We start from the raw sequence: 56268 nt of genomic DNA, 5'->3' as shown, positions 1-56268 counted from the left end.
CCAGAGACACCCAGTTTCTGAGCATGAATGTCTACAACCGGGATACGCGACAGTCTGAGCAGCTGGGTGCCCCCGTTATCTTCCGGGGCACCGTTCAGGAGGGCTGGATTGCCTACGACAGCTTCGGATCGCGCAATGGGCGCAATGTTATCTATCGGGCCAGCGCCAATCGCAATGCCTTTCAGGCCAGACTCGAAATTATTGATGCCGCCAGCGATTCAGTGCTGATCAGCCAGAACAGCACCCGAATTGTCGCCTTCAACATCCCCGCCGGACAGACCGGCCAGGACAATATTTTGGCCCGTACGCTGGTTGGTTTTGACACCCAAAACTACTCAGTGCGCGTCTTTACCGATGCTGGGGTGACCAAGATGAACGTCTACAACAAAATTTCGAGGCAGCAGGTGGTAAACGGCCAGCCCGCAACCGCCGAGATACCTGGCACCCCCCCCTACGAGTGCTGGGTGACTTACTTTGGCGGACAGGGGTTTGCCGGGGCAGCGGCCCGCTACTTTATTCGGGTCAGCGGTGATGGGCAGGCCCTGCTAGAGGCGATCGCGGCGAACGGCGCGGTGCTGCTGTCAGAACCACGGGTGACAACGGCACCGCTGGTGACGAACATTCCCCAGGCCGATCGCCCCGCCTGCTTTGGCGACAGCGGCACCGTCAGCAGTGGGGCTCTAGCTCCCTTCGTCGCCGCCGTGTTTGGGGGCGAGGCTGAGCTCCAACAGGTGCGCCAGGTGCTCACGCCCACCGGCGGTCGAGGTGTAGGCGGCCTCACCTGCGTCATCAACCCTCAGTTTGAGAACGCCCCCCAGGGCCGCTTTATCAATGCGGCGGAGTGCACCGATCGCAATGACGCCGGTGCCGTGGTCAGCTTCCTGCGAGGGCGCGGGCTCAACTCTCGCCTGGTCTACCGCAACTTCCGCTACCGCTAACGGCCTGGGTTTGGGGCAAAGGGCTTGGGGGCAATGCTGGTCCTAAGCCCTACCCCAGCCCCCCACTGGGCCTGGAGTGTTCAAAACCCTCTAAAATTTGGCAAACAAGAAAGGGGAGACAGCACTGTCTCCCCTTTCTGAGGTTTTATAGCTATAGCCACTTAGGTTAGGACACCGCTTGCTTGAGGACAGCCTCAATAGCGGCCCGCAGGCCATCGTCGTGGGGGAGGGCTTTTCGGATCCGGCTTTTCAACCACCCCCAGCACTATACCGTAAACAGGACGGCAAGGCGGTAGTCGGTCCACACAAGGGCGCGCAGCAGCGAAGGTTCTAACATAGGGGCGCAGAGGGAATACGGTCAGTTGGGCAAATTCAGCCTATAGCGTAACATTTGCTTTGGCCCAACTTCTTCAATCCCTGTAGGCAGCCGAAGACTATCCCACGTTATCGTATCGAATCTTGAATCCTAAGCAGGGCTAGAGGAAACGCTAGGATTGAAACCACAGGATCTCTACGTAATTGTGGGTCGAGACAACCCGTTCCAAGGGGTAAAATTTGGCAAACAAGAAAGGGGAGACAGCACTGTCTCCCCTTTCTGAGGTTTTATAGCTATAGCCACTTAGGTTAGGACACCGCTTGCTTGAGGACAGCCTCAATAGCGGCCCGCAGGCCATCGTCGTGGGGGAGGGCTTTTCGGATCCGGCTTTTCAACCACCCCCAGCACTTTTCAATGCGATTTAGGTCAGGGGAGTACGGTGGGAGATAAACCACCTCACAGCCTGCCGATTCAATCAATTCGGCAATGCGCCCGCCATGATGAAAGGTGGCATTATCCAGCACCACCCAGTCTCCAGGACACAACTCTGGAATCAAGCAGGTCTCCAACCAGGTTTCAAAGACGGTGCGGTTACACGCCCCTTCGACGGTAAACGGCGCGATGAGTTGATGCCCCCGATACCCGGCGATCATGTTGACGCGCCTACCGCGTTGCCCGGATTTAAGGTCATAGCACCGCGCTCCTGCTGGGGCATAGCCGTATCCGTAGGCATCACGCTCATCCATTCCCGACTCATCCACGTAGACCAGATGCCGAGCCCTAGACTCAGGAACTTTGGCTATGAACGCCTGTCGCTTGTGCTCGTCTCGCTGACGGTAGCCGTAGGTCTTTTTTTTCGAGTCCAGCCGATGGCGCCTAAGGCCCGTGAGATGGTGCGTTGACTCATCGGGCCGGGCCAACACTCCGCCATCTCCGTCTGGGTCTTATGACGATGCTGCTCGGCAAAAGCGCGAAACCCGTCCCAATCGGTAATTCGCCCTTGGCGGCGGGCCCTTGAGGTGACCTGAGGCGCTAGGCTGCCAGTGGCGGCTTTACGCTTGAGCCACAAGTCGATGGTGTTGCGACTGATCCCAAAAACAACACTGGCTTCGCTCTTCTTCATCCCATCCAGTTCGATGGCGTTGATGACCTTTTGTCGCAAATCGAGGCTGTAGGGTTTGGCCATGGCATGCAGGGGGAGATGGCGTTACCTCTAAATTATGTCCTAATCAGGCTGGCTATAGCTATAATTGATAACAGCCCCTGGGACACCAGCGGCCAACAGACAGACGATCGCGTCCCAGGGCTGAACCTCGGTTCTGATCGGCTGCCAGTTCGTCCGGAACATCGTGAGGTTTTGCAACAAATTCTAAGTAAATCCTGCGGAAAGTAGGGGTGTATACCGCGCTTAGACGGCCAAACAAAAGCTGCCACCCGTCCTGGGGCACAGCGCATTGCCAAGGGGCCACTGTGTCTGCGTCCAGAAATCTGTTTTAATCCCCAGTGGGCTGGACCGTTGCGCGATCGCGTTGGTCCCGTTCGATGGCGTTGATGACCTTTTGTCGCAAATCGAGGCTGTAGGGTTTGGCCATGGCATGCAGGGGGAGATGGCGTTACCTCTAAATTATGTCCTAATCAGGCTGGCTATAGCTATATATCAAATCCGTGTCACAAAACCCCGATTCACGACCAGCAACCCCGTAGGGGCGTAGCATGCTACGCCCCTATCAATCGGGGGTAGCCGAATAGGATTCGGTATTAGGGTGCCAGCCGCGCTTTTTTGAGCCGGTTTTCTTCGTACCAGGCGGCGATCGCTGGAACCCAGGCGGCAAAGTGGGGCCAGATTTCTTCACACATTTTTTGGGCCTCCAGCTGGGCATCGGCCTTCCAGCGCAGATCCAGCAGGTGCATCACCGATCGCACATTGGCCGACATCACCCAGTGCTGGCGAATGTCAAAGGGAATCAACCCCCGGGCGTGCTCCTCGGCAAAACCCTGGTCGATGCGCTCTTTGTAGCGGCGGCTGGCCGACCGGCACCAGTCGAGATCCTGCTGGCGGGCCTCGGCGGTGTACTCGTACTTCTTGCCCTGGCGATCGCTGTAGTAGCCCAGGGGCCGCAGGTAAAACACCTCTTCCACCTCCCGCTTGCCCTCCACCACGTCCAGAATGCGCTGGCCTGTATAACGGAAAGACTGAACATCGAAACTGACGCCGACTCTGTGAGTTCGGATCTGCTGCATAGTGCTGTGGGGAAACCAGCCCACGTTAAATACAATCTGCGGGTGCTCCAGGGGGCCGTAGTGGCCGCGCCCGCCCTTCAGCAGGCTGGTGACCAAAATTTCGCCGCAGCGCTCCTCGCTGGGCCAGGTGTTGCGATCGTGCGCCACAAAGCCCTCGGCATAGTCCTGGTGCATGGCGGCGTACATGGTCTGCTGAGGGTTTGGGGTCTGGGAAATAACCTCAACGGTGAAGCGATCCATAGCTCAGATTTTCTAGGGTAATTAAATGTCTAAATATTCGACGTACTCAACTGTGCCCCGCCGCCCTTTGAGAGTGGGAGCAGAGCCTTCAGGTGATGTCGTTGTAGATGCCACTGACTCTACCGTGCCTTGCGCCATGGCCACAGGTTCAGCGTCCTTTGGCACGACAACCCCTGGGGACGGTGCCTCTAGGGACGGTGCCTCTAGGGACGGTGCCTCTAGGGACGGTGCCTCTAGGGACGGTGCCTTTAGGGACGGGGACGGTGCCGCTGTGGATAGGGATGGAGTCTCCAACGATGGCTGGCTCAACTCAGTAACCTGGAGAGCTGGGTCTGCGGTAACCACAGCTGAAAATGGGGTGACCGAGCTGGGCGGTAGCCGGTTATCCTGGCGCAGCAGCCTTTGTCCGTCTTCAAGGGCCGATCGCACGGTCGCATCGCTTTCCTGGTTCAGCCGCAGTTGAAAGCAGTCAATCAGGTGCGATCGCACCGACATCCCCACCAGATACTCTTCATCGGTGTGGGCCAAGCGCACCAGCCGCCGCACCGCCACCAGGCGCTTCAGCGGGTCGGGGTGGCTGAGCAAGCTCAGATTGTGCTCCACCTGAGCCACGGGGGCGGCATTCCACAGGTCATCGCTGGGGTCTGCCGCGCGGGAGGACCGCAGCAGCGCCCCCACCGCAAACAGCGCCAGCGCCCCCTGCCCGGTGAGCAGTAGCGCCATCAGCAGCGAGTGGGTGCTGTGCCACAGGGCCGTAAAGGTGTAGGTACTCACCCCCGCCACCCCGGCCAATATCAATGCCTGCTGCTGGGGGGATTTGGGCAGCGGCAACCCCTTCTGCAAGCGCTGCATCAGCCCTTTGCGCTGGCGCGGCGATAGCTGCAAGATCTGCTGATAGGCCACCAGACCAATGCCAGCGGAGATCACCAAAGCCCCGTTGACCAGGCCCAGAGCTAAGCTGCCCAGGCCCAGGCCCCACACCCGCGGATGCTTGAGCGGTAGCGATTGCCGCCATCCTGGCCGCAGGGGTGCCGGTTTAGGGCGTGAGGGGAGCGGCGGCGAGACATCTAGAGCGGGACGGGAAATGACAGGGGAAACCACAGGAATCTCTTACAGGTAGACCGTTACAAACAGGCAGCGTGAACCAAGGCTGAGGGCGTGTCATCAATTCTGGCTAAAACCCTATTCCCATCAGCGGTGCCTGGCCGCAGGCCAGGGGCTGCAACCGTCGATTAGGGGCAGCAGAGGCCTATTGATGACAGCCCTTAGCATAGCCCGCCCCCTAATCTTAGGCACCTTTTTGCAGGAAAACTAAAGGCTGTCCCAATCTTCCCCCAGGGCGTGTCATCAATTGTGGGCAAAAGCTCGGTATATCAAGCTTTGCCACGCCCGACCCACACGACAGGTTAGGGGCTGTAACCCTTAATTTTTGGGCGTTTGGCAGCTAATTGATGACAGCCCCTAGCACCCTGCGGCACAGGTCAGCCAACTGTTCCTGAAACCTGAAACCCAGCCCCTGAAACCCTCAGCAATGGTTGCCCTATTTCTGACAACCCGGACCAGCCTGTTATTACCTTCCGCACCCCCCACCCATCCACCCACCTACCCCCCACTCCCACTCCCTACGCCACGCAAATGCCATACTGCGGCAGCAGGTCATGAATGATGTAAAAGTGGTGGGCCCGCAGCGCATCGTGAAACAGCTTCCAGTTGCTGGTTAAAAACTTGGGCGAGTAGGCCAGGCGCGATTCCTTGCGTTGGCCTAAGGCCGGTCGTTGACCATCGCTCTCTCCCATCGCTCCCAGCGCCTGCTGCTTCCAGGACCCGACGCCGCGGGCAATGTAGCCGATCTCGGCGGCACCAAAGCTAAAGCTGCCCCTGGCAATGTGGGCTATCCACTGCCGGTGGCGGCTGTCACCTTCGCCATAGGTGGTTTCCAGCAGCGCCGCAATTTTCGCCCGGTCGGCCTCGGGCAACCCGGACACAGCGGCATTGGGGTCGCCCGCCCGATAGCGCTGCATGGCTCGGCACATTTCGTCGGCGGCTTCGAGATAGTCCTTGGGGTTGTCGCGGTAAATTTTTTCACCCCGACCGTTGGTGTAGCCCCAGCGCAGGTAGGGCCTGTCCGGATTGCTCAGCACGGTGCCGTGACCCAGCGGCAGCGCTCCACCAATGAAAAAGCCCTTCAAGCGGTTCATCAGACTCTGGTCGGGTTGGTTGTTGCCATCCACCAGGTCGCGGGCACTGTTGATCTCGTGGCTGACCCCGGCAAAGCCCTGGTGGGCCCAGGTATCGGCAAACACGTGCAGGGTGATGCCTAGGCGGTGCAGGCCGTAGCTGCGGTAGCGCTGCTCAATGCACTCGCGCACCATGGCCTGGGCCACCGGGCTATTGGGACGGCAGATGAGCTTTTCGATGAAGCTGCCCGGTGGGTCTTGCCCCGCCGGCAGACCGCCATTACCGGGCAAAAAATGAAACGGAATCCACACCTTGCAGTTGGCCAGCTCTTTGAAGTTGCGGTAGTCGAGCATTTTGTGGGCCGAGCTGATGCGATCAAACATGGCCCCGTTGTCAAAGCGAATGAGCCCGGCCTGGGTTGAGTCGTCCACATACTGGGCGCTGTGGGCCACAATGCTGGCTTCGCCATGGTCAAACCCAGCCAGACGGGCACAGACATAAGTGACTCCGTGGTGAAAATCAATTTGCATGGCAGGTCTGACTAGCAGCACAGGGTTAACGCCCCCAGGGCGAAACCCTCAATTAGGGTAAAGGTTAGAGGACCCCCCGCAGTGTTAAGCATTGTAATCTGGCGCTAAAACCTGGCGCCGTGAGCAGACGCTTGCTTTTGCGGGCGCGCGCAGGGCAAAGCGCAAAATGCCAGATAAAAAATGCAAAATGCTCTGGCTAAAAGGGCTTGGCGGTGTGGGTGGCGGGGTCAAACTCGTAGCGCTGGTCAAACCGGGTCACGCCGTAGAGGTTAAATGACACCGTGGGTTCCTGGCCCAGGGCTTCGATACTGTGGATAGCATCGGCGGTCAGCGCCACCACGTCGCCGGGGTTGAGAATGACTTCGTCCACCAGCTCGATGCGATCGGGCTGGTCAGGCTGGGGGGCTCGACGCCAGAGCCGGTTGCGCTCCTGCCCGGCCACCAGCGCCACAATGCCCCAGCTGCCGTGGTTGTGAATGCTGGAGGTTTGCCCCGGCAGCCACGACACCATTTGCACCGTGAGGGGAAATTCGTGCTCGCGAAAGAGATAGTTGACGCTCCAGCCCACGCTTGGATCGGGAACGCTGTACTCCAGCTGGAGCCAGTAGGAGCTGACCAGCAGCTTCCGCACCAGGGGCGCGATCGCCTCCAGGCGGCTGACATCGTCGTGGAAGATTTCCAGAATATCTTCTAGCTCTGTCAAAAACCGATACAGGCGGTAGTACCGCCCCGGCTCCAGGGTTTCAGGATTGCCAAAGGGGCGATGGCTACCGTCTGCCTCGACCAGCCAGTTGTGGTTGACCAAGTTGTGGGTGACCATGGTTACTCAACGCGAACCCGGCGGGTTTCAACCACCATGCCGTCTTCGCGAATAATCACCGTAGAAACCCAGCGGCGGTCGGGTTCGGCGGGGGCGGTGCCCACTTTGTATAGCCCCCCGGAGCTGAGCAGGTCAAACACCACCGGGCGGGGCTCGAAAAAGTCGGTGGCGGTGACGCCCTCCTCCACGGCGACCCCCATCAGCGATCGCCCCTCCAGCGGCTCCACAACAATCGTGTCAAAGCTGTAGGTCTGACCTGGGGTCATAGTTTGGGGCAGCTGCACCCGCACCGTGGGCGGGTTGGTGCCCGACACCAGCCGACTGGTCTCCGTCAAAATTTCCTGGGAGACAATCTGCCCGTCCTCCAGCCGCTGGCGCGAGGTGATGTCGGCGGTAAGGGTAAGGGTGCGTTCGGGGCGGGTCTGCTGGCCGGTAACGGTGGTGCGGGTTTCGATCAGGTAGCGGCCGGGACCACTGGCCTGCCAGCTCAGCAGCTCGATGTCGTAGGTGATGTCGGGGTATCGCTGCCAGAGGGTTTCCAGGGTTTGGCGCAGCTGGGCGTAGTCGAAGCCTGTATCGCTGGAGAACGACTCGCTGTAGAAGGCCATGACGGCGTCGAGGTTGCGATCGCTGGCCGCCGTCTCCAGCTCGCTCAGCACCCGCTGCACCTCGGCGGGGGCGGCCTGGGCCACCACCAGCGGACTGGAGTGGGCCGGGGGGGCGATCGCACCCGCGCCCAACCCCAGAGCCACCATGGCCATCAGCCCCAGCCGCCGCCGTCCTGCCAAAAGGTTAGCCACGCTCGTTTCCCCTACGCCAGAAATACTCCGTTCTACCTTATATCAACTGGCAGGGAGTTGGTATAGTTAGAGGCGTTTTCAGTGTCGAGGGTGCTCCCTTGTCCCAAGCATCGAGTTCAGCGGACGCTACCACCGCTGCGTCTCCCCGGCTGCTGGTGGCCGCCAGCGGTACTGGCGGGCATTTGTTCCCGGCGATCGCCACCGCCGAAGCCCTGGTGCGGGAGGGCTACGCCATCGACTGGTTGGGGGTGCCCGATCGGCTCGAAACCTCCCTGGTCCCCAGCCATTTCCCGCTCCACACCGTTCGCATGGCGGGCTTCCAGGGGCGGCCCGGCCTGGGCACTGCCAAAACCCTGGGCCGCTTTGCCCAGGCAGTTGTGCAGGTGCGGACCCTGCTCGACCAGGGCCATTTTGACGGTGTATTTACCACGGGCGGCTACATTGCCGCTCCGGCCATCATTGCGGCCCGATCGCTGGGACTCCCCGCCGTGCTGCACGAGTCAAACGCGCTGCCGGGCAAGGTGACGCGCTGGCTCAGTCCCTGGTGTACCACGGTGGCCCTGGGGTTTGCAGAGACCCGCGATCGCCTGCCCAGGGCGAAAACCATCGTGGTGGGCACCCCCGTGCGCGAGCAGTTTCTAACCCCAGAGCCACCCGTTTTGAGCGATCCTGCCATTCCCGAGGGCGTGCCGCTGATTGTGGTGGTGGGCGGCAGCCAGGGGGCCGTGGCGGTCAACAAACTGGTGCGATCGGCCGCCCCCGCCTGGATTGACGCAGGGGCCTGGATTGTCCACCAGACCGGCAGCAGTGACCCCGAAGCCGACAGCTTCAGCCATCCGCACTACATTCACCGCCCCTTCTTTGGCGAGATGGCGGCGCTTATGCACCGAGCAACCCTGGCCATTGGCCGGGCCGGGGCGGGCACCCTGACGGAGCTGGCCATCTCCCACACCCCCTCAATTCTGATTCCCTACCCCTACGCCGCCGAAGACCACCAGACGGTGAATGCCAGGGCGTTTGAGCAGGCCCAGGCTGCCATTCTGTGTCCACAGAGCCAGACCACAGCGGACGATCTGCAACGGCTGGGGCTGGGGCTACTGGAAAATTCTGCCCAGCTCCAGGCCATGGCCGCAGCAGCGGGGCAGCTAGCGGTGGCCAACAGCGCTACTCGGCTGGCGGATTTAATTCAAAAAGTAGTGCTGCACCGATAGGGCTAGGGGCTGTCATCACTTGGCTGCTCAACGCTCAAAAATCAAGGGTTACAGCCCCTAGCCTGTCGTTCCATCACTACTGAGCCACCTGAGCGGCCTGGGGTTGGGCGACAGCAGTGTCAGCCGTGAGCGGCTGTAGGCTAAAGCCTACGACCGGCTGTCCCAGACAGTAAAAGCCCAGCTTGGGGCGGACCTCAAAGGCAGGGGTGCCGCCTTTTTTCGCCTCGGCTTCGGTATAGAGCCAGTAGCCCTTCGGTCCGGCCACCAGCTGCACCGGCGTTTCTTTAGTGCGGGAAATTAAAACATGTGTGGGAGTAAATGTCATGGTGATGTCCTTGGGTACAGACCCTGAATACGTAGTAACTCCATGTAACGCCCTCTCAGAAAAAGCTGAAATCGTAGGAGCCGAATAGGCAAGGGGAGGATCTCCCTAATCTCCAACTCGACAAAGCTGCCTAGGGTGCCCAATAGTGCCTGGCGAACCCCACGAACCTGAAAGACGTATTAAATTGTTAAACATAGGTTACAAAACTTCATCTGCCCTGGGTAGTACGCCGTTTTCAGGTAGCGTTTTTCTATGCAGAACTTCTACGCCAGCCAAGATTTGCGCCTGCGGGTGCCCAACGAGACCGTGCCCATCGAGCACTACCTGCGGCAGCCCCAGCGCCTGGTGCAGGCCATTACCGACCCGCGCCGGATCGAAGTGCTGGGCGACGGGGTGTATCGACTCAGCCTGCGGCCGCTGCAATTTCTGGGCGTCAGCATTGAACCCACGGCGGATCTGCGGGTGCGATCGCAGGCCGATGGCACCCTTCAGCTGGAGTCAGTAGGCTGCCAGGTCAAAGGCCCCGACTACCTCAGCTTCGTCAACGATTCCTTTGGGATGGCGCTGCAGGGCACTCTCATCCCCCACCGCCGCGACCACTACACCGAACTCCAGGGCCGCGCCGACCTGCACATTCACATCGAGCTGCCGCCCCCGCTTCGCTTCATGCCCGACCCCGTGCTCGATCGCGCCGGGCGGACGTTTCTCAGCGGCATTCTCAGCACCATCAAGCACCGCATCGAGCGCCAGCTGGTGGAGGACTACCGGGCCTGGGTGACGGCAACCCTCACCCATGGCGAAGGGACCGATCAGGGGTCGCTGCGCGGTCGGGCTGTGGAGGGGTAAAGGGGTGGGTGAGTAAGTGGGTGGGTGGGCGTTACCCATCAGGCGTTAACAGAGACGCGATCGCCCACCGCCAGCCCAAACCTCGCCTCGGCGCTGCCCTGGTTCACCGCCAGCTCGACAAACCCGTGGCTGCCCACCAGGGCCAGCCCCTCACCTGCGGAAACATCGCCGTAGGTGCCGACTCCGGCCAGGGTGATGGTGCCCACCCTGATCTGCCAGGGACCGGCAGGCAAGGACTCCGCCGGGATTGTGGTGACGGCGTTGCCGAAGCGGTCGATGTACTGCACTGTGCCCTCCCGGTCGCTGACACTGGCCGCTGGAGCCTCCGGCGACAACCTCACCAGGGATTGGGGGTCGATCGCTGGCCCCAGGCGGTCGATGGGTACGCCGCTGGCCAGGTGGGCCGCCACCGGCGCAAAAATGTCGCGCCCGTGGAAGGTGGCGCTGGGCTGGGGCGATCGCCAGTAGGCAGAGTTGGTAAGCGCTACGGCCTTGAGCACTGGGCTGCCGTCCCACCCGCCGCCGAACAGGCCGTTGTCCGGACCCACCAACATCCCCCGCGCCGTCTGGACCGCCACCCCCCGTCGCTCCGTTCCCACCCCCGGATCGACAACGACCAGGTAAATGGTGTCCGCGGGCAGGTAGGGGTAGGCACTCAGCAGGGTAAAGCGAGCGGCGTGGAGGTCCTGGGGTGGAATGGCGTGGGTGAGATCGAGGCATTGGGCAGTCGGGGCGATCGCCGCAATCACGCCCTTCATCACCCCCACATAGCTATCCTGGAGGCCAAAGTCGGTAATCAGAGCAATAACCATAGGCGAAGGAGCCGGACTGGAGCAGGAGGATGAAACGATCGACGGGCAGGCGGCCTGCTGTTGGGGTGCTAATACAAAATCGGCATCAAATCACCCTGAGAATTTTCCATTTTGAACTTTGCACTTCGCACTCCGCGGGCATTGCTGAATTAAGTGATGAATCTGTAAACTTGACATCCTTTTACCGCCTCCTAAATCTCGCAATTTTGGGAGACTTTGAGAGTTCGACTCCCCCCAGAATTTGGGGGGTGGGGGGCATATCATACCTGCATTCGACAACGCCCGCACTCCCCATGACGGCGACGGCGTCAGTCAAACCTCGGCTCGATAGTCGCCCGATTTGCCGCCGGTTTTGCTCAGCAGCCGCACGCTGCGAATTTCAATCGATTTTTCCAGCCCCTTGGCCATGTCGTAGAGGGTGAGGGCGGCCACACTGGCAGCGGTCAGGGCCTCCATCTCAACCCCGGTCTCGGCCTTGGTTTTAACCCTGGCCTGAATGCGGTAGCCGGGCAGGGCCGCATCGGGGACAATCTGCACCTCCACCTTTTGAATCGGCAGCGGGTGGCAGAGGGGAATCAGGTGTGCGGTTTGCTTGGCGGCCATGATGCCCGCAATCCGGGCGGTGCCCAGCACGTCGCCCTTGGGGGCGTTGCCCGCCTCCAGGCTGGTCAGGGTCTGGGGCTGCATGGCCACCAGGGCCTCGGCGACCGCTTCTCGCACGGTTGAGGCCTTGGCGGCAACATCCACCATGTGGGCCTCGCCCTGGCCATCGAGGTGGGTCAGGGCCACCCCAGCAGGAAAACTGGAAGGATTATTTGTCATGGGTACAATATGGCAGCAGACCATGCTAGTATAAGAAGCCTGCACAGGGGCGTGTAGCTCAGTGGACTAGAGCACGTGGCTACGGACCACGGTGTCGGGGGTTCGAATCCCTCCTCGCCCGTTTTACTCAATCCATCGGTTAGCGATTGGTTAACTCAGTCTGGGGTTTCCTGGCTGCGTCAGGTCTACGGCGTAGACATCCTTGCCGTGCCCCAGGGCAAAGCGCAGGGAGTGGCCCAGATCTTTGCTGTTGGCGGTGGCAAAAATCACCAGCCCCACCAGGGTCATGACGCCGGAGAGGCCAAAGATACCTCGGTAGCCCAGCTGATCGGCAATGGTGCCAAAGATAGGGCCAGCCAGGGCAATGCCCACGTCAAAGCCCACCATGGCCAAACCAAAGGTGCGACCGCGATCGCTGGCCGTCGAGCGATCGCCCATCAGGGCCGCAATCATAGGAATCAGAGTGCCCCCGGCAAATCCCTGAATGAACCCCGCCAGCAAAAACATCGGGGCGCTGCGGGCCAGCCAGAACACACCCATGCCCACACTGTAGGCCAGCAGACTGACGGTGATAAACCGGCCCCGCCCGTAGCGATCGCTGGCCCGCCCGGCCACCAGCCGCGACATAAAGCTGGCCAGGGCCGAGGCGGTGTAGATCAACCCCACGTTCAGCGCCAGCCCCGTCTCTCGCACGTACAGCGGCACAAAGGTACTGATGGTGCCAAAGGCCAGGCCCACCAGCAGCAAAATAATAGCGGGCGTCCGCACCCGACCGCTCCACAGCTGCCCCCAAAAGACCGTCGAGCCAGCCTCGTCTAGGGCGCTGGGGGCCTGGTAGGGCTCGTGTAGCCGCGCCACCAACCCCAGCCCAGCCAGTCCCAGCAGCCCCATGACCAAAAACGCCGTGGTGAAGCCTGTGGCCTCGTAGAGAAAGCCGCCCAGGGCCGGACCCAGGGCCAGTCCGATGGGATTGACCAGGGTCATGTAGCCGATCAGCTCACCCCGGTTGGCGGGTGGGGCCAGATCCAGCACCAGGGCGCTGTAAGCCACCACAAAGGCGGCAATGCTGAGCCCGTGAAAGGCGCGAATGGCGATCATCGCCAGAATGGCGGTGTCGAGGGTGAGGGGATAGCCCGCTAAAGAGAGGGGGACAATCGCGCGGGGCAGAAACTGCACCAGCAGGTAGCCAAAGGGGGCCAGGGCGATCGCGCTCAGCCCCACCATCAGCACCACCTTGCGACCCCGCTCGTCGGCCAACCGCGACAGGTAGGGCCGCGCCAGCAGCAGCCCAATCGCAAACGACGCCATCACAATGCCGATCTGCTGGCCGCTGCCCCCCAGGGTCTCAATAAACAAGGGCAGCGTGGGCAACAGTCCGGCCAGCCCGGCCCAAAAACACAGCCCCGCCGCAAACAGCACCGTCAAATTGGTGCGCACCGAGGGGCTAAAGGTTGAGAAAATAGTCAAAACAATCGGTCTCCGGTAGATTGCTGGGTGCTGAGCGCCCGGGGCCATCCCCTGGGTTCATGCCCTGGCGTCGCTACGGCGAGAACCGCTGCGCCCACCTCCCAATGTAAACAAATGTTGCAGCCTTCGGCTATGGAGCGCACCGCCACCTTTGACCCCACAGGCCACTATCGATACAGCCTGGGGCGACGGTGGAGCGATGCTCCCACCCTGGCCATCATCATGCTCAATCCCAGTCGGGCCGACAGTAGCATAGACGACCCCACCCTGCGCCGCTGCACAGGGCTGGCGATGGGCTGGGGCTTTGGGGCGATCGCAGTGGTCAATCTGTTTGCCTACCGCAGCCCTAGGCCCCAGGTGCTGCGCCAGGTTGCCGATCCCATCGGTCCAGACAACGACGCCGCTCTACTCGCCGCCGCCAACCAGGCCGAGCGTATTCTGCTGGCCTGGGGAAACGGAGGTAGCTGGCAGGGGCGCGATCGCGCCGTCCTCGCCCTGCTGGCCCCCTTCTCTGCTTACTGCCACTGCCTGGGCCTCAACCGCACCGGCCAGCCCCGTCACCCCCTCTACGTCCCCCGCCACACGCTCTTAAAACCCTGGAATATTTAATCTCTGGCATCCGCCACCCATCCACCCACCTACCCACCTACCCACCTACCCATCTACCCATCCACCCGCCTACCCACCTACCCCCTCTTCCCCGGCTCCCGATATACCCCGTAGGCCGCCAGAATCCCCAGGAAGAAGCCAAACAAATGCCCCCACCAGGCCACCATCGGCTGGGTGGGGAACATGCCAAAGATAAAGTAGCTGTAGTTGATCAGCACAAACACCGAAATCAACAGGGGCACCACCCGCCGCTCCAGCCAGCCAATGCATAGCAAGTAGCCAAACAGGGTGTAAACCACTCCGCTCAGGCCGTGGACGCTGCTGGGGCCCAACAGCCAGGCCACCACCCCACCGCCCAGCCAGCCAATCAGCAGTGTAATCCAGTAGTCGCGGCGGCTTTTGGCCAAAATCAGCCAGCTAAAGATTAAAAATCCAATCGTGTTGCCGATCAGGTGGGCAAAGCCAGAGTGGGAAATGGCCGACAGAAAAATGCCGGGAATTCCGGCCACGCTGCGGGGGTGCAGCGGCAGGTTCCAGGTCCCGCCAAACACCGCCTGGTCAACGATTTCCTGAGCCCAGGGAATCGCCACCAGATAGACGGGCAATAGCGCGTTGCCCTTGAGCCGCTGCCCCCAGCTCTGCGGTTGTGACACCGGCTTCTCCGTCCGATGAGGGGTAGGCGGAGGGGAAGACGAATTGAGGTCTGCCTCTAGCTGCTTGAGTTTGGCCTGTAGCTCTGAATCGTCCAAAGGAGTAGCCTGCCAAGATCGGGAACTACAGCCAGATTAGCGTTTTCGCCTCACCGTTGCCCAGTGCCCAACCCTAGGCGGTCTGGGTGACGGGTTACCCCCACCGTGGGGGTATGCTGCCCTTATCAGCACTGGCCAGGGCGGCAGCCCCGACCCGATCCAAACGGGCCATGCTGGACTCGAACCAGCGACCGACCGCTTAGAAGGCGGTTGCTCTATCCGCTGAGCTAATGGCCCCAACTCAACATCACTCTATCTTAGAGGGTGGCGTATGCGCTCAGGACAGCCCAAGGCGAATAGAATGTTGGAAAAACAGCAGCAAAGGACTGTGCCAAGGCAGCCAGGGCCGCTAAAATAAATCTCTTAAACAGATCGTAGCGTTTGCGAGGGTTTGCAAGGCTTTATCCATCATCAATGACGCAGTACCAAGGGTGCGGTTTATTGTTGCAGCCGCCGCCTACTGCAGGTAATCACCTCAGCTAGGAGTCAGCAGGCCATAACATGTTTATCCTCAAGCGGCAGGATGTTGACATCAAAACGATGCACCATCCTCAAAAAGATCAACAGATTCCAATTCTGTCGTACCAGGGGCAAACCTTTCGGCTGCTGAGCGTGTTTACCGCTGCCCAGGAGGACGATGCCAGAGCGCTCTGGCGCGACCTGACCGATAACCGGGGCAAGGCCTGCGTGCTCCTAGAAGAACCGGAGCGCTTTAGCATTTGGGGTAAGATTCGCCTTGACCAATTTGAGCCCGATACTAGCGGCGATACCGGCACCCCGCCGGCAGAAGCGACCTACATCAAAGCCTGCCTGCTGATGCTACAGGTGCTCTACATGGATGTGGAAGACCTGCTGGGGGTCAAGCAGGCCCGCCAGTTTGAAGGCGACATTGCTAAAGTCTTTGCCGCCTGGAAGTTCCCCCAGGCGACCACCCCCGACGCGGTCAAAAGTATTCTGACGGTAGACCCGTTGGCGATGCCCCAGCTGCCGCCCTGGCAGGACCATCATCTGCATCGCTTGCTCGAAGAAACCCACCGCATTGGCAGAGACTATTTTGGCAACGCCAACTTCGCCGATCGCGCCTTTGAAGCCATCGAGGACTTGACTAGCAACGAGCAGGCGCTGTTTCGGCGATGGTTGCAGCAGTCGCCGACGGGCAAGATATGGACGTAACCAACCCGCCCCTAGAACAGGGAGTAGGATTCGAGTTAAAGAAATATTGCTCTGCACGACCAATTCGCTCTATTCTGGCAGGCTTGACGCCCATCATTAAAGGAAGCCGGTACAATTCAGGCGTTGCGCCAGGCGCTTTGCCCCAACGGCGCAACCGTGGCGATGGTCAACGACCGACCCTCAAGGGGCCATCGCTGTCTTTTGGTCAGCACTCATGCTGTTGAGTTCCATAGGAGTGGACCCTTGAGCAAGTCATCAACCCCCGCTTCCACCAGTTCCTCGTCTACCCCGCTGCTGGTGGGAGTATGCCTGGCCTGGGGTATAGCTACGCTTCTGTTTTTCTTGTTGTTTACGGCTCCGGGGGAAGATGGTGCCCAGCCAGGCTGGTTTCTGCTGGGCATTAACGTGTTTGAAACGGGGGCCTTTCTACTGGCCTCAATTTTGTGCTTTCGCAACTGGCGCAGTACCCAAATTGCCAGCGGACGCAATGTCTGGTTCTGGATTGGCCTGGGGCTGCTGTTCTACGTGCTGGGCAACGTGATGTTCTTTCTCTGGGGCACCATTTGGGGCCTCGACCCGGCGGTATCCCTGGGGGATTTCTTTTACATTTTTAGCTATGTCTTTCTGGCCGCTGGTATGTTCAAGGCGGTACTGCCCCGTCGGCTCAATCTGGAGATGCCCCAGTGGCTGATAGTGCTTGGGGTTGGCTTGGGCGGTGTTTTGCTGGCGATTTTTGTCAAGGTAGTGGCGTTGGAGGCAGCGGTAGTGACCACAGCCCCAACCGTTACCACAGCTCCAACCGTTTATGTGGCCCAGGCCGAAACCATGGCAAAGGCTGATATCGCCCTTGTGGTGGCCCCTGAAACGTCAGAAGATCCGTCAAATGCCCCGGCCTGGGTGCTTGAGATGGACCAGAGGCTGGAGCCCCTGTCAGACGGGGTGGGTCTGATGTACCTGATTGGGGATATTGTGCTGCTGATTATTGCCAGCACGCTACTGGTAGCGTTTTGGGGCGGGCGCTACTCCCAATCGTGGAAGCTAATTGCGATCGCGGCCTTCTGTCTCTACATTGCCGACATGTTTTTTGCCTATGCCGTCAACACCGGCACCTACGTAGAAGGCAGCCTGTGGGAGGTCTTCTGGACCTTTTCAGCCGTCTTTTTTGGGCTGGGAGCTGTGGTTGAACATGCGGTGTCTGTCACCTCTCGCCGCAGCCCTCGGCGACGGCGCGGGTAGAATCTCCCAAAACATCTTCCGGACATCCTCCGCAGATATTGGCTTTAAGATGTTAGATGGCATTGTTACGGAACCCACGGCATGGCACCCAAGAAGCTGACTGAGGCTGACAAGACATCCATCTTGAGCCTGTACCGCCAGCCCCAGGAGACAACCTCAACCCTGGCGGAGCGCTATGGGGTTAGCAACAGCACTATTAGCCGTCTGCTCAAGGCCAGTCTGCCTGAAGCCGAGTACAGCGTCCTCATTCAGCAGAAGCGTGGAGCCGACAAAGCCGTCACCGCGCCAGCCCCGGACCCAGCTCCGGCCAAGCCCCGCCGCCAGACAAATGCGGATCCCGACCCTGAGGTATCGGCCCCGGTCGTTGAGGTGACCCTGCCTGAGGCCCCGACGGGTCCCCCAGAGGAGACCCCTGAGGCCGCCCCACCGCCGCCCAAGCCCACTCGCAAGCGGCGATCGCAAGCAGCCGAGCCCATCGCTGAGCCCGCTGCTGAGGAGAGCCCAGAGCCCGCCCAACTGTCGCTACCCGACCCACCCCCGGCCCCCGAAAAGCCCGCCCGACCGGTGCTGAAGTCCGCTCAGGCGGCGGCTCCCAGCTCTCCCCCCGCCGATGAGCCGAACGATGCTGCTGAGGCCAGCGTCGATCTCGACGACGACTGGGATGACGACGACGACGCCCTGCTGGGTGACGACTACGGCGACGATGACGACGACGACGACGATGGGTACCCCTGGGAAGGCGGAGACACCGCTGGAGACAAGCCTCGCCCGAGCGCCGATGCAGCTCCAGGGGAGCCCATTGAAATTGCGCCGCTGACCGCCGAGGCGCTGCCGTCTCTGTGCTACGTGGTGGTAGAGCGCACCTCTTCGGAGCTGGTGGTGCTGCCCCTGCGCACCTTTGCCGAACTGGGCCAGATTCCCGAGGCCGAGGGCGATTCGCGCACCCTGCCCGTCTTTGAAAACCACAACGTGGCCCGCCGCTTTTCGCGCCGTAACCAGCGGGTGGTCAAGGTGCCCGACGGCTCGCTGCTGCAGACCACCAGCCCCTACCTACAGGCCAAGGGTATTACCCGGCTGCTGATTGATGGACAGGTGTTTTCCCTGGGCCAGGACTCGGTCGAGCCAGTCGCCGCTGGGACCGGCGAGTAGACCCTATGGACGTACTGCTGCACATTGCCATCGGTATTGGGCTCAGCGCTGCCGCCGGGTTCAGAATTTTGGTGCCGTTTTTAGTCGCTGGCCTGGCCGCGCAGCAGGGCTACCTCACGCTGTCGCCCAATATGGCCTGGATGGGCACAACCCCAGCGCTAGTGGCCCTGGCGGCGGCGACGGCTCTGGAGATACTGATCTACTTTGTGCCCATCGTTGACAATCTGATGGATGCGGTGGAGCTGCCGGCGGCGGCGATCGCCGGTACTGTGCTCACCCTGGCCGTTACAGGCGGCGATATGAATCCATTCTTGCAGTGGAGTCTGGCGCTGATCGCTGGGGGCGGGGTGGCCAGTAGCACCCAGGCCTTCACTGGGCTGGCCCGACTGGCCTCCACCGCTGCCGGTGGTCCGGTGGGCAACATTGCTGTGTCTACCACTGAACTAGCCAGCTCAACCATCCTTTCGGTACTGGCGATCGCAGTGCCCATTCTGGTACTGCTGGTAGTAGGCGTGTTGCTGTACCTGGTCTTTCGGCAGCGAGGTCGTAGACGACGGCGAATCTCCTGATCCCGATCTCAGCCAACGCGCCCAATGTCTACCCACCCACGGGAATCGCCTTGAGCCATGGCCAAAAAAACCGCCCTTACCCACGCTAAGAAAGCCTTTAAGCATCAGTTCAACGCTATGGTGCCACTGATTTTGTCCGAGTGGCCCCAGCTAGTTGAAGAAAATCTGCTGGCCACGGAGGGGAACCTGGAGCAGGCCGTCGACTACATCAGTGGCGAGCTGGACCACACCAAAACCCGCATTCGCCGCCACCTCGACGAGCTAGCCAGCCTGATTGAACCGGCCCAAACGGCAGTTGCCAAGCTCTCTCTCCCTAGCGCCGACAGCTCAGATAACTCCGACAGTGCCCTGCCCGCCACCCTCGATCACCTGCTGGATGACCTGGAGTCGCGCACCGAGCATTTAATCGCAGAATTTAAGGCCGAAATGCTGCCGGAGCTGGAGAAAAAAGCCCGCAGCAATCTGGGCACCAGCCTGCTCGTCGCCCTGGGGCTGGGATTCATTTTGGGCCTGCTGTTGGGAGGCAAGCGTGGCTAGTTCGACCTCCACCTGGGATCAGATTGAGGACTACATCCGGCGACTACTGCGCTTGGGGTCTCTGCTAGTCGATATCCATCTCGATGTCGCCCTGCAGGAGGCCAGTTACGAACGGCAGCGGCTACTGGGCGGTTTGATCATGCTGGCGTTGGGCCTTGGCATGCTGGCGACGGTGGGGGTGCTGGCCGAGGTGGCTGGCGTGGTCTTTGCTCAGGCGCTGGGGCTGTCGTGGCTCCAGGCCATTGGCGCAGTAGCCGGGGTCAACCTGGTGCTGGGGCTGGGATTTTTAATCTCGGCCAGGGCTCGACTCAGCGGTCCCGTGATGACCCAAACCCAGGCCCGGCTGGCGCGATCGATGGCGCTGCTGAAGGCAAAAGAAGAGTAGGGCCTGTAAACTGGCTACGTTGCTTTGGGGTTGCCCCTCAGACGACGGCAATGGGTTATGGCTCTACGAGGGTTTGCACCCACTGCAAGTCCGCTAAACTCAGGGGCGGAATGGGCTGCTGGCTGTAGTCAATTACGAACTCCAGGGCGGCGGCGGTATAGATATCCTGCAAGATCTGATGCAGATCAACCACCGGTTCGTCGTCCCCCGGTTGAAGCGGCAGGGGAAACTGGGGAATAGCATCGCTCAGGTTGAAGGGGTACAGCTCAGCCCACGGCCGTCGCTGGGCACGGCTGACCAAAATACGGTAGTCAGAGGCTACGCCGCCAGACATGGGCAGCGGGTCGCTCCCCCGCAGCAGGTCAATCTCCACCAGGTGGCTCTGGCTCTCCAGCACCTTCAGGCGCTTGGTGCCGTACTGAGCCAGACCTTCACCAGGGCGCTTGTTTTTGGGCGACAGCACTTCCACAACAGTCACCACCTGGCCAGTGCCGATCTGGCGAATTTCCACATAGGTCTCCCGCACTTCTTCGGGCATGGGCAAGCTGACAGTAATGGGCTGCCTGAGAGTCGCCGTAGGTTTGGGGGCGGCAGGCTGGGGGCGGGGCTGCTCTACCACCGAGACATCGGGAATGCCCACCAGCAGCGAGTCGGTGTAGACCCGCTGCTCTATGGCAGCCCGGTACTTGGGGCGCAAGCGGGGGTTGAGGGTACGGGCCAGCTGCACAATCAGCCAGGCATGCACCTCCGGCCAGAGGTCAGGGGCCTCCAGGTAGGGGTTCATGCCAGGAAAGCTGGGCACCATGAGCTGGCCATACGAGAGGAAAATGTCATTATCGCATTTGAAGATTGGAAGCGGAGCGATCGCCCCAAGGCCAACGCATTCACCTGCTAACCAGTTGGGCTTGCATCTACCTCAATGACAGCCCCTAGCTCTGCTTTACCAACTCTTGCAGCAGGCCCAACACCTGCTCCATGCTGCCCCGCAGAGACACCATCTCTTGCTCGATCGCGCTCAGCCGCTCTAGCACTGACTCTTGGGTCGTGTTTGGGCTCCCAGTTCCAGGGCTGGTAGAGCTGCCGCTTGCCTGATTCAGCTTGGTCGCCAGAGCATCCCAGCTCCCTGCCTTAATCCCAAAATGGGCCTTCGCCGCCTTGAGAGTCTTAAAGTCCTGCTTCAGCTGAGCCACGCCATAGGAGGCTACAGCATAAGCTACAGCCTCACCCGGCTCCAGCCGCTCCAGATCCTCCTCGACCATCTCCACGACCTCGTCCACCAGTCGATCATGGTTCTGGGCCATCTGAGCCGCCGCCCCCAGAATGCGGGAGGTCGCCTTAATTTGCGTATCCGTCTCCTGGCGCAGTTCTGCGGCAATGCCGCGCAGGCGATCGCCCAGGGTTGCCGGTTTTGAAGCTGACATTGCCGATGCTGAATCGTTGCCCATGGGTGAGCCGCTCCTTACTCCGCCAGAATTTCTTTCACAGCTGCCCATATGCGCTGAAACTTTTGCAGCATCCCGACGGGGTTGTTGACCCCTTCCCCGTCGACGGAATCGACCAAACTCTGAATTCGATCCATCCGAGCCGCCACTTCTTCCAGGCTCTTAATTGCCTGATCTTTCTTGGTCAGCGACTCCCGCAGCACCATCGCCATTTCGCCAATTTCCTGCTTCAGCCGCTCATTTTCCCGCTTGCGTCGAGTCTCCCAACCTTTTATTCCTGCCTTTGAGCGCCGCTCGACCTTCAGCTCTTGCTCAATCTGCTTATACAGGGTCAGGTAGTTCTGAGACTCCTGGCAGACTTGATTGTACTTGACCTCAAGCTCGCTGCTCCTAGCCTGCTCCTCGGTATACAGTGCCAGATAGGAGCTGGCCTGCTCCTGGCTTTCCCGGTAGAGAACGATGGTTGATTGCAGCTCTTCCGCTTGCTCGCGGTAGAGAACCAGGGTTGATTGCAGCTCTTCCGCTTGCTCCTGGTAACGCGTCTGGGTTTCCTCGAGCTGTCGCGCCTTCTCGACAACCTGATCCTTCGCCTCATCCCGCTGCGATCGGGCGGTGCTCAAAAGCTGTTTCAGTTCCCTTGACGATGCTGGCTCAGCCCGTTTTGCCTGGGGGTATCTGCTGGCATTGTCGTCGGAGGAGGTACGCCTGTCAGACCGTCGCATTCCTGTCATTTGCAGACACCCTCTTAAACACAGCAGCACTAATCTCTTCCTTTTGAGAGTGCCCCTGTCCGGAGATGGGGACTAAGCCCTAGCAAAAAGTTTTGATGAAGACCTTTAGGGGCTGTCATCAATTAGCCGCTCAACGCACAAAGATCAAGGGTTGCAGCCCCTAGCCTGTCCTTTGGGCCGGGCGTGGCAAAGCTTGATATAACCGAGCTTTTGGCCACAATTGATGACACGCCCTAAAGCTTCGAGACTCAGAACTCAAAGACCGTTTGGGTAATTGGAATATGGTTGGGCTGACGCGCCACGTCGGCCAACCAGCGACGGACATTAGCGAAGCGCTCCAGGTCAAAGCCGCCTTCGGTGGCCACGTGGGTGTAGGCATAGAGGGCGATGTCTGCGATCGTGTAGCGGTCTTCGACAAAGTATTGATGGTGGGCTAAATGCTGATCCATGACCCCTAAAGCCTGGTAACCCTGCTCTTGCTTGTAGGGCAAAGCCGTTGTTTGATAGGCATTGAGTTCGGGGACGTGGCAAAGCCAAAACCGAGGTGTAGCGATGTTGGGCTCATGGCTGTACTGCTCAAAAAACAGCCAGTGGAGCACCTCAGCTTGCGCCAGTTTGTCCGCTGGCCAGAATGCAGTTCCCTGGGCAAGGTAGAAAAGGATCGCGTTCGATTCGGCCAGGTAGCGGTCGGGTTCAATCTCAAGCAGGGGAATGCGCCCATTGGGATTTTTGGCCAAAAAGTCTGGGGTGCGGGTTTCGCCTTTGAGAATGTCGAGTTCGACGTATGAAAAAGGGATGGCCAGCTGAGAGAGCAACAGTCTGACCTTGTAGCCATTGCCGGAAGGCGAGTAGTCGTAAAGGCGATACATGACATCTAATCTTGTTGAGTGGAGAACTGGCGGGCACCGATCGCCGCCAACACCCCAGCCACCACAATTAAAATCGGAATCGAGTACCAGGGAAACTCCGCCAGGGGCTGGTAGGCGGCTGCCCGCAGGCCCACGGTGGTATAGGTGAGGGGCAACAGGTAGACAATCACCTTCAGCGCCACGGGCAGGGTGGACGGATCAAAGAAAGTGCCGCCCAAAAACGACATTGGCACGATCAAAAAGTTGTTGAACAGGCCCACGCTCTCCAGGGACTTCACGTTTAGCCCCACGATTACCCCCAAGCCCGCGAACACGGCGCAGTTGAGTACTACCAGCAGCAAAAACAGCGGGTTGATGAAGCTCCAAAACCGCCCGGTGAAAATAATCGCCACCAGAATGACCGACCCGGCCGTCATCAGGCCGCGCACAATGCCCGCCAGCATTTTGCCCAGGTGCAGGGCCAGGGGGTGCACCGGGTAGAGCAGCATTTCTTCAAAGGTTTTGGTGAACAGGCGATCGCCGCAGATTGAAAACGTGGTGCCGCCAAAGCTGATTACCATCGACGACAGGGCCACCATACCCGGCAGGATAAACTCCAGGTAGGTGTCCCCTGCCGGGGGCGTGGTCACCTGGTCGATGGCGCTGCCCAGTCCCAGGCCAAAGGCCAAGATGTAGATCAGCGGCGACACCAGCCCCGAAGCCGCCACCTGGGGAATGCGAACCCGCAGATCGAGCCAGTCGCCCCAAAACACCGTGAACATGTCGGCCCAGAGGGTGCGGAGAGGCAGCGAGGCGATCTGCTTCTGGCCGGGACGAGAGAGTGTGTTGGTCAAGGGGCGGCTCCTGCAATGTTTCTTAATAGCCTGTCTCTAGCTTACGCCCTGACTAGTCCCAAAGAAAGCGATCGCAGGGTATAGAAGCGGCAACTGTATATATCCGTTGCGTTAAAGACACGAAAAGTTAGACAAGCTTGTGGGCTGATCCCTGGCTTTCTAGCATGGAAGTATGCGGCAGATTGGCGCGTTTGTAGTCCAAAGACGCGCCCGATCGCTGGCTGTTTGACCCACTACGGCAAGTCAACGGCGGCGATCGGATCGGTCGCCAACCCTGTGTGAGTACTCCTTTGAGGTGGCAACATGGTAGCTACGTCTGTGGTTCAGCAGTCTTCTGGACAGCGCGATCAGCAGCTGGTGCTTTGGTTAGATGAGCTGCGGCTGGAGGATGTGCCAATTGTGGGCGGCAAAAATGCCTCCCTGGGCGAAATGATTCAACAGCTGACCCCCCGGGGCATTCGGGTGCCGGGGGGCTTTGCCACCACCTCCCATGCCTACCGCCACTTCATTGAGAAAACCGGCCTCGATGCGCAGCTCCGGGAGGTGCTGAGCGGTTTCGACATCAACGATGTGACCGAACTGCGGCGGCGGGGCCGCAAGGCGCGATCGCTGATTCTCAACGCCACGTTTCCAGAGGATCTCAAAACCGCCATTCTCGACGCCTACCACCACATGTGCGAAACGGCGGGCCAGAACCTCGGTTTTGGCGATGAGTCTTGCCTGGCGGGCAACGCCCACACCGAAGTGGATGTAGCCGTGCGCTCCAGCGCTACCGCCGAAGACCTGCCCGACGCCAGCTTTGCTGGGCAGCAGGAAACCTACCTGAATGTCTACGGCGACCAGGCGGTGCTGATTGCCTGCAAGAAATGCTATGCGTCGCTGTTTACCGATCGCGCCATTTCCTACCGCACCACAAAGCACTTTGACCACTTCGAAGTAGCGCTGTCGGTGTGCATTCAGCGCATGGTGCGATCGGATTTGGCCACCTCCGGGGTGATGTTCTCCATCGACACCGAGACGGGCTTTGAGAACGCTGTGCTGATCACCGCCGCCTATGGCCTGGGCGAGAATGTGGTGCAGGGCAGCGTCAACCCCGACGAGTACGTGGTGTTTAAACCCACCCTCCAGAGCGGTCATGCGCCCATTTTGAGCAAGCGGCTGGGCACCAAGGCCCTGCGGATGGTCTACGACACCAGCGGCACCGAGCTGACCAAAAACGAGCCCGTGCCCCTGAGCGACCAGGGCCGCTTTGCGATCGATGACAACGACATTCTGCAACTGGCCCGCTGGGCCTGCACCATCGAAGACCACTACACCCAGCTGCGGGGCACCAAAAGCCCCATGGACATCGAGTGGGCCAAGGACGGCCTGACGGGGGAGCTGTTTATTGTCCAGGCCCGACCCGAGACGGTGCAGTCGCAGAAATCGCAGACCGAGCTGCGATCGTACATTCTGGAGGTACCCGAGGGCGTAGACCCCGTCGCCAGAGGCCGCGCCGTGGGCGACCTGATCGGCCAGGGCAGCGCCTGTGTGATTCTCGATGTCAACCAGATTGCCCAGTTCCGGCCTGGCGAAGTGCTGATTACCAGCCGCACCGACCCCGACTGGGAGCCCATCATGAAGCAGGCCAGCGCGATCGTCACGGACCAGGGGGGGCGCACCTGCCACGCCGCCATCATTGCGCGGGAGCTGGGTATTCCGGCGATCGTCGGCTGCGACAACGCCACCCAGCGGCTCACGACGGGCGAACCCGTCACCGTCACCTGTGCCGAAGGCGAAGAGGGGCTGATCTACCGGGGTGAAATTCCCTACCGGGTGGAAACCACCCAGATTGACAGCCTGCCCGAAACCCGCACCAAAATTATGATGAACGTGGGCAACCCCGAGCTGGCCTTTACCCTGGCCGCCCTGCCCAGCGATGGCGTAGGTCTGGCCCGGCTGGAGTTTATCATCGCCAACCACATTCAGGTACATCCCCTGGCTCTGCTCAATTTTGAGCAGCTGCCCGACGGGGCCGAGAAGCGCCAAATTGCCCAGCTCACCGCCCTCTACGACCACAAGCCCAACTATTTCGTCGACAAGCTGGCCCAGGGGGTAGGCACCCTGGCTGCCGCCTTCTATCCCAAACCCGTCGTCGTGCGCCTGTCAGACTTCAAGAGCAACGAGTATGCCCACCTGCTGGGGGGCAGCACCTTTGAACCCGCCGAAGAAAACCCCATGATCGGCTGGCGCGGAGCCTCGCGCTACTACGACGATCGCTACCGCGACGGCTTTGCCCTGGAATGCCAGGCGCTGAAGCGAGTGCGCGACGACATGGGCCTGACCAACGTGATTTTGATGGTACCCTTCTGCCGCACCCCCGACGAGGGCCGCCGGGTGCTGGAGGAGATGGCCCAACACGGCCTGGTGCGCGGTGAGAACGGGCTCCAGGTCTACGTCATGTGCGAACTGCCCAACAACGTAGTGCTGGCGGACGAGTTTAGCCAGGTGTTCGACGGGTTCTCCATTGGCTCCAACGACCTCACCCAGCTCACCCTGGGGCTGGACCGCGACTCGGCCCTGGTGGCCCACCTGTTTGACGAGCGCAGTACCGGCGTTAAGCGGATGGTGCAGATGGCCATTCAAACCGCCCGGGAAAACCACCGCAAAATCGGCATCTGTGGCCAGGGGCCGAGCGACTACCCCGAGTTTGCCCGCTTCCTGGTGGAACAGGGCATTGACTCCATTAGCCTCAACCCCGACACGGTGATCAAAACGCGGCTGGAAATTGCCGATATGGAAAACCAGATGGGATGACGATTGGCAAGCTTCCAGGGGTCTTGAGCCCCTGGAAGCCCACTGGTCTGGGTGGAAAAGCCTACAGGCCGCTGTTGCCCAGGGACAGGGGGGAAAATAAGACTGGTACTGCCTGGCAGAAATATTGCCACCGTTGTTGAGGGAGTCAGGTCTCGGGTGTCAGGTGTCAGGAACGGTTGGCTGACTTATGCCTCAGGGTACTAGGGATGCCATGGTAGCTTGGCCATTACTCAATTAGGGTGGCAATCCACCAGGTGGTGCCGCCGGGGTCGCTCACCCCACCGCGTTTGTCGTCGTCATCCTTTTGGCTGGGCACCTGCACCGAGGTGGCCCCCCAGGCCAGGGCGCTCTGATAGGTGGCGTCCACGTCGGGCACGTAAATGTGGACATGGGCGGGGCGGGCGGGCCAGCCCTCAGCCTGATCCCCCAGCATGATCACGCTGTCGTCGAGGCGCACTTCGGCGTGGATCACCTGGCCCTGGGCGTCGGTGAAGCGGCGCAGTTCGGTGGCCCCAAAGACCTCGGTGAGAAATTGGATGGTGCGATCGGCTCCATTTACTACCAGGTAGGGCGATACGGAGGAATAGCTGGGGGGTTTGTAGGAAGAGGCCATGGCGATCGCTAGTGAAGAACTCGGCCAAATACGGTCAACGGCTCTAGGCCAGCGGGAGAGACATGTGCGGCCCATCCTCTCCCTAGCGCCCATAATAGTACAAAAAAACTACTCAATCAAGTTGATAGGGGCAATGATCAAGGCCTAGGACGGTACCTTGGGCTCGCTGCTAAGAGCCGGCCTGGCCATTTCCCTATAGTCCTCCAACCCCGATCGCTCGGCAAACTCAGCGATTTCTACCCCAAAGGCGCTCTCATATTCCACAACTTGGTCGGCCATGGTTGGCCAGACAGTACCGCCGTTCTGCCCATAGTAGTCCAGCAGCACCTCCAGCGAATCGCGGCCAAAGACCCGGTAGTGGGCGGCAAAGTCTGGAGCCGGATCGTCTACTCGGGCCTCGGTCCAGTCGATCAACCCGGTGACCTGGGCCTGGTCGTTTACCAGAGTGTGGCCGGGGTGCAGATCGCCGTGGATAAGCACCGTGCACTCGGGCCAGAGGGCATCGTTATCCAGCCAGCGCTGCCAGCGGTGCCAGAGCTGCGGGTTCACCGGGTAATCGGCCTTCACCCTGGCGATGCGATCGGCCCAGGTGGTTCTGATCGTGGCGATGGAGGGATTGTCTAACCCGGCTTCAGCCAAGGTCTGGGGCTCAATAGTATGAAGTGCTGCCAGAGCTTGCCCCAGGGATAGAAGGTAGGCGTCGGGCAAATTTTGGGCGTCAATTGCCCAGCGATAGGCCTGCTGCTCTAGGTCAATGGTGGCGGCGGGTTTGCCCCGAAGCAGGGGGTAGGCAATCAGCTCGGGGGTGTGAATCTGCCAGTCGGGCACCTGTACGGGCAGGTGGGGCCGCACCAGGGCGAGAACGGTCTGCTCCCTATGAGCAGAGGCCAGCACATCGGGCCGCCGAGGAATTCGCAGCAGCCAGGGGGCGTTGGCGTGGGTGTGGGCGATCGCCACCTGAAAATCTAGCCCCGACTCATTGAGTTTTAGCGTGTCTGAATTTAGGACTAAGCCGTGGCGGCGGGCCAGGGCCAGAATGGCGGCGGGCGTAAAAGACATAGGACGTTTAATAGCAATTTTAGGTTTAAGATGTATCCCCCAGAGTTGGCTAAATCTTGTTTCCAAAGGAATTCATTTCTCAGTCAAAAGGGGGAGGATCGGTTTCACCTAAACCCATAAGTTGAAGCCGTAGTTTCTCTGGAGATAGGTCACATGGATTTGCTGACCTGGGCGATCATTGCAGCCGTAATTGCGATTATCGCTGGAGCCCTGGGGTTCAGTGGTGTGGCTAGGGGAGCCGCCACCATTGCCCGTCTTCTGTTTGGCGTTTTCCTGGTGATAGCGCTGATCCTGTTTGTGATGGTAGTTTTAGGGGTGGGGCTTGCCACCTAAGGAGTCTGACTTCGTTTGAATTATGCGCCAGAACTGCCTGGGTTGATTGAATTATTCCAGTCCCATGTCTGGCTGGAGCTGCCAATGCAGTTGATTACCCAGCTAGGGTCAGAAGTGTTCTTTCTGATGTTTGTGTCCCTGCTCTACTGGTGTGTGAACGCCCGACTCGGGATTCAGGTTGCCCTGCTGTTGTTGCTCAGTACCAGCATCAATAGCGCACTGAAGCTCGCTTTTGCCACCCCCCGCCCCTACTGGTTCAAGTCTCCCGCCGAAGTAAGGGCCATTGAGGTTTCGTTTGGCTTGCCCTCTGCCCACGCTCAAAATGCCGTGGTGGTTTGGGGGCTTATTTCTCAGCAACGACGGCATCCCCTGATCAAAATCGGGGCATTGCTGCTGATCTTTCTCATTGGTCTATCCCGAATTTATTTAGATGTTCACTTTGTCATTGATGTCCTGACCGGATGGTTGGCAGGGGCTGTGGTACTTTTCCTGTTCAACCGGTGGGTTCAACCGATGGCGCAATGGTTTTTGTGCTATCCATTGGCGCTTCAGATGGCGATCGCCCTCCTGTCTTCCCTGGCCCTATTACTGCCCAGTATTGCGATCGCGGAGTTGCGAGATATGGGCCAATTTCCTTTGCCCTGGCTGGAAACGCTGCAACAAATTAACCCAGAAGCTACCCCACCTCCCTTTTCCCTGGAAATGCCGGTTTCCGTTGCAGGCACCTGGTTGGGGCTGGCTGTGGGCCTAATCTGGCTCGCCCAGCGACAACCCTGGCAGCCAACAGGTACTTGGCAAACTCGAATTATTCAGTACCTGATTGGCATCGTTGTTGCGGTTGCTCTTTGGGCTGGCTTAGCTGCCGTATTTCCCTCAGGAAGAACACCCATTGCCTACGGCTTGCGCTATGGGCGGTACGCCCTGGTGGGTGGATGGATCGGGGCTGGTGCTCCTACGGTCTTTCGATGGATGAGGAGGATTTGAATGCCCTGGTTACTTAGCCCTAGTTCCAACTTATTTTGTGTCAGCTTTCTTGGGCAACGGCCTTCTGCCATTCAACGATGAGGCAATCAGCAGATTGCGCACCCAGTTATTGTGATAGCCTCCAGGGGCAGCAGGAGGGCATGCTCGACCCCGCCCCCTGGCTGCGGCGCAGTGCCCAGACCTACGAAAAAGCCCTCCAGGGCGGCCAGCAGGGAATTCCCGCCGACACCCTAGGGCGCATTTCCGGCAACCTGGGCACCGTCTACGGGCTGCTGGCCAATCTGGAGGATCCGGTGCCCTGTCTCGAAAAGGCAGTGGCGGCCTACCAAACCGCCCTGGAGCACAGTCCGGCGGCACAGTCGCCCATCGACTACGCCAACCTGCAAAACAGCCTGGGGGCAATTCACTGGCGGCTGGCCCAGCACCAGGACCCCCGGCACCACCTACCCCTGGCGATCGCGGCCTATAGCGAGGCCCTGGCCCACCGCACCGCCGCCGCAGCCCCCCTGGAATACGCCATGATCCAGAACAACCTGGGCATTGCCTACTGGAGCCTGGCCCAGCACCAGCAGCCCATGGTTTTGCTCGAACGGGCGATCGCCGCCTACCGGGCAGCACTCCAGTACCGCACCGCCCCCGCCGCCCCCGCCGGCTGTGCCGCCACTGCCAACAACCTGGGCACCGCCTACTGGGACCTGGCCCAGCAGGTAGAAGCCTCCGGTAAACGGCAGCCCCTTGTTGCCAAAGACGAGGCCGATCCTGCCGACAGCGAGGGCCAAGCCTCCGAAAAGCAGGAGGACCGCCGCCTGAACGCCCTGCAGCAGGCCGCAGTGGCGCGGGCGGTATCGCTGTAGCCGCTTGAGGGCCAACCCTCCCGCAAATAGGCCGACTCCGCCCGCCGCCAGGCCGCCGCCAATTGCAACCTGGGGCGACACCCATTCGGTTAGTTCGGGAGGCAGGTAGGCCAGCACCGGGTTGACCGCTGGCGGACTGCTGGGGTCAAACTTCTGGACAATTTGGTTGACGCCGATCAGCGTGCCCTGGCCAATATTGCCCTGCCTGAACTGGGGCAGCATGGCGTCGTCTACGATGGCCTGGGCGACCCGGTCGTAGCTGCGATCGTAGCCCATGCCCAGCTCGATGCGGACCTGGCGATCGCCGGGGGCCACCAGCAGCAAAATGCCGTCGTTGCGTCCGGCATCGCCAATCCCCCAGGTATTGAACAGGTTGGTGGCAAAGGGTTCGAGGGCGGCATCGCCCGTGCCGTAGTCGTAGATCGAGTTTACCGTCAGCAGCACCGCGTGGACTCCAGTGCGACGGCGAAACTGGTCTAGCTGAGCCCTGGCCAAGCTCTTTTCGCCGTCGCTGAGCACCTGGCCATAGTCGTTGACATAGGCATCTAAAAAAGCAGGATAAGCCGCCTGGGCTGGACCCGCGAGCGCAAGCAGCAACAGGGCGATCGCGCTCACTAGCCCCAGTAGCCAATAGCGCGATGCCTGCGGTTCCACGCTTCCGTCGTTGCTTGGCCATCGGGTTGGCCTCCTGAGCGCTTTCCCTCTATTTTACTCGACACAAACTCGGGGGGAACTAGACTTAGCCTTCTTGCCTTCAACAATACTGGTGCCAAAGTTATCTTGCAGCGGGGTAATCGCAATTAGCTCGAAGCCTGCCGCTGCGTACAGTTCTCGCCACTGCTCCTCCGTTCGTTCGTTCCCGCCGCCAAAAACGATCATATTCACATCCAGAAACTTAGCGGGTGTCCCCTGGGTATCGCCCAGGGGGGGAAGCACCGCATCGACACACAGTAAACGGCCATCGCCTGTCATGCTTTGCCGACAGTTTTTGAGGATCTGAAGGCATTGGGCATCGTCCCAATCGTGCATGATGTGCTTGAGGATGTAGACATCGGCTTCAGGCACGGCCCGGAACATATCGCCACCGACAAATTTCACCCTTTGGGTAATCGTCTCGTCCTGCCCTTGCATGTTTTGCTGGGCGATGGAAATCAGCTCCGGCAGGTCGAGAACCACCGCTTGCAGGTGTGGGTATTGCTTGAGGAGGGCGATCGCCAGATGCCCCGCACCCCCGCCCACATCCACCACTGTTTTGGCCTGGGAAAAGTCGCAATGGCCCAGCACGCCCCGCATAGAGTTGAGGCTGTTGGCTTTCATAGCGGCGGCAAAGTCGGCCATTTCCCTGGGGTTGGACAGGCAGTACTCCCAATAGTTCATGCCAAACCGGGCGATCGGCTGCGATTGTCCGGTTCTCAGGGCATTCTCCAGTCCCCCCCAGAGCTGCCACCAACTGGCTCCAAAAACCTCCGTCAGCTTCTTGAGGGACATGGGGGAATCACTGGTTAATACCTCCGAGAGGGGAGTGATGCCAAACCGTCCGTCTGCACTCTCGCTGAACAGTCCAATGCTGGCACAGGCCCTCAGCACCCGTTCTAAAAATTCCGGTTTGGCATCAACGCCCAGGTTTTGGGTCAATGCCTGAACCGATTGTGGGCCGTGGTCTTTGAGGCGATCGGGTACATCCAGTCGGGTCAGAGTCGAAATGGCCTGGGACACCCATGCACCCATCACCATTTGCATGACGATATCTGCGGGTTGGGGCGATGCTGTGGCGGCAGATTGAGTTTGACTAACCATATTTCCTCCTTTTTACGATGAATTTGTAGAATTCTGGATACCCCAAATCCAAGGCATCAAGCTTGCTCCAACGGTTCAACTGGAATGGCATCGATCGGCAATTCAAAGGCGATAAACAGCACACAGGGGTCCCCTGCCGCACAGAAGCCTGCGTGGGGCAATTCTGCCGGGCCATAAATGTAGTTGCCCGGTGCGATTTGCATGGGTTCCTGGTCCGCAAAGGTCAGTTGCAGATTGCCCGATACCAGGGTCATGCGTTCGGCTGAGGTGTGATAGTGGAGTGGTAAGGCAGAATTGGGCGGCACCCTGAAGAAAATATCTGAGTTGTTCTCAGCCGGATCACCCTGAAGCACCGCCAATTCACAGCCCGTTGGAAAGAAATCGGGACAGGCTCCCCACTCTAACTGCGGATCATTGACGGCCCAGAGAATTGGCCTTGCTGGCGCAACAGCTAAAGCACAGGCGGCAATAACGGCTAGGGCCACAAATGACAGGACCACAGCCTTAACCCATCGTTTGACAAAAAAGCGTGTCGATAACATGGCTCTATTTCCAAAATCAACAAGATGTGGCAATCAACTTTCTTCACCACCCACCACAGTCACGGTGCCGCCAGAGCGCGTGATCTTAGCAGGCTTGACGTTAAATCGATATTGCGAAAAGCGCACATCTCGGAGTTCGAGACCATTCAATGCAGCATTAACAGCTTTGTCAAGTTCTTCCTTATTAACAGACATGGCTAATTTTCTCGTAAATGAATAATGAAAATTGAAATTTGTGCTCAGAGACAGCAATACTGTTTGTAAATTGAACAGATTCAACTGAACAATTACAGCAACGAGACCGTCCTCTTAAAAGAATATTCTCGAAAAATTGCCTTGGCCATTATCAAAGCTGTTTGTTCACCTCCTCTCCAGTGCGGCTAAATGGAATCAGCATCGGCACTTGCCGACGGTACTCTGCATAGTCTTCGCCATGGAGCCTGACGAGATCGCGCTCTTCCAGTTGAATGGCGGTCAAAATATAAAGGCTGGTGACAACGGCAAACACCAGATGGGCAGCCGTCATCGTCGGTGTTGCCCAGAAGGCAATGAAAAAACCGACATAGAGCGGATGGCGAACGTATTTGTAAGGGCCAGGGGTGACAAATTCAGGCGGTGTATACTCCTTTTTCCGCAGATAAGAGTACACCTGGCGCAAGCCAAACAAATCAAAATGATCGATTAAGAAAGTGCTGGCAAATACGGTCAACCAGCCCATCCCAAACAAGCCATAGAGCACCTGGCGCGCAAGGGGATTGTCCACATGCCAGATCGTGATACTGAGCGGTTGCCAGAAGTAAAAGAGGGTCAGTAAGCAAAGGCTGGAAAACAGAACGTAGGTGCTGCGTTCAATCGGCCTGGGCACGATACGAGTCCACCGAGATTTGAATTCTTGGCGGGCCATGCCGCTGTGTTGTAAGCCAAAGAAGCCGAGCAGGCCAATATCTACAATAATTGCCTGACTCAGGGAGTTAACGGGATCAGAGTCAATTGACTTCGGCACGAACAGATTGCCGACAAACCCGATCGCGTACAGAATTGTGACAAAAAAGACTCCGTAACAAACCAGACCATAGATAAATGCCAGAACTCTAAACCATTTTCTGGGCCGTTTGTTTTGGGCGGGTGTTTCTGGTGCTTGAGTGACCATTCGTTTTCCTCCCTGAATTTTTCCGGTGACCTCTGACAATCTTTATAGAGATGGGAGATCATCTTCTGGATTACCTTCACCACGAAGGATCAGGATTGACTGAAGTCTAGTTCAAGCATCGTAGCGCTATAGGCTCTGTACAGTCTTGAAAAAAATTGACCTCCTGACGGCGTTTTCGCTCCGGTAGTAGTCGGGAGAGCCACAGAGCGAACGCCTCCGCCTAGCCAGCGGAATTCTAGGGATACGTACCAGGAAAAATGGGCAAAAAAATCGGGCCTGGCTGAATTGAGAAATGAGTTTGGCTAGAGGAAAACGGGACAAACGACCGTTTGTCTCTACGAGAAGCATTGACTTTTTTTAAGTCATCCCTATATTTAGCAAAGCCAAAAATGGGGATTGGCGAAGTTATGCAGGAATGACGATCAGGGCGATCGCCAGCAGATACCCGGCCAGGGTCGGCCATATCGTCAGGGTCATGCCGAAGGCTCGCCCCTTTGCCCCCCGCTGGTCGCGGCGGTAGCCCCTCAAGAAAAGCAGCCGCCCCACCCCAAACAGCACCACCGCCGTCACAATCAGCGACAGCCAGGGACCGCTGAGCAGAGTAGCCAGGGCCAGGTAGGCTCCTACCGCCAGCACCGCTTGCTCCAGAGTATTTTGCAGAAAGGCCACCGAAACGGCAATCTTGCCACTGGGGGGACCAGAAGCGGCTCCCCCAACATCTTCGACGGATTTGCGCCGTCCAGCGGACACCATCATCACCCCGATCAGCACCCACAGCAGCGCAAACACACTGGCCTGCAAAGCGAAGGCTAGCCGATTCATCAGCAGTGTGGGGAACTCAAACACCCGAGGCAAGGTGACATAGCCGATCGCAAAACAGAAGGCGCAGAGCAGCAGCGACAGGGTTCCGGCTTGCCGAATGGACTGCTCTTCCTGGTGCAGATTGACTGGCGCGTTAGATTGCTGGGACATGGGTTTTCTCCTGGGTGAGTCTCCTGTCTGCGACTGGCCTGCAATGAGATCGGGGCTCAGGTAACGGTTGAATCAAGCGAATCAAGGAATTCCAGTCCGGGTAGGCAGAAGTTTTTATCAGGATTTTCCGTTCGCCCGAGGGGCAGATCAATAGCGATCGCCATTGTCACCACCTTCACCATCAGTCACAAGTTATCGATCAAAATCTCCACCCAAATCGCCTGGAATCCCAGGCTCTCCTGGCAGGCCAGGAAAGTCAGCTTCCGCAGCTTTAGCTTTCTGAAAAGCGGTGGGCAAACAGCCGCAGAAAGTATGAAACTCTCGCGTGAGGTGGCTCTGGTCACTGTACCCGCACGCTAGCGCAATCTCGCTAAGGGTGTGGTCATGGGAAGTCCTGAGCAGTTTGTAAGCCTGGGTAAATCGCATTTGGCGGGCCGCTGCCTTGGGGGTTATCCCCGTTTGCTCCTGAAAGCGCTTGATAAAGTAGCGATCGCTCCAGCCAATCGTTCGCGCCAACTGTCGGATCAAGATACAACCGCCTCGGGCCGCCAGTTGATCCCACGCCCAGCAAATCTCGGAACGAACGCGGTACTTAGAAGTTTTGAATTTTTCTTGCAGTAGTCGATCGACTACTGCAAACCGTTGTTGCCAGGACGATTGTTCACTCAGTTGTTCCATATACAGATTAACATCGCCCCAAATGTCCTCCAGGGCAACGACGTCTTGAACAAACTCAGTCGCTGCACCTTGAAACAGTCGATAAGCGGCCCAGGGGGGCAACGCGATCGCAATGCAATATCGCTCCCCGTTGTGCTCCCTCAACAGGGGCTGGGCATCCAGTCCAGCCACAAAGGATTGATTGACTTCAGAATTGATATCAGAGTCAATCTGGCGAATGCTCATATCAGCGCCAAATCCCAAAACAAGCATTACCCGGGCACTCGGTGCTTGTAAACGGCGCACTGGTTGGTCTGCATTTTGGTAGTAGCCACTGTAAAAACCAATCGAAGACCGCAAGCCAGGCGTTGGCACGCCGGTAACATATTCCCAGCCAGGAACATGTGAATGGGTCAAAACGTTTGGCTCTTTACTTCTAAGCATCGGTCAGGGAAATGCCGAGTGCATCTTCAAATTTAGCGAACCGTACAACGGCTAATAGGGTCACCCTAATGTTTTGAGGAAGAAGAATCAACCAATGACAACACTCTTAACGATCGGATTAATGCTTTCCGAATAAAAAAACACGCTCAGTCACTTAGCCACAGCAGCCTGTGATAACAGTTTGGCCATCGCATAGTTGCAATTGCCCACTCCTGGGAATGAGGGCTGTATAAGCGATCGCAAGCACAAGAGATTGAGTCGATTAATCAGCATTAAATTGCCAAGCAGGTATTGCAATCTAAACTCATCCTCGTATTTTTCAATAAGCCAGTTCAAACACCAGCTTGTTGAGAAAACCGGGATTACTTCGACGACTCACAAGCGCAGAAAGTCTCCTTCTTTTTTCAAACCGAATTTGGTATACGTTTGTTCTGCCAGCCTCCAAGCAACCTACAATCCGCATCCAGATATGACGTATTCTGCCAATCCTCAGGCTTGGAATAACCTGATCCAGCCCTTACCAGCGGCCCGAGGCTCCACCCCCCGAGGAGCGCCCGCCGCCCGATCTGCCCCCGCTGGGAGGATCCCGGCGAGGTAATGTACGGGTACTGCGGCGATTGCGATCGCAGAACTGACACACTTCGTGGACCTCCGCTGTACCGGTACGGTGCTCGGTTGCGGCAACCAGGGTGCGGCTGGTCACGGTCATGGTCCGGTGACGGCAGCCAGGGCATTTTTGGTAGCCCGAGAACAGGTTGCCGTAGGAAAGCACATCGTGGTGCCCGCAGCTGCGGCAAAGCCAGACGTCGTAGTCCACCGACTGGAGCGATTCTTCCTTGCGCTGGCCACGGCTGAGGTAGCGATCGTCCGCCTGCTCGTCCAGGCGCTGGAGGGCGACGCGGCACTTGGGGCAGTGGCGCGGGCGGTATCGCTGTAGCCGCTTGAGGGCCAACCCTCCCGCAAATAGGCCGACTCCGCCCGCCGCCAGGCCGCCGCCAATTGCAACCTGGGGCGACACCCATTCGGTTAGTTCGGGAGGCAGGTAGGCCAGCACCGGGTTGACCGCTGGCGGACTGCTGGGGTCAAACTTCTGGACAATTTGGTTGACGCCGATCAGCGTGCCCTGGCCAATATTGCCCTGCCTGAACTGGGGCAGCATGGCGTCGTCTACGATGGCCTGGGCGACCCGGTCGTAGCTGCGATCGTAGCCCATGCCCAGCTCGATGCGGACCTGGCGATCGCCGGGGGCCACCAGCAGCAAAATGCCGTCGTTGCGTCCGGCATCGCCAATCCCCCAGGTATTGAACAGGTTGGTGGCAAAGGGTTCGAGGGCGGCATCGCCCGTGCCGTAGTCGTAGATCGAGTTTACCGTCAGCAGCACCGCGTGGACTCCAGTGCGACGGCGAAACTGGTCTAGCTGAGCCCTGGCCAAGCTCTTTTCGCCGTCGCTGAGCACCTGGCCATAGTCGTTGACATAGGCATCTAAAAAAGCAGGATAAGCCGCCTGGGCTGGACCCGCGAGCGCAAGCAGCAACAGGGCGATCGCGCTCACTAGCCCCAGTAGCCAATAGCGCGATCGCCCTGGCCCCACTCTCCAAAGCGATCGGTCAGTGACAGACTTGATCCACATACCAGGATACTCAGCGAACGACTGGTTCAAGCATTCCCCAGCCAGCGCAGTCTGCCTCCCGGCTCGGTTCCTTTCCGCTGGGGATGGGGCTATGGTGGAGATAGATGCCCGCTGTCTCCCATGCTGCAAATCACGCCCCGCACCGCTATTCCCCTCAGCGAAATCGAGCTGAGCGCCGTTCGCTCCCAGGGGGCGGGGGGCCAAAACGTGAACAAGGTGGCCACCGCCATTCACCTGCGCTTTGACATTCACGCCTCCTCCCTGTCGCCGCTCTACAAAGAGCGCCTGCTGGCCCTCAACGACAGCCGCATCACCCAGGACGGCGTGATTGTGATCAAGGCTCAGCAGCACCGCACCCAGGAGCAAAACAAAGACGACGCCCTCAACCGCCTCAAGACGCTAATTCAGAGCGTCACCGTAACCCCCAAAAAGCGCAAACCCACCAAACCCTCCAAAAGCGCCCAGAAAAAGCGCCTTGACAGCAAAACCAAACGCAGCCAGCTCAAAGCCCAGCGGGGCAACCTGCGAGATTAGCTAACTCAAAGCTGCAAAAAGCCTCGTCTTTGACCCTGGAGTATTGGATAGGGCACAGAAATTGGGGGCATTCGTTCAGAATAGGGTATAAAACCAAAAAAAGGCGGATAGCATTTTCGCTATCCGCCTTTCTAGCTAGCCAGAGCAAAGCCGTGGGCTAAGTGGCCCAGTTAGTTCGAGCCAGGCTCAGAGAACTCGGCATCGATGACATCGTCACCGCCACCGGAGCTATCGCCGGGGGTAGCATCGGGACCGGGAGCGGCACCGGCATCGCCACCCGCCTGCTGGTACAGGTTGCTGCTGATGCTGTACAGGGTCTGCTGTAGCTCGCCCGTGAGGGTTTTGATGGTGCCAAAGTCCTCGGCGGCGATCGCATCGCGAAGAGACTTGATCTGTCCCTCGGCCTTCTCCTTGTCGGCGGCGGGCACCTTGTCGCCCATGTCGCTCAGCTGCTTCTCGGCCTGGTAGGCCAGCGAGTCAGCCTGGTTCTTGAGGTCGATGTTCTCACGCCGCTCTTTGTCGGCGGCGGCGTTGGCTTCGGCATCCTTCACCATGCGCTCGACTTCGTTGTCGTCCAGGGTAGAGGCCCCAGAGATGGTGATGGTCTGCTCTTTACCGGTGCCCTTGTCCTTGGCGGTGACATTGAGAATGCCGTTGGCATCGATGTCGAAGATCACCTCGATCTGGGGCACACCGCGGGGCGCGGCCGGAATGCCAGAGAGCTGGAAGGTTCCCAGGCTCTTGTTGTCGCTAGCCATCTCGCGCTCGCCCTGGAGCACCTTGATCTCCACGTTGGTCTGGCCATCCTGGGCAGTCGAGAACACCTCCGACTTCTTGGTGGGAATGGTGGTGTTGCGGGGGATGAGCTTGGTCATCACGCCGCCCAGGGTTTCCACACCCAGGGACAGGGGGGTGACATCCAGCAGCAGAATGTCCTTCACCTCACCGGCCAGCACACCGCCCTGAATGGCGGCACCCACCGCAACCACCTCGTCGGGGTTGACGGTTTCGTTGGGCTCTTTGTCGAGGGTGCGCTTCACCACATCCTTAATGGCGGGAATGCGGGTAGAGCCGCCCACCAGCACCACCTCGTCGATGGCGGTCTTGGCGATCTTGGCATCCTTCAGCGCCTGCTCCACCGGAATCCGGCAGCGATCGATCAGATCGGCGCAGAGTTCTTCGAACTTGGCCCGGGTCAGGGTCATTTCCAGGTGCTTGGGGCCGTCCTGGGTGGCAGTGATAAAGGGCAGGTTGACTTCGGCCTGGGTAACACTGGACAGCTCAATTTTGGCTTTCTCAGCGGCCTCGGTCAGGCGCTGGAGGGCCTGCTTGTCTTTGCGCAGGTCGATGCCTTCCAGCTTCTGGAACTCACCGGCCAGGTAGTCCACAATCTTTTTGTCGAAGTCATCGCCGCCCAGGTGGGTGTCGCCAGAGGTGGCCAGCACTTCAAACACGCCGTCGCCGACTTCGAGAATGGAGACGTCGAAGGTACCGCCGCCGAGGTCAAATACCAGAATGGTTTCGTTGCTCTTGCGGTCTAGCCCATAGGCCAGCGAGGCCGCCGTAGGCTCGTTGATGATCCGCAGCACTTCTAGACCGGCAATTTTGCCCGCGTCCTTGGTGGCCTGGCGCTGGGAGTCGTTGAAGTAGGCGGGCACGGTGATCACCGCCTGGGTGACCTTTTCGCCCAGGTACTTACCGGCATCGTCGGCCAGCTTGCGCAGCACCTGCGCTGAAATTTCTTCGGGGGAAAACTGCTGACCCGCCTGGGGACAGTCAATCTTGACGTTGTTGCCCACGTTCAGCACTTTGTAGGCCACTTCGGTGGACTCGGTGCCCACTTCGTCGTAGCGACGGCCAATGAAGCGCTTGACCGAATAAAAGGTGTTTTCGGTGTTCATCACCGCCTGGCGCTTGGCGATCTGACCAACGAGGCGATCGCCGTTTTTGGCATAGGCCACCACCGAGGGCGTGGTGCGAAAGCCTTCAGCGTTGGCGATTACGGTGGGTTTGCCCCCTTCCATAACCGCGACCACAGAGTTGGTCGTTCCCAAGTCAATTCCAACTACTTTACCCATAGGTTTTTTCTTTACTCCGGCTTGACAGCTATATCTATAGTGCTGGCAAAGCCCCTTTCCCTGAAGGAGGGGATACCGAACCGTCGAAGGCGGGGTAGGGGTGGGTGGGTGGGCGGGTGGGTGAGTGGGCGGGGGGATGGGTGGGGGGTAGATGGGTGAAAGGGTGGGGGGTAGATGGGTGAAAGGGTGGAGGTGCTTCGCAGCAGCCAAGCCCTGGGAAACACGGACGGCGTTACGTATGCCCTGCGCGAGTGCCAGGATAGGGCCCGTTCAGGCTCCGCCCAGCGGCTAGTCCAACCATGGGCTTTTCGGAGGCTACAGGAGTCGCCCCAGGTTGTGTTCGCCCAGCGTGGTGAGGCGCAGGTTGGCGATCGCTCGTCCATACACCACAATTGATCCCTGGTCGGCCAGTCGCTCCAGCAGGCGCTGGCGATCGTACACCGGCACCCGGCGATGGATCCGTTCAGGGTGAATTCTGCCGCTCAGGCAGGATTTGAGAATCAGCCGCTCGTCGGGGGTGACGGGCCACACCGACAGATGGAGGCCAAGCAGGGTTTTGCCCGTGAGGCTGAGACCAAACTGGGCAATTTCGAAATCGTAGTCAAGCCAGCCCCTGGCTTGCAGTTGTTGGCATGCGTAAGTACGCTTACGGAGCGAACTTTTGACCGCCACGGGCAGCGCCGACAGGGTGGTGCAGGTGCCGCCAGCAGCCTGGAGCTGACCGAGAATGTCCCGTTCGAGAGGGGTTGGGGGATTCGGCAGAGGCTGGGGGGCGGTCATGGGGGCGGCCATGGTTCTGTTGTCCTGAAACGGTTGGCCCAAGGGTGAAGTGTAATGAATAGAGTTGGTTGGAACTAGGACTTGACCAGGCTAATGCTGGCAGGGGTGAGTAGCCTGGGTTTACGGTGCGCGGTTCAAACTTGCCTGCAACCGTAAACCGTGTATCCCTAACCTGTGCCCTCTGGCCTGGCAACTCGCTAGTTCATAATAACTAGTTTTACCGTGCCGCCTGCATCTTACTTACTGTGACCGCTGCTGTGTCTTTGAATTCTCAAACCTACCTGGGGCATAACCAGGAAGCCTATCAGGAGCTGCGCCTGGCCCTTCAGCTCAACCTGCGACGGCAGCTGCTGATTGCGGTGTGTGACGATGTGGCCTTGCAGGAGCAGTTGGCCCAACGACTGGAGGCTAACTTTAGCCCCTTGCCCGAGACAGTACCCCTGTCCCCAGAGGTGCGGGCGCGGCAGTTTACCCTGGTGACGCTGCGGCTGGGCGGCGATCGCCCCGATCTGGTGCGGGAGGTGCTGCTGTGGCTGAAGCAGCAGCGCCGCCTCCAGGACAGCCTGCCCAGCGCCCCCGTGTTCCAAATTGTGGGCATCGATCGGCTTACGGGCCAGTCGCCCACGGTGCAAAATCGGTTTCTGGCCTCGCTGATTCGCGTCGATGCGCTGCTCACCCAGCTCGAATGCCGACTGGTGGTGTGGGTGCCGCGCCCCTGGCTGGGCAAAATTCGCCAGTCGGTACCGAGGTTCTGGCGATCGCGCAGCGGCCTGTTTGAGTTTGTGGGAGAGCCCAGACCGCAGTCGGCTGCCCCGGCTCCAGCCCAGTTCGATGCGCCCCCAGCCCAGACGGCCCCGCCCCAGACGGCCCCGCCCCAGACCGGGCCGGCCCAGACCAGTGCGGCCCCCCAGCCCCCCCTCTGGCAGGTGCTGCGCGACGACCTGGCAACCTTTGAGCAGTCTCCCGAGCCTGGGGGGGTCACGTCGTCGCCGTTGCCCCCGGTGGCGGCGGCCCCAGAAAACGCCGCTGCCCCCACCCAACCGCCTGCGCCGCCTCAGCCCCCCGTCGATTTGCCCGCGCTCATGGACCGGGCAGCGGCCAACGTGTTCGATCGCCCCCAGTCGGCTCCCCCGAGCTATACCGTCCTGGCACCCGGTGCCGATCAGGGCCTATTTTCCAGCGTCATTTTGCCGCCTGTGGGGGCTACCGCCGCTGAGACCCTGGCGGCGCTCCAGCTGGCCGAGCCGGTCTCGCCCCCGCCTGCCCCGGCCCGGCCCGGCCCAACCGCTGAGGCCGAGGCCACTGGCGCCGACAGGGAACGGGACACCCTGCAACTGCCTCCCGACCTGGCCCAGGATGCTGAATTGGTAAACCTGTGGCGCTACGTTCAGGGGCTGATTGACCAGCAGGCCGGGCCATTGACCCTGGCGCGGGCCTACCTGGCCCTGGGGCAGCGATCGCGCGATCGCCTCACGGTGGAGGCCCCGAGCGCCAGCCTGGTGGACTTTGCCATGGCCCTGTACGATCGCGCGATCGTGGGCCTCACCCCAGGCAGCACCGACTGGTGCGACGCCCTCAACGACCTGGCCAGCCTCTACTGGCTCCAGGGGCAGCAGGAGGGCATGCTCGACCCCGCCCCCTGGCTGCGGCGCAGTGCCCAGACCTACGAAAAAGCCCTCCAGGGCGGCCAGCAGGGAATTCCCGCCGACACCCTAGGGCGCATTTCCGGCAACCTGGGCACCGTCTACGGGCTGCTGGCCAATCTGGAGGATCCGGTGCCCTGTCTCGAAAAGGCAGTGGCGGCCTACCAAACCGCCCTGGAGCACAGTCCGGCGGCACAGTCGCCCATCGACTACGCCAACCTGCAAAACAGCCTGGGGGCAATTCACTGGCGGCTGGCCCAGCACCAGGACCCCCGGCACCACCTACCCCTGGCGATCGCGGCCTATAGCGAGGCCCTGGCCCACCGCACCGCCGCCGCAGCCCCCCTGGAATACGCCATGATCCAGAACAACCTGGGCATTGCCTACTGGAGCCTGGCCCAGCACCAGCAGCCCATGGTTTTGCTCGAACGGGCGATCGCCGCCTACCGGGCAGCACTCCAGTACCGCACCGCCCCCGCCGCCCCCGCCGGCTGTGCCGCCACTGCCAACAACCTGGGCACCGCCTACTGGGACCTGGCCCAGCAGGTAGAAGCCTCCGGTAAACGGCAGCCCCTTGTTGCCAAAGACGAGGCCGATCCTGCCGACAGCGAGGGCCAAGCCTCCGAAAAGCAGGAGGACCGCCGCCTGAACGCCCTGCAGCAGGCCGTAGCTGCCTACGAAATGGCCCTGGTCGCCGCCGAAACCGCCCTGCAAGAGTCGCCCACCGCCGCCCTGGGGTTTGACCTGTGGGCCACCTGCCACAGTGCCGGCGTCGTCCACGACCAGCTGGCCCAGGCTCTGCCCAGCGCCGAAACGGAAGCCCGCCAGCACCACCTGGATGCGGCCCTGCGCTACTACCTGCTGGCCTACGAAGGCTGGCGCGACAGCCCGCCCCAGCTGGAGGTGCTGATCACGGCGATGGTATACAACGCCCACCTGACCTACGACCTGTTTGGGATTGCGGGGCAGCAGGCGGTGCTCTCGCAGCTGCCGGGGGAGTTGTTGCCTCAGGTGTTGCGGCGGCTGTAGGGGAGGTGGGTGAGTGGGAGGGTGGGAGAGTGATACCAATTGACCATGCCGCTGACGCGGCACCCCCAACGATGAAAACCTTAGGGTGCATCCGCGCAGCGATGCACCATTGCCAGGGCTATTTTCAGAGCAAATCCAAATCGCTTCACCCCGATTCCAAACAGGAGGATTGCGTAGGGGCATAGGCGAAGCCAAGCCAGAGGCTTTACGGTGTTTGCCCAGCCCAACCGGGGGCAGCCCAGGCGGATTCAGTATAAGAGGGTGGTGGCAAGGGCGTCAGCTCAGAATCTAAAATACAAAATCCAAAATCATTAAGAACCGTCGCGCCTGGCTTCTCAAGGGCAAACCCGTGCATAACAATGGGAAACGTACTTAACGGTTTGCAACATCCCGCCAGAGCATTGCTTTCGTGGGGCTGAAGGAAAGACTATGGCCTACTACTGGTTCAAAGCGTTTCACATTATTGGGGTGGTGGTCTGGTTCGCCGGGCTGTTTTACCTGGTGCGCCTGTTTATCTACCACGTGGAGGCCGAAGCGGAGCCAGAACCGGCCCGGGGCATTCTTAAAAAGCAGTACACCATCATGGAGAAGCGCCTCTACAACATCATCACCACCCCTGGCATGGTGGTGACGGTAGCAATGGCGGTGGGGCTGCTGGTGCAGATGCCTGAGTACCTCAAGGACGGCTGGATGCACGCCAAGCTCGGCCTGGTGGCCCTGCTGCTGGTGTACCACCACTACTGTGGTCGCCTGATGCGGCAGCTGCACCGGGGCGAGTGTGGGTGGTCGAGTCAGCAGCTGCGGGCGCTCAACGAAGCCCCAACTCTGCTGCTGGTGGCGATCGTCATGCTGGTGATCTTTAAGAACAGCTTTCCCACTGGGGTGACAACCTGGCTGATGGTGGGGCTGGTGGTGTTTATGGCGGCAACCATTCAGCTCTACGCCCGCAAGCGGCGGTTAGATAAAGAAAAAGAAGCCCTGGGTGCGGCCCCAGAACCCCAGGCCCTGCAAAATTCCTGACGGTGTTAATTGTCCCTAGTCCAGACCCACACCAGCTGGTCGCTAACGCAATCGGGGTCAATGAGGGAGAGCTATGAGCAGATGGGAGCACTGGCTGTTGCCAGGCATATTGGCCGCTGTCGGAGTTCCTTTTTTGATCGCTGGGGGCGTCATCCGGATGGTGTTGCCCCAGACCATCGCCAGTCATGCCCAGGAGGTGGCCCGCCTGCGGGTGGCCACCGCTGAGACCCTCAACGAGCGGGGGGTACGGGTGCTGTTGGAAGGCTGGGTGAGCAATCGCACCCCGCCCAGCGATCGCCCCCCCCTGGTGGCCTACAACGAGTACCACCAGGTGCGCCGCGAGGGCGAGTTGGAGTGGGATCGGGTGCGCAGCTACACTCCCATCCTCTGGGTGGAGATCCCCGGCGGCGTGGTGGAAATTGAAGTGGGGTACACCCTGCGCTCTACGCGGTCGCGGGTGGAGGAGGGCCGCGCCCGCCGCTACGACGGGTTTCAGGTGGACGATCCGGTGCTGGTGCTGGGCACCCTGACCAGGGCTGGTGACAGGCCCATCGTCAGCGAGGCCCAGATCGGCTTTGAAACCAAGCTGAGCTACCTGGAGTCCCTCGATCGCGAGCAGTTGACGGCGCGCTGGCTGGGGCTGCTGTTTCTGGTGTTGGGCACGGTGCTGACCCTGGGGGCGGTGATCACGGCCTACCTGGTGTGGCGGGGCCGGCTGAACCTGTTCGTCGATGGCTAGCCGCGCAGAGGCGCTGGGGCGATGGTCAGAGACCGGCCCCCAGGGCCATCGCGGCTAAACTACACCGAAGTTTTATGGGGATAGCGCCCGATTGGTGCCACATTGGGCCGTAGCACCTGATCACCCCAAGGCCACCCATGCTCAATCTGGAGATGCTGCGATCGCAACCGCCCATCGACAATCGGCGGCTGACGTTGGCCGCAAACCTGACCACCTTTCCCGAAGAGATTCTCGATCTGGCCGACAGCCTGGAAATTCTCGATCTCTCCCACAACGCTCTCACCACCCTGCCCGACAGCTTTGCCAGGCTCCAGAATCTGCGGATTGTCTTTTTCAACAACAACCGCTTTGAGCGGGTGCCCGAGGTACTGGCCCAGTGCCCCAACCTCTCGATGATTGGGTTTAAGGCCAACCGGATTGCCACGGTGCCCGCCGAGGCGCTACCGCCCAAGACCCGCTGGCTGATTCTGACCGACAACCGCCTGCGATCGCTGCCCGAGGCGATCGGCCACCTGCCCCACCTGCAAAAGCTGATGCTGGCAGGCAACCGACTCCACGCCCTGCCCGAAACCCTGACCAACTGCCAAAACCTGGAGCTGATTCGAATTGCCGCCAACCAACTCGACCAGCTGCCGCCGTGGTTGGTCAGGCTGCCGCGCCTCAGCTGGCTGGCCTACGCCGGCAACCCGTTTTGCCGGGGGGGTACTCCAGTTCATCCAGACCCCCTACCGACGATTCCCTGGCGCGACCTCAGCCTGGAAGAGGTGCTGGGCCAGGGGGCGTCGGGAGTGATTTCACGGGGGCTGTGGCGACAGCCCCAGGGCCAACAGCCGGTGGCGGTCAAGCTGTTTAAGGGAGCCATCACCAGCGACGGCCTGCCCGAGGACGAACTGCGGGCCTGCATTGCGGCGGGCACACACCCGCACCTGATTGCCCCCCTGGGCCAGGTGGCCCAGCATCCCGACCACAAGCAGGGCCTGGTGCTGCCCCTGGTGCCGCCTAGCTACCGGGTGCTGGGCGGCCCGCCCAGCCTGGAGAGCTGTACCCGCGATACCTACCCGGACGACACCGAGTTTTCGCTGACCGCTACCCTGACCATTGCCCGGGGGGTGGCCGCCGCCGCCGCCCACCTGCACGATCGCGGCATTCTCCACGGCGACCTGTACCCCCACAACACCCTGGTCAATCCAGCGGGAGAGGCCCGCCTCAGCGACTTTGGGGCGGCCAGCTTCTACGACCCCGCCAGTGCCCACGCCCCGGCCCTGGAGCGCCTGGAGGTAAGAGCCTTTGGCTGTCTGCTGGAGGACTTGTGCGATCGCACCCCCGCTCCCCCGGCCACCCTGCGCCAGATCCAGGCCGCCTGCCTACAGCCCGACGTTCTGGCCCGCCCCAGCTTTAAGGACATTTTGGCAGCGCTTAGGGCGTTCTAACCCGCCGCTAGGAATTGAATCAAACATCTGCCCTGGCGGGCATAGATAAGCAGGGATAGTGTTTGCCAAGGCCTGAATGGGTATTCTCAAGCCCAGGGCTAGGAAGCGTTGGCTCAGGTTGAGAGGCAGAGGGGACTAGCCCAGTGGGGTTGCACGGCTAGCAGGGGTGCAAGTTTTGAGCAATTTGAATGCCGCTGGCGATGGCCAGACCTACAGTAACCTGACCGCTCAGGTGTTTTTGGCCTACGCGACCGCAGACTGGCCCGATGGCGAACCGCTAGAGCAGCCAGTCGCTCAAGCCGCAGTACGGCCAGGGGCTGCTGCCGTTCAGGCCTTGCGCCAGTTGCTCAGCGAGGCCCAGATCACCTGCTGGGAGTACCCCCAGGTCTACTCCATCGCCCTGCACCCCGAGGTGGCCATATCCCGTGCTGTGGAGTCCTGCGACAACTATCTGCTGGTCCTTACTCCTCACTCCCTGACCGATGCGCTCTGTCTACAGGGGTTGCTGTTTGCCCTCAGCCTCAACAAGCGAATTGTGCCGGTGCTAGCCAAAACAGTCCCCGCCGAGCACCTGCCAGAGCCGCTGCAAACCTTAGACACCATCGACCTGCGTACCGGCGTGCCCCCTCTGGCAGACACCGCTAGTGGCCAACAGCTGCTGCAAACCCTGCACCACGAGGCCAACTACCACCGCGCCCACACTCAGCTTCTGGTCAAAGCGCTCCAGTGGGAGCGGCTGAGTCGCGACTCAGCGCTGCTCCTGCAGGGAGAAGACCTGACAGGTTTTCAGCACTGGCTAGTTGAGGCCAACCAGCGATCGCGCTACCAACCCCTGCGGCTACAGACTCTGTATGTCGCTGAAAGCGCCTGCAACGGGGGCGATCGCACCAATGGCATCCGCCAGGGGATAGGCTGGATCCAGCGCTGGCTAGCCTAGCTCCCTAGCTCGACGCGCTGGTGTAAAACCGCAGGGCAAAGCGCCAAAAGCGGTTCGCTACCACCAGCAGCACCAGGGCCAGCAGGGTCGAGGCCAGCAACCAGCCGCGTCCGCCCTGGCCTAGCATGGTCTGGGCGGGCACCGTGGTGAGAAACGCCACCGGCACCACAAAGGTAAAGAACACCCGATAGGCCACCGGGTAGGCCGCGATCGGGAACCGACCGGCCTCCAGCAGCCCCCGCAGCACCTCGGTGACGTTGTAGATTTTGACAAACCAGATGCTGGTGGCCCCCAGCATAAACCACAGGCTGTAGAGGGTGACCGCCCCTAGGGCCAGGGGTAAAATCGCCAGCCCGTAGTCGGCCCAGCCCAGCCCCAGGCGACTGCCGCCATAGCCGATCATCACCAGGCCGAAGATCACGTCGGGTAGCCCCCAGGGCGAAATAATTCGGGTCGAGAGCCAGAACTGCGAGCTGATCGGCTTGAGCAGCACAAAGTCGAGGGTGCCCTGCTGCACCTGGTTGACGATTTTGTTCAGGTTAGGGATCAGCACCATAGCCGAGAACCCCTGCAGCACGGTGAACAGGCCCAGCACCAGCAGCGCCGCCTCCCAGCTCCAGCCCTCGAACTCGTAGCCGGTGCGGTAGAACAAAAACAGGCCAAACAGACTGCCCGCCAGCCCGCCCAGGCTGATCAGCGCGGTGACCAAAAAATTGAGTCGATACTCCAGCTCAGCGGCGATCGCCGTGCTCCAGAACAACCTCAGCACCTTGAAGTAGCGTTCCATCAGGCCCCCATCCCTGAGTACTGCCGCAGCCCCCGCCGCCATAGCCAGCGATTCAGCCCCCAAAACAGTGCCGACCACAGCACCATGGCCATAAATCCTCGCGCCACATGCTCTGGCCGATCGATCAACAGGCTGGCCGGAAAGTAAATCAGGTAGGGGAAGGGCGTCCACAGCACCACCTCGCGCACCGCGTCGGGAAACAGCGACAGCGGGGCCACCATGCCCGACAGAAAGGTGTAGAGCAAAAACCAGAACTGCTCCAGGGCGCTGGCCCGCTCCGTCCAGAAGGCGGCCAGGGCAAAGGTGTACTGCATGAGAAATCGCAGGCAAAAGGCCAGCGCGATCGCCAGCAGCCCCAGCAGCAGGTTGTCGAGCCGGGGCCACCAGGCGGCGTAGGGGTAGAGCAGCAAAAACAGCCCCACCAGCAAAAAGGCAAAGGGTAGCCGAGCAAACCGCTCCGAAACGTGGCTAAAGAAATGCCGCCAGGCCGGGTCCACGGGCTGCAACAGGTAGGGCGAAAGTCGCCCCTCCACCACCTCGCGCTCAAACTCCCAGATCACCCAGACCACGGTGAACTGGCGCACCAAAAACACCGCCAAGAAGTACCGCACCAGATCCGTCGGACTGAGGTCGAACTGGTCGCCCTGGGCCGCCTCTACCCACAGCCCCATCAAAATCAGCGGAAACGTGCCCGAGAGCACCCAAAACACCAGCTCTGCCCGGTACTCCACCATGTAGGCATAGTACACCGACAGCATGACCCGGGAGATTTTAAGCGCTCGTTTCAGCATAGGGAGTTTCTCAACTGGCTTAGGGCGTGTCATCAATTGTGGCTAAAAGCTTGGCATAGCCATCGCCAGAACCGTGAGGACATGACCGATACTCCTGAAGCGATGGCTATACGCCATTGCGCCGCCCCAGTTCTCAACCGAAGCCGAGGCCGATGTCCTAAGCGAAATGGCCGTCGCTATATATCAAGCTTGGCCAGGCCCGGCCCAAACGACAGGCTAGGGGCTGTAACCCGCAATGTTTCGGTGTTTGGCAGCTAATTGATGACAGCCCCTAGATCCTACCAGGCTGTTACGGTTTGGCCGTTGAGGACGGCGGCGCTCTGTCCCTGGACAGAGATGTTCAAAAAATTAACGGTTTTATAGAGGCATCTTAACCTTGGGCGACAAAATAAAGGGTATTCTGAAGTAGTATTCGGTAACTTTAGATACAGAATTTTTCGGAGACTTCCTATGACTTCTACTCAAGATCGGGCTCGTCGTCTGCTGGTTCGCAATCGTCAGCAGCAGCAGAACCGCCGCGCCACCATGCTGGAGCGCTCGACCAAAGAGGTGCTGCCCCCTGAGACTCTGCTCTAGGCCGGTTTGAGCTGCTGACCCGAAAAAGCTCGATAAATTAATCTGGCATTAACCCCAGGCGTGCCCCCAGTGGCCATGATGAAGCATGAACCATCGAAGCGTTTCTGTAGAAATGCGGTTCGCACCTGACTCACATCCACCAGCCCGACTCAGGTCGGGCTTTTTTGCGGCTGGCCTCGGCAGGGGATGCCTGCCGCGTTCAGATCCGAGCCCTCGCATTTAATGGATACCTCGCCGGGGCAATCGGCTGTTGGTCCCGACAGGAGAGATTAACTGTTAATGCATAGTTAATGCATAGCTGGGTTGAGCAACATCACACTATGCCTTGAGGCCTGCCCCAGCCTCTCCTTGCCATCGCTTTTGGACTGGCCTAATCGCGCAGCACATAGCCGACCCCGCGCATGGTTTGGATCACGCGGCTTTCGCCTTCGGCTTCGAGCTTGAGGCGCAGGTAGCGCACGTAGACCTCAATGATGTTGGAGTCGCCCATAAAGTCGTAGCCCCACACCTGTTCGAGGATGCGATCGCGGGTAAGCACCTGGCGCGGGTTGGTCATCAGATAGTCGAGTAGGTCAAATTCCTTGGCGGTGAGTTCGATGGACCGCGCCCCCCGGCGCACCTCCCGGCTACGGCGATCGAGGGTGAGGTCGCCAAACACCAGCACTTCGGCATCCTGGGGCTCGGTGCGGCGCAGGTGGGCACGCACCCGGGCCAGCAGTTCCTCAATGCTGAAGGGCTTGACCACGTAGTCGTCGGCCCCGGCATCGAGACCCTCCACGCGATCGCTGACGTCATCCTTGGCGGTAAGCAAAATCACCGGGGTAGCGGTGCCGGTCTGGCGCAGGCGACGACAGACCTCGACCCCGCTCAGCCCCGGCAACATCCAGTCGAGCAGAATCAAGTCAGGGGTCTGGTCGCGGGCGGCCATTAGGCCCGAGAGGCCGTCGTGGGCTACCGTGACCTCGTACCCTTCGTAGGACAGCTCCAGCTGCACAAATTTGGCCAGCTTTTCCTCATCTTCGACAATCAAAATACGAGCGCCCATGGTGTCTCCAAATCAAACGGGTAACGATTGGTCCTAGTTCCAACTTATTTTGTGTCAGCTTTCTTGGGCAACGGCCTTCTGCCATTCAACGATGAGGCAATCAGCAGATTGCGCACCCAGTTATTGTGATAGCGGAAACCGTTGAGTTGTTCAAAGGGGCATAAGCAGCCATCCATCGCTGTCCGAGTTTTGCGACAAAATGGATGAAAGTTCCAGAGTAATGCCATGGCTCGACTGGATTGCTCGGCGGAGCCCCATTTCCCGTGGAAATTTTGCATGGCATATAAGGTGCCATGTAGACCAGGATGGGGCGGTAGACGGCTACGTCTACCGGGGCGCAACAGCCGATGGCATGTGGGGGCAATACTTTGCAGCCACCGCCTCCCCTGAGAAGCCCGTTCGACCCCAGCAGCGGCAGGATTATTTCTATCCCAGCCGAACCGGACAGCCTCTGGTAAAGGTGACGCGGGTAGATCGGGGCAACGGCGCGAAGTTTTTTGTGCAGTACCACTGGAACGGGCAGCAGTGGATCAAGGGGTTAACCCCTGAGATTAGAGCCCAGGTGCCGATTTACCGCTACCGGGATGTCCAGAATGCGATCGCTATGGGTCAACCCATCTGGATGGTGGAGGGAGAAGGGTGGCCGTTCCAGGCTCAACCGCCCCAGCGTCTTCAGCGGCGGAGGTGAGCGGTAGGGCACCCGTATTTTGAGCCGACGGCGTGGAGTTCAGAGTCACGGTGCAACCATATGCTGAAACGACATTGGACAGGATCGTTGCGCCAAAGCTTTAACCTATCGTAAGCCTTAGTATCTCAAGTGTGCCCCCCAGAACTGTCATGCCGATCACGGTTTGCCTGGCCCTGCCAGGGAACCATCCCTAGGACTAGTTTATTTTTCAGGCCCTATTCCGTAGAATCAGGCCAGTTACCTGTACTGGGGAAGTAGCGGTGAAAGCATTTGTGGCCGGTGCGACCGGCGCGACTGGCTCAAAAATTGTGAAGCAACTCGTCAGTCGCGGCGTGCCGGTCGTCGCATTCGTCCGCAATGCCGCTGCGGCTCGCTCTCAACTGCCCCCCGAAGTCACCCTGGCGGAGGGCGATGTGACCGATAAAGACAGCATTCGCAGGGCCATGGCAGGCTGCACGGTGCTGCTCTCTGCCACCGGAGCCCGTCCCGGCTTTGACCCCACCGCCCCCTACCAGGTCGATTTTGAAGGCACCAAAAACCTGGTCGATGTCGCCAAGGAGATCGGCATTGAGCACGTCGTCATGGTGTCGTCCCTGTGTGTCTCCCGCTTTTTCCATCCCCTCAACCTGTTCTTTTTGATCCTCTACTGGAAGCACCAGGCCGAAGCCTACCTGCAGGCCAGCGGCCTTACCTATACCATCGTTCGCCCCGGCGGCCTGAAGGAGGATGACACCGACGGCCGAGCGCTGATTATGGCCCCAGCCGATACCCTGTTTGAGGGCAGCGTGTCGCGTCAAAAGGTGGCCCAAACCTTTATCGCCTGCGGTTCCACGCTTCCGTCGTTGCTTGGCCATCGGGTTGGCCTCCTGAGCGCTTTCCCTCTATTTTACTCGACACAAACTCGGGGGGAACTAGGATTGGTCATGCAGGGGGATGCGAAGGGTAAATACACTGCCGCAGTTGGGCTGCGACTGTACGCTAATCTGGCCGGCCATCGCCTCCACCAGCGATCGCACCAGGGTGAGCCCCAGTCCCGTTCCGCCGCTGCTGCGGGAGCGGGTCTCATCGACCCGGTAAAAGGGCTCAAAAATATCGCCCTGGCAGGGAGCCGGAATGCCCGCCCCCTGGTCCTGCACCTGAATCGCAGCCCAGCCCGCCTCGGCCGTGAGCGAAACCTGGACCGGCTGCTGCGGATCGCCGTAGCGGAGGGCGTTGTCGATTAGCTCCACCAGGGCCGTGTGGAGCTTCTGGCGATCGACCCGGGCAACAACGGGGGTCCAGGCGGCAACCCTCAGGCGGTCTACCGCGCTGGGCTGGGTGGCGGCGGCGATCGCCACAGCCCGGTGGACCACATCCTGCAGGGGAGTGGGCTCCAGATTTAGCACGCCCGGACCGTTGGTCAGTCGGGCCAGATCGAGAATTTCGCTCAGCATGCGGGTGGTGCGGCTGGCCTCGGCGGCGGCGATCTCCAGCCCCTCCCGCTGGGCGGCAGTGAGATTTTGCCCCCGCCGCAGCGTGCTCTCCAGATAGCCCTGCACCAGCGACAGCGGCGTACGCAGCTCGTGGGAAACATCGTTGACCAGGCGCTTTTGCTGGCCCCAGGCTTTGTCCAGGCGAGCCAGCATCAGGTTATAGCTGCGCACCAGTTCCTGCAGCTCGGTGGGGGCCGACTCCAGGTTGAGGGGCCGATCGAGGGTGTCGGCGGTGACCTGGCCCGCCAGCCGGTTCAGACGCCGAATAGGGCTGAGGGTGCGGCGAATGTAGAGGGCAAAGGCGATGGACAGCAGGCTAATCAGCCCCAGGCTGGTGAGCAGCAGCATCCGCACCAGCTGCTGTAGGCCCTGGTACTCGGCGGTGACATCGGCGGCAATGTACAGGGTGGCCGGGGCCAGCCCAGGAACATCCAGGGGGCTGGCGCACACCACCAGCCGCCAACCCTGCACCGTCATAAGTTTCACCCCCGCCGGAATGGCGGTGCTGAGCAGGGCTGCGCTCACCCCCGAGGTTTGCCACGACCCCATGGTCAGGGTTTCTGACTGAACCAGCCGCAGGCCGGGGGCGGTTTCTACCCAAATCGCTAAGTCGCCCGTGGCCCGGTAGTTGACGACTCTTTCCAGGGCCTCCTGGGGGGGCATTCTCTGGCTGTAGTAACGGACGTCTTCCTGCAGGCGATCGGCCATCAGGGCGGTTCCCTGGCGGTAGCTGTTGAGCAGAATCTGCTGCATCCGCCAGCCCATCCAGGCCGCTAGAGCGCCAATCCCTACCAGCGAGGCCAGCACCACCCCAGCGGTCAGGCGGGTTTGCAGCGACCCCGGATCGATGGTGTGCCCGCGGCCCAGGTGGCGAACGGAGTCAATCAGTTGATGCCCAAAATGCGCCATAAATACGTGTCTACAGGGAAGGCTAAAACGCCGCTTAACGACCTGATATTGACTCTAGCAGCCCATTCTGAGAACAGGCTGATATGGCTCTCCAGGCATACTTACGCGATTCTCAGGCCGATCTCAGGGGAGCGAGATTGAATGGAACTGTCAACTCAGGGAAAAGCATTTGGGCTTGGTCACCTCAAGCCTTTCGTCAGTCAACTACCGTCCTCTCATTTCACCCAAAGGCCACCTGAAGCTATGTCAATTAAACTTAAATCGCGGCCGGTGTCGGCTACCACGCTGCGCTTTTTGCTGGGGCTAGGCATAGGAGCGGTGCTTCCTCTAACTTTGGCGGTCGCCGAAATGATCGCTGCGCCCATGACAATCGCACTTATGCTCATGCTTCCCATGCCCGTCACCCAGACGACTACGATGACCACCGATCTATCCCTGATTGGCTCTCTCCAGCAGCAGCTGGTGCAGGCGCTAGCCTGGATTGACGGGCTGGGGGCGATCGCCCCCCTGGCCTTTATCCTGCTCTACATCGTCATTACCGTGGCCTTTGTGCCGGCCTCGGTGGTGACCCTGGGGGCCGGGGTGGTGTTTGGGGTCGTTAAGGGCTCCCTCCTGGTCTTTGTGGGGGCCATGCTGGGGGCAACGGCGGCCTTTTGGGTCGGTCGCTACCTGGCGCGCGACTGGGTGGCCAGCAAAATTGCCCACAGCCCCCGATTTCAAGCCATCGACGACGCGATCGCCAGGGAGGGGCGCAAAATCATCTTTTTGCTGCGGCTGTCGCCGGTCTTTCCCTTTAACCTGCTCAACTATTCCCTGGGGCTGAGCCAGATCTCGCTCAAAGATTATGTCATTGGCTCGGTGGGTATTCTGCCCGGCACCATTCTGTACGTTTACCTGGGGTCGCTGGTGGGCAACCTGGCCACCGTGGGCACCAGCGACGGTAGCCAATCCCCCCAGGCCGCCACAGTCCAGTGGATTGTTCGGGTGGTGGGGTTGGTAGCCACGGTGGTCGTGACCCTCTACATTACCCGCCTGGCCCGTCGCGCCTTGAACGAAGCCCTGCCCGAGGAGCCAGTCAGCCCCGAAAAGCCCTAGGCCATGTCATCAATTTACGACAGGCTAGGGGCTATAACCCTTAATTTTGGGACGTTTGGCAGCTAATTGAGAACAACCCCTAATGGTCTGTCAAGACTTATTTTGTAGGCTGGGTGGCGCGCTAGCAGAACCCAACAAGGCTGGCTGCTGTTGGGTTTCACTTCGTTCCACCCAACCTACGAGAACCCTAATTTTTAGCCTTGACGCTGCACTAGCCCAGAGCGATGAGGAATTAGCGGCGATCGCGGATTGGCCGATCGGCCTCAATGCCTTGCTCTAGCTTGTACTGGGTGATCAGCTGGTTCATTTTGTGGCGCATTTTGAGGTGAGTTGCTACCCCCTCGTAGGCGTAGCGGTTGAAGCCGCCCTGGTCGATCAGCTGCCTCAGGTAGTTGACCCGATCGCCCGGGTTGGGGTGCGACGCAAACCAGGTCACGCCCCGGTTGCCGTACTCCGCCTCCAGGGTGACCATCAGGTTGTGCAGACCGTCGGCGGCGTAGCGGTTGTTGGCCAGCAGCTTGGTGCCCAGAATGTCGGACTGGCGCTCCATGTCGCGGGAGTAGCTGGAGACAATCAGACCAGCGGCAATGTTGGCCACCTCAGGAATGGGAATAAACGAGGCCAGGCTGGCGGTGAGGTTGCCCTGGGTCACCATTTGGAAGCCGTGGGAGAGCACCGCATGGGCAATTTCGTGGCCCAGCAGCCCCGCCAGCTCAGCTTCCGAATGGCTTCTGGTAATAGCTCCGGCGTGGATGAAGATCTTGCCGCCGGGCAGGGCAAAGGCATTGAGGCTGTCGTCCATGATCACCTCAAAGCTGTAGTCAAACTCGTCGCGCCCCGCCAGAGCCGCCAGCCGCTGGCCCATATCGTTGACGTAGGCCCGAATTTCGGGATCGTCGACAATGGGTAGCTGGCGCTTTACCTGCTCCGCCACCTGGTGGCCCAGGCCACTTTCCCCCTGCATCATCAAAATGCCGGAGTTGAGGGCGCTAAATGGCCCCAGCAGCCCCCCGGTCAGAATGTACCCCGCCGCCCCGGTGATGATGTTCGACACCA

55 protein-coding genes, 2 tRNA genes and 2 pseudogenes (2 of these 59 running past the window's edge) are annotated in these 56268 nt (G+C 60.1%); 25 read left to right on the top strand and 34 right to left on the bottom strand.

The window, feature by feature from the left end; genetic code table 11:
- Window positions 1-938 carry the 3' portion of a hypothetical protein gene (locus tag NF78_RS15435; RefSeq protein ID WP_035987715.1) on the top strand. 286 nt of this gene lie to the left of the window's left edge, so 938 of the gene's 1224 nt are visible here — the last part of the coding sequence; its start codon lies beyond the left edge, outside the window; the stop codon is at window positions 936-938.
- Window positions 939-1562: 624 nt separating this feature from the next.
- Here NF78_RS15435 and NF78_RS30415 read toward each other — a convergent pair.
- The 6 genes from NF78_RS30415 to NF78_RS15400 form a co-directional block, all read right to left on the bottom strand.
- Window positions 1563-2440, bottom strand: a protein-coding gene (locus NF78_RS30415) for an IS630 family transposase (RefSeq protein WP_225885304.1) whose coding sequence is annotated in 2 segments (ribosomal slippage) — window positions 1563-2108 and window positions 2111-2440 — 876 coding nt in all. Because the reading frame shifts where the segments join, the coding sequence is not laid out codon by codon here.
- A gap of 572 nt (window positions 2441-3012) precedes the next feature.
- Window positions 3013-3735 (bottom strand): FAD-dependent thymidylate synthase, encoded by a 723-nt coding sequence (gene thyX / locus NF78_RS15420; RefSeq protein WP_035987709.1) that lies wholly within the window; start codon window positions 3733-3735, stop codon window positions 3013-3015.
- 21 nt (window positions 3736-3756) lie between these two features.
- Window positions 3757-4836 carry a hypothetical protein gene (locus NF78_RS15415; RefSeq protein ID WP_156119788.1) on the bottom strand — a complete coding sequence of 360 codons (1080 nt, stop codon included), beginning with the start codon at window positions 4834-4836 and terminating at the stop codon, window positions 3757-3759.
- Between the two features lie 521 nt (window positions 4837-5357).
- Window positions 5358-6443 (bottom strand): DUF6765 family protein, encoded by a 1086-nt coding sequence (locus NF78_RS15410; RefSeq protein ID WP_035987705.1) that lies wholly within the window; start codon window positions 6441-6443, stop codon window positions 5358-5360.
- Window positions 6444-6639: 196 nt separating this feature from the next.
- On the bottom strand, window positions 6640-7263 hold the full coding sequence (locus NF78_RS15405) for a cupin (protein ID WP_197064853.1): 624 nt from the start codon (window positions 7261-7263) through the stop codon (window positions 6640-6642).
- A gap of 2 nt (window positions 7264-7265) precedes the next feature.
- Entirely contained in the window at window positions 7266-8063 is a 798-nt protein-coding gene (locus NF78_RS15400; RefSeq protein WP_035987702.1) for a nuclear transport factor 2 family protein, read from the bottom strand.
- 98 nt (window positions 8064-8161) lie between these two features.
- Here NF78_RS15400 and murG point away from each other — a divergent pair, with 98 nt between their 5' ends.
- Window positions 8162-9274, top strand: coding sequence for an undecaprenyldiphospho-muramoylpentapeptide beta-N-acetylglucosaminyltransferase (murG, locus tag NF78_RS15395; RefSeq protein ID WP_052050531.1), 1113 nt, complete (start codon window positions 8162-8164; stop codon window positions 9272-9274).
- A 76-nt stretch (window positions 9275-9350) separates the two neighbouring features.
- Here the strand turns inward: murG and NF78_RS15390 are convergent, their stop codons facing one another.
- Entirely contained in the window at window positions 9351-9599 is a 249-nt protein-coding gene (locus NF78_RS15390) for a hypothetical protein (protein ID WP_156119787.1), read from the bottom strand.
- Between the two features lie 252 nt (window positions 9600-9851).
- Between NF78_RS15390 and NF78_RS15385 the strand changes: the two genes are divergently transcribed.
- Window positions 9852-10445, top strand: coding sequence for a DUF1997 domain-containing protein (locus NF78_RS15385; protein WP_035987698.1), 594 nt, complete (start codon window positions 9852-9854; stop codon window positions 10443-10445).
- A 38-nt stretch (window positions 10446-10483) separates the two neighbouring features.
- On the opposite strand, the gene NF78_RS15380 is transcribed toward NF78_RS15385, so the two are convergent.
- Window positions 10484-11257, bottom strand: coding sequence for an S-adenosyl-l-methionine hydroxide adenosyltransferase family protein (locus NF78_RS15380; protein ID WP_035987696.1), 774 nt, complete (start codon window positions 11255-11257; stop codon window positions 10484-10486).
- 312 nt (window positions 11258-11569) lie between these two features.
- Window positions 11570-12079 carry a cyclic pyranopterin monophosphate synthase MoaC gene (gene moaC, locus NF78_RS15375; protein WP_035987694.1) on the bottom strand — a complete coding sequence of 170 codons (510 nt, stop codon included), beginning with the start codon at window positions 12077-12079 and terminating at the stop codon, window positions 11570-11572.
- Window positions 12080-12126: 47 nt separating this feature from the next.
- Here moaC and NF78_RS15370 point away from each other — a divergent pair.
- Window positions 12127-12200 (top strand) — tRNA-Arg (locus NF78_RS15370).
- Window positions 12201-12229: 29 nt separating this feature from the next.
- On the opposite strand, the gene NF78_RS15365 is transcribed toward NF78_RS15370, so the two are convergent.
- Window positions 12230-13546, bottom strand: coding sequence for an MFS transporter (locus NF78_RS15365; protein ID WP_035989926.1), 1317 nt, complete (start codon window positions 13544-13546; stop codon window positions 12230-12232).
- Between the two features lie 114 nt (window positions 13547-13660).
- Here NF78_RS15365 and NF78_RS15360 point away from each other — a divergent pair, with 114 nt between their 5' ends.
- Window positions 13661-14155, top strand: coding sequence for a DUF1643 domain-containing protein (locus NF78_RS15360; protein WP_081972651.1), 495 nt, complete (start codon window positions 13661-13663; stop codon window positions 14153-14155).
- Between the two features lie 77 nt (window positions 14156-14232).
- Here NF78_RS15360 and NF78_RS15355 read toward each other — a convergent pair whose 3' ends face one another.
- Together NF78_RS15355 and NF78_RS15350 are read right to left on the bottom strand one after the other, a co-directional pair.
- Window positions 14233-14904 carry a rhomboid family intramembrane serine protease gene (locus NF78_RS15355; RefSeq protein ID WP_052050530.1) on the bottom strand — a complete coding sequence of 224 codons (672 nt, stop codon included), beginning with the start codon at window positions 14902-14904 and terminating at the stop codon, window positions 14233-14235.
- Window positions 14905-15068: 164 nt separating this feature from the next.
- Window positions 15069-15141: transfer RNA gene (locus NF78_RS15350), tRNA-Arg, on the bottom strand.
- 264 nt (window positions 15142-15405) lie between these two features.
- Between NF78_RS15350 and NF78_RS15345 the strand changes: the two genes are divergently transcribed.
- From NF78_RS15345 to NF78_RS15320, 6 genes are all read left to right on the top strand, one after another.
- A complete protein-coding gene (locus NF78_RS15345; protein WP_035987687.1) occupies window positions 15406-16077 on the top strand; it encodes an Npun_F0813 family protein in 672 nt (223 codons plus the stop codon).
- A 243-nt stretch (window positions 16078-16320) separates the two neighbouring features.
- A complete protein-coding gene (locus tag NF78_RS15340; protein ID WP_035987686.1) occupies window positions 16321-17313 on the top strand; it encodes a hypothetical protein in 993 nt (330 codons plus the stop codon).
- 81 nt (window positions 17314-17394) lie between these two features.
- On the top strand, window positions 17395-18462 hold the full coding sequence (locus tag NF78_RS15335; protein ID WP_035987684.1) for a hypothetical protein: 1068 nt from the start codon (window positions 17395-17397) through the stop codon (window positions 18460-18462).
- A 5-nt stretch (window positions 18463-18467) separates the two neighbouring features.
- The gene (locus tag NF78_RS15330) at window positions 18468-19031 is read left to right on the top strand and encodes a DUF4126 domain-containing protein (protein WP_035987682.1); all 564 of its coding nucleotides are present in this window, start codon (window positions 18468-18470) and stop codon (window positions 19029-19031) included.
- Between the two features lie 57 nt (window positions 19032-19088).
- Window positions 19089-19568 (top strand): hypothetical protein, encoded by a 480-nt coding sequence (locus NF78_RS15325; RefSeq protein WP_035987679.1) that lies wholly within the window; start codon window positions 19089-19091, stop codon window positions 19566-19568.
- Window positions 19561-19953: a phage holin family protein gene (locus tag NF78_RS15320; protein WP_052050529.1), complete on the top strand. Its 393-nt coding sequence runs from the start codon at window positions 19561-19563 to the stop codon at window positions 19951-19953. Before NF78_RS15325 ends, NF78_RS15320 begins: the two co-directional genes overlap by 8 nt.
- Window positions 19954-20008: 55 nt before the next feature.
- Here NF78_RS15320 and NF78_RS15315 read toward each other — a convergent pair whose 3' ends face one another.
- The 5 genes from NF78_RS15315 to NF78_RS15295 form a co-directional block, all read right to left on the bottom strand.
- Window positions 20009-20758, bottom strand: a complete 750-nt coding sequence (locus tag NF78_RS15315) for a DUF4058 family protein (RefSeq protein WP_035987677.1) — start codon at window positions 20756-20758, stop codon at window positions 20009-20011.
- Window positions 20759-20882: 124 nt separating this feature from the next.
- Complete coding sequence (locus tag NF78_RS15310; RefSeq protein WP_197064852.1) at window positions 20883-21374, bottom strand: hypothetical protein; 492 nt, start codon at window positions 21372-21374, stop codon at window positions 20883-20885.
- A 38-nt stretch (window positions 21375-21412) separates the two neighbouring features.
- Window positions 21413-22015 carry a hypothetical protein gene (locus tag NF78_RS15305; protein WP_225885303.1) on the bottom strand — a complete coding sequence of 201 codons (603 nt, stop codon included), beginning with the start codon at window positions 22013-22015 and terminating at the stop codon, window positions 21413-21415.
- A gap of 359 nt (window positions 22016-22374) precedes the next feature.
- Complete coding sequence (locus tag NF78_RS15300) at window positions 22375-22995, bottom strand: glutathione S-transferase family protein (RefSeq protein ID WP_035987671.1); 621 nt, start codon at window positions 22993-22995, stop codon at window positions 22375-22377.
- A gap of 5 nt (window positions 22996-23000) precedes the next feature.
- Entirely contained in the window at window positions 23001-23828 is an 828-nt protein-coding gene (locus NF78_RS15295; RefSeq protein ID WP_052050528.1) for an ABC transporter permease, read from the bottom strand.
- A 303-nt stretch (window positions 23829-24131) separates the two neighbouring features.
- Between NF78_RS15295 and ppsA the strand changes: the two genes are divergently transcribed.
- The gene (gene ppsA, locus NF78_RS15290) at window positions 24132-26624 is read left to right on the top strand and encodes a phosphoenolpyruvate synthase (RefSeq protein WP_035987668.1); all 2493 of its coding nucleotides are present in this window, start codon (window positions 24132-24134) and stop codon (window positions 26622-26624) included.
- A 226-nt stretch (window positions 26625-26850) separates the two neighbouring features.
- Here the strand turns inward: ppsA and NF78_RS15285 are convergent, their stop codons facing one another.
- Window positions 26851-27237: a VOC family protein gene (locus NF78_RS15285; RefSeq protein ID WP_035987665.1), complete on the bottom strand. Its 387-nt coding sequence runs from the start codon at window positions 27235-27237 to the stop codon at window positions 26851-26853.
- Between the two features lie 144 nt (window positions 27238-27381).
- Window positions 27382-28296, bottom strand: coding sequence for a macrolide 2'-phosphotransferase (locus tag NF78_RS15280; RefSeq protein WP_035987662.1), 915 nt, complete (start codon window positions 28294-28296; stop codon window positions 27382-27384).
- A 153-nt stretch (window positions 28297-28449) separates the two neighbouring features.
- Here NF78_RS15280 and NF78_RS15275 point away from each other — a divergent pair, with 153 nt between their 5' ends.
- From NF78_RS15275 to NF78_RS32995, 3 genes are all read left to right on the top strand, one after another.
- Window positions 28450-28629 (top strand): DUF1328 family protein, encoded by a 180-nt coding sequence (locus tag NF78_RS15275; protein ID WP_035987660.1) that lies wholly within the window; start codon window positions 28450-28452, stop codon window positions 28627-28629.
- 84 nt (window positions 28630-28713) lie between these two features.
- Window positions 28714-29613 carry a phosphatase PAP2 family protein gene (locus NF78_RS15270; RefSeq protein WP_035987657.1) on the top strand — a complete coding sequence of 300 codons (900 nt, stop codon included), beginning with the start codon at window positions 28714-28716 and terminating at the stop codon, window positions 29611-29613.
- A 140-nt stretch (window positions 29614-29753) separates the two neighbouring features.
- On the top strand, window positions 29754-30467 hold the full coding sequence (locus tag NF78_RS32995; protein ID WP_035987654.1) for a tetratricopeptide repeat protein: 714 nt from the start codon (window positions 29754-29756) through the stop codon (window positions 30465-30467).
- A 213-nt stretch (window positions 30468-30680) separates the two neighbouring features.
- Here the strand turns inward: NF78_RS32995 and NF78_RS33520 are convergent.
- The 8 genes and pseudogenes from NF78_RS33520 to NF78_RS15230 all read right to left on the bottom strand — a co-directional run.
- Window positions 30681-30986 (bottom strand): annotated as a pseudogene (locus NF78_RS33520) (TPM domain-containing protein); the annotation flags it as partial.
- Window positions 30987-31175: 189 nt separating this feature from the next.
- Window positions 31176-32264 (bottom strand): methyltransferase, encoded by a 1089-nt coding sequence (locus tag NF78_RS15255; protein ID WP_081972649.1) that lies wholly within the window; start codon window positions 32262-32264, stop codon window positions 31176-31178.
- A 56-nt stretch (window positions 32265-32320) separates the two neighbouring features.
- Window positions 32321-32839, bottom strand: coding sequence for a cupin domain-containing protein (locus NF78_RS15250; protein ID WP_197064850.1), 519 nt, complete (start codon window positions 32837-32839; stop codon window positions 32321-32323).
- A complete protein-coding gene (locus NF78_RS31210) occupies window positions 32840-33001 on the bottom strand; it encodes a hypothetical protein (protein ID WP_156119783.1) in 162 nt (53 codons plus the stop codon). It abuts the gene before it with no gap.
- A gap of 151 nt (window positions 33002-33152) precedes the next feature.
- Window positions 33153-33956 carry a methanethiol S-methyltransferase gene (gene mddA, locus NF78_RS15245; protein WP_081972648.1) on the bottom strand — a complete coding sequence of 268 codons (804 nt, stop codon included), beginning with the start codon at window positions 33954-33956 and terminating at the stop codon, window positions 33153-33155.
- Window positions 33957-34361: 405 nt separating this feature from the next.
- Window positions 34362-34928, bottom strand: a complete 567-nt coding sequence (locus NF78_RS15240; RefSeq protein ID WP_035987643.1) for an MAPEG family protein — start codon at window positions 34926-34928, stop codon at window positions 34362-34364.
- Window positions 34929-35120: 192 nt separating this feature from the next.
- The gene (locus NF78_RS28340) at window positions 35121-36029 is read right to left on the bottom strand and encodes an AraC family transcriptional regulator (protein WP_081972647.1); all 909 of its coding nucleotides are present in this window, start codon (window positions 36027-36029) and stop codon (window positions 35121-35123) included.
- A gap of 517 nt (window positions 36030-36546) precedes the next feature.
- Complete coding sequence (locus NF78_RS15230; protein WP_081972646.1) at window positions 36547-37659, bottom strand: TPM domain-containing protein; 1113 nt, start codon at window positions 37657-37659, stop codon at window positions 36547-36549.
- Window positions 37660-37779: 120 nt separating this feature from the next.
- Between NF78_RS15230 and arfB the strand changes: the two genes are divergently transcribed.
- Window positions 37780-38193 (top strand): alternative ribosome rescue aminoacyl-tRNA hydrolase ArfB, encoded by a 414-nt coding sequence (arfB, locus tag NF78_RS15225; protein WP_035987641.1) that lies wholly within the window; start codon window positions 37780-37782, stop codon window positions 38191-38193.
- A gap of 170 nt (window positions 38194-38363) precedes the next feature.
- Here the strand turns inward: arfB and dnaK are convergent, their stop codons facing one another.
- Together dnaK and NF78_RS15215 are read right to left on the bottom strand one after the other, a co-directional pair.
- Entirely contained in the window at window positions 38364-40271 is a 1908-nt protein-coding gene (dnaK, locus tag NF78_RS15220) for a molecular chaperone DnaK (protein WP_035987639.1), read from the bottom strand.
- A gap of 315 nt (window positions 40272-40586) precedes the next feature.
- On the bottom strand, window positions 40587-41063 hold the full coding sequence (locus tag NF78_RS15215) for a hypothetical protein (protein ID WP_035987637.1): 477 nt from the start codon (window positions 41061-41063) through the stop codon (window positions 40587-40589).
- 245 nt (window positions 41064-41308) lie between these two features.
- Here NF78_RS15215 and NF78_RS15210 point away from each other — a divergent pair, with 245 nt between their 5' ends.
- The 5 genes from NF78_RS15210 to NF78_RS15190 all read left to right on the top strand — a co-directional run bounded on the left by NF78_RS15210 (window position 41309) and on the right by NF78_RS15190 (window position 47849).
- Window positions 41309-43723, top strand: coding sequence for a tetratricopeptide repeat protein (locus tag NF78_RS15210; RefSeq protein WP_156119782.1), 2415 nt, complete (start codon window positions 41309-41311; stop codon window positions 43721-43723).
- A gap of 429 nt (window positions 43724-44152) precedes the next feature.
- Window positions 44153-44743: a protoporphyrinogen oxidase HemJ gene (gene hemJ, locus NF78_RS15205; protein WP_035987633.1), complete on the top strand. Its 591-nt coding sequence runs from the start codon at window positions 44153-44155 to the stop codon at window positions 44741-44743.
- 73 nt (window positions 44744-44816) lie between these two features.
- The gene (locus NF78_RS15200; RefSeq protein WP_156119781.1) at window positions 44817-45482 is read left to right on the top strand and encodes a hypothetical protein; all 666 of its coding nucleotides are present in this window, start codon (window positions 44817-44819) and stop codon (window positions 45480-45482) included.
- A 137-nt stretch (window positions 45483-45619) separates the two neighbouring features.
- The gene (locus tag NF78_RS15195; protein WP_035987629.1) at window positions 45620-46912 is read left to right on the top strand and encodes a leucine-rich repeat-containing protein kinase family protein; all 1293 of its coding nucleotides are present in this window, start codon (window positions 45620-45622) and stop codon (window positions 46910-46912) included.
- A 175-nt stretch (window positions 46913-47087) separates the two neighbouring features.
- The gene (locus tag NF78_RS15190) at window positions 47088-47849 is read left to right on the top strand and encodes a toll/interleukin-1 receptor domain-containing protein (protein ID WP_197064849.1); all 762 of its coding nucleotides are present in this window, start codon (window positions 47088-47090) and stop codon (window positions 47847-47849) included.
- A gap of 4 nt (window positions 47850-47853) precedes the next feature.
- On the opposite strand, the gene NF78_RS15185 is transcribed toward NF78_RS15190, so the two are convergent.
- Window positions 47854-48714 carry an ABC transporter permease gene (locus tag NF78_RS15185; protein ID WP_318655474.1) on the bottom strand — a complete coding sequence of 287 codons (861 nt, stop codon included), beginning with the start codon at window positions 48712-48714 and terminating at the stop codon, window positions 47854-47856.
- On the bottom strand, window positions 48636-49427 hold the full coding sequence (locus tag NF78_RS15180; RefSeq protein ID WP_197064848.1) for an ABC transporter permease: 792 nt from the start codon (window positions 49425-49427) through the stop codon (window positions 48636-48638). Before NF78_RS15180 ends, NF78_RS15185 begins: the two co-directional genes overlap by 79 nt.
- A 450-nt stretch (window positions 49428-49877) precedes the next feature.
- On the opposite strand from NF78_RS15180, the gene NF78_RS32985 reads away from it, so the two are divergent.
- Complete coding sequence (locus NF78_RS32985) at window positions 49878-50003, top strand: hypothetical protein (protein ID WP_263970610.1); 126 nt, start codon at window positions 49878-49880, stop codon at window positions 50001-50003.
- 370 nt (window positions 50004-50373) lie between these two features.
- Here the strand turns inward: NF78_RS32985 and NF78_RS15175 are convergent, their stop codons facing one another.
- Window positions 50374-51048 carry a response regulator transcription factor gene (locus tag NF78_RS15175; protein WP_035987622.1) on the bottom strand — a complete coding sequence of 225 codons (675 nt, stop codon included), beginning with the start codon at window positions 51046-51048 and terminating at the stop codon, window positions 50374-50376.
- 220 nt (window positions 51049-51268) lie between these two features.
- Between NF78_RS15175 and NF78_RS15170 the strand changes: the two genes are divergently transcribed.
- Together NF78_RS15170 and NF78_RS29570 are read left to right on the top strand one after the other, a co-directional pair.
- Window positions 51269-51736, top strand: coding sequence for a hypothetical protein (locus NF78_RS15170; RefSeq protein ID WP_035987620.1), 468 nt, complete (start codon window positions 51269-51271; stop codon window positions 51734-51736).
- 260 nt (window positions 51737-51996) lie between these two features.
- Window positions 51997-52500 (top strand): annotated as a pseudogene (locus tag NF78_RS29570) (SDR family oxidoreductase); the annotation flags it as partial.
- 147 nt (window positions 52501-52647) lie between these two features.
- On the opposite strand, the gene NF78_RS15160 reads toward NF78_RS29570, so the two are convergent.
- Window positions 52648-54117, bottom strand: a complete 1470-nt coding sequence (locus tag NF78_RS15160; protein WP_052050525.1) for a sensor histidine kinase — start codon at window positions 54115-54117, stop codon at window positions 52648-52650.
- Window positions 54118-54360: 243 nt separating this feature from the next.
- Here NF78_RS15160 and NF78_RS15155 point away from each other — a divergent pair, with 243 nt between their 5' ends.
- Entirely contained in the window at window positions 54361-55212 is an 852-nt protein-coding gene (locus NF78_RS15155; protein WP_263970609.1) for a TVP38/TMEM64 family protein, read from the top strand.
- 232 nt (window positions 55213-55444) lie between these two features.
- On the opposite strand, the gene NF78_RS15150 is transcribed toward NF78_RS15155, so the two are convergent.
- Window positions 55445-56268: the 3' portion of a M48 family metallopeptidase gene (locus tag NF78_RS15150; RefSeq protein ID WP_035987616.1), read on the bottom strand. 901 nt of this gene lie beyond the right edge of the window; 824 of the gene's 1725 nt are visible here — the last part of the coding sequence; its start codon lies off the right edge, out of view — the gene reads right to left on this strand; its stop codon occupies window positions 55445-55447.

This window comes from Leptolyngbya sp. KIOST-1, from assembly GCF_000763385.1.
Taxonomy (GTDB): Bacteria; Cyanobacteriota; Cyanobacteriia; order Phormidesmidales; family Phormidesmidaceae; genus Nodosilinea.
Note: the sequence above shows the minus strand (reverse complement) of the source record. Positions and strands in the feature narration are given on the sequence as shown.

Bases quoted from the DNA above. Each gene is read 5' to 3' on its own strand.
- thyX (WP_035987709.1), bottom strand. From the start codon at position 3,735: ATGGATCGCTTCACCGTTGAGGTTATTTCCCAGACCCCAAACCCTCAG.
- NF78_RS15410 (WP_035987705.1), bottom strand. From the start codon at position 6,443: ATGCAAATTGATTTTCACCACGGAGTCACTTATGTCTGTGCCCGTCTG.
- NF78_RS15405 (WP_197064853.1), bottom strand. From the start codon at position 7,263: ATGGTCACCCACAACTTGGTCAACCACAACTGGCTGGTCGAGGCAGAC.
- NF78_RS15390 (WP_156119787.1), bottom strand. From the start codon at position 9,599: ATGACATTTACTCCCACACATGTTTTAATTTCCCGCACTAAAGAAACG.
- NF78_RS15385 (WP_035987698.1), top strand. From the start codon at position 9,852: ATGCAGAACTTCTACGCCAGCCAAGATTTGCGCCTGCGGGTGCCCAAC.
- NF78_RS15380 (WP_035987696.1), bottom strand. From the start codon at position 11,257: ATGGTTATTGCTCTGATTACCGACTTTGGCCTCCAGGATAGCTATGTG.
- moaC (WP_035987694.1), bottom strand. From the start codon at position 12,079: ATGACAAATAATCCTTCCAGTTTTCCTGCTGGGGTGGCCCTGACCCAC.
- NF78_RS15360 (WP_081972651.1), top strand. From the start codon at position 13,661: ATGTTGCAGCCTTCGGCTATGGAGCGCACCGCCACCTTTGACCCCACA.
- NF78_RS15345 (WP_035987687.1), top strand. From the start codon at position 15,406: ATGTTTATCCTCAAGCGGCAGGATGTTGACATCAAAACGATGCACCAT.
- NF78_RS15335 (WP_035987684.1), top strand. From the start codon at position 17,395: ATGGCACCCAAGAAGCTGACTGAGGCTGACAAGACATCCATCTTGAGC.
- NF78_RS15330 (WP_035987682.1), top strand. From the start codon at position 18,468: ATGGACGTACTGCTGCACATTGCCATCGGTATTGGGCTCAGCGCTGCC.
- NF78_RS15325 (WP_035987679.1), top strand. From the start codon at position 19,089: ATGGCCAAAAAAACCGCCCTTACCCACGCTAAGAAAGCCTTTAAGCAT.
- NF78_RS15315 (WP_035987677.1), bottom strand. From the start codon at position 20,758: ATGGTGCCCAGCTTTCCTGGCATGAACCCCTACCTGGAGGCCCCTGAC.
- NF78_RS15310 (WP_197064852.1), bottom strand. From the start codon at position 21,374: ATGTCAGCTTCAAAACCGGCAACCCTGGGCGATCGCCTGCGCGGCATT.
- NF78_RS15300 (WP_035987671.1), bottom strand. From the start codon at position 22,995: ATGTATCGCCTTTACGACTACTCGCCTTCCGGCAATGGCTACAAGGTC.
- ppsA (WP_035987668.1), top strand. From the start codon at position 24,132: ATGGTAGCTACGTCTGTGGTTCAGCAGTCTTCTGGACAGCGCGATCAG.
- NF78_RS15285 (WP_035987665.1), bottom strand. From the start codon at position 27,237: ATGGCCTCTTCCTACAAACCCCCCAGCTATTCCTCCGTATCGCCCTAC.
- NF78_RS15280 (WP_035987662.1), bottom strand. From the start codon at position 28,296: ATGTCTTTTACGCCCGCCGCCATTCTGGCCCTGGCCCGCCGCCACGGC.
- NF78_RS15275 (WP_035987660.1), top strand. From the start codon at position 28,450: ATGGATTTGCTGACCTGGGCGATCATTGCAGCCGTAATTGCGATTATC.
- NF78_RS15270 (WP_035987657.1), top strand. From the start codon at position 28,714: ATGCAGTTGATTACCCAGCTAGGGTCAGAAGTGTTCTTTCTGATGTTT.
- NF78_RS32995 (WP_035987654.1), top strand. From the start codon at position 29,754: ATGCTCGACCCCGCCCCCTGGCTGCGGCGCAGTGCCCAGACCTACGAA.
- NF78_RS15255 (WP_081972649.1), bottom strand. From the start codon at position 32,264: ATGGTTAGTCAAACTCAATCTGCCGCCACAGCATCGCCCCAACCCGCA.
- NF78_RS31210 (WP_156119783.1), bottom strand. From the start codon at position 33,001: ATGTCTGTTAATAAGGAAGAACTTGACAAAGCTGTTAATGCTGCATTG.
- mddA (WP_081972648.1), bottom strand. From the start codon at position 33,956: ATGGTCACTCAAGCACCAGAAACACCCGCCCAAAACAAACGGCCCAGA.
- NF78_RS15240 (WP_035987643.1), bottom strand. From the start codon at position 34,928: ATGTCCCAGCAATCTAACGCGCCAGTCAATCTGCACCAGGAAGAGCAG.
- NF78_RS28340 (WP_081972647.1), bottom strand. From the start codon at position 36,029: ATGCTTAGAAGTAAAGAGCCAAACGTTTTGACCCATTCACATGTTCCT.
- NF78_RS15230 (WP_081972646.1), bottom strand. From the start codon at position 37,659: ATGTGGATCAAGTCTGTCACTGACCGATCGCTTTGGAGAGTGGGGCCA.
- arfB (WP_035987641.1), top strand. From the start codon at position 37,780: ATGCTGCAAATCACGCCCCGCACCGCTATTCCCCTCAGCGAAATCGAG.
- dnaK (WP_035987639.1), bottom strand. From the start codon at position 40,271: ATGGGTAAAGTAGTTGGAATTGACTTGGGAACGACCAACTCTGTGGTC.
- NF78_RS15215 (WP_035987637.1), bottom strand. From the start codon at position 41,063: ATGGCCGCCCCCATGACCGCCCCCCAGCCTCTGCCGAATCCCCCAACC.
- hemJ (WP_035987633.1), top strand. From the start codon at position 44,153: ATGGCCTACTACTGGTTCAAAGCGTTTCACATTATTGGGGTGGTGGTC.
- NF78_RS15200 (WP_156119781.1), top strand. From the start codon at position 44,817: ATGAGCAGATGGGAGCACTGGCTGTTGCCAGGCATATTGGCCGCTGTC.
- NF78_RS15195 (WP_035987629.1), top strand. From the start codon at position 45,620: ATGCTCAATCTGGAGATGCTGCGATCGCAACCGCCCATCGACAATCGG.
- NF78_RS15180 (WP_197064848.1), bottom strand. From the start codon at position 49,427: ATGCTGAAACGAGCGCTTAAAATCTCCCGGGTCATGCTGTCGGTGTAC.
- NF78_RS32985 (WP_263970610.1), top strand. From the start codon at position 49,878: ATGACTTCTACTCAAGATCGGGCTCGTCGTCTGCTGGTTCGCAATCGT.
- NF78_RS15175 (WP_035987622.1), bottom strand. From the start codon at position 51,048: ATGGGCGCTCGTATTTTGATTGTCGAAGATGAGGAAAAGCTGGCCAAA.
- NF78_RS15170 (WP_035987620.1), top strand. From the start codon at position 51,269: ATGCCATGGCTCGACTGGATTGCTCGGCGGAGCCCCATTTCCCGTGGA.
- NF78_RS15160 (WP_052050525.1), bottom strand. From the start codon at position 54,117: ATGGCGCATTTTGGGCATCAACTGATTGACTCCGTTCGCCACCTGGGC.
- NF78_RS15155 (WP_263970609.1), top strand. From the start codon at position 54,361: ATGTCAATTAAACTTAAATCGCGGCCGGTGTCGGCTACCACGCTGCGC.